The 57,671-nt window shown below is 34.2% G+C and carries 42 protein-coding genes (2 of these 42 cut by a window edge); 26 read left to right on the top strand and 16 right to left on the bottom strand.

Features of this window, described 5'->3' with window-relative positions; all coding sequences use genetic code 11:
- The 11 genes from ACFSR1_RS23685 to ACFSR1_RS23635 all read right to left on the bottom strand — a co-directional run.
- Positions 1 to 992: the 5' portion of a S41 family peptidase gene (locus ACFSR1_RS23685; RefSeq protein WP_378295515.1), read on the bottom strand. It extends 460 nt beyond the left edge of the window; the window shows 992 of its 1,452 coding nt (coding positions 1–992); its start codon is at positions 990 to 992; the stop codon falls past the left edge of the window.
- Positions 993 to 1,166: 174 nt separating this feature from the next.
- Positions 1,167 to 2,474, bottom strand: a complete 1,308-nt coding sequence (locus ACFSR1_RS23680; RefSeq protein WP_378295514.1) for a carboxypeptidase-like regulatory domain-containing protein — start codon at positions 2,472 to 2,474, stop codon at positions 1,167 to 1,169.
- Positions 2,475 to 2,714: 240 nt separating this feature from the next.
- Complete coding sequence (locus ACFSR1_RS23675) at positions 2,715 to 4,118, bottom strand: ATP-binding protein (protein ID WP_378295513.1); 1,404 nt, start codon at positions 4,116 to 4,118, stop codon at positions 2,715 to 2,717.
- 128 nt (positions 4,119 to 4,246) lie between these two features.
- Positions 4,247 to 5,254 (bottom strand): GTP 3',8-cyclase MoaA, encoded by a 1,008-nt coding sequence (gene moaA, locus ACFSR1_RS23670; protein WP_378295512.1) that lies wholly within the window; start codon positions 5,252 to 5,254, stop codon positions 4,247 to 4,249.
- A gap of 10 nt (positions 5,255 to 5,264) precedes the next feature.
- Positions 5,265 to 6,179 (bottom strand): bifunctional molybdenum cofactor biosynthesis protein MoaC/MoaB, encoded by a 915-nt coding sequence (moaCB, locus tag ACFSR1_RS23665; protein WP_378295511.1) that lies wholly within the window; start codon positions 6,177 to 6,179, stop codon positions 5,265 to 5,267.
- An 81-nt stretch (positions 6,180 to 6,260) separates the two neighbouring features.
- Complete coding sequence (locus ACFSR1_RS23660) at positions 6,261 to 6,701, bottom strand: molybdenum cofactor biosynthesis protein MoaE (protein WP_378295510.1); 441 nt, start codon at positions 6,699 to 6,701, stop codon at positions 6,261 to 6,263.
- 13 nt (positions 6,702 to 6,714) lie between these two features.
- Positions 6,715 to 6,954 carry a MoaD/ThiS family protein gene (locus ACFSR1_RS23655; protein WP_378295509.1) on the bottom strand — a complete coding sequence of 80 codons (240 nt, stop codon included), beginning with the start codon at positions 6,952 to 6,954 and terminating at the stop codon, positions 6,715 to 6,717.
- Entirely contained in the window at positions 6,945 to 7,517 is a 573-nt protein-coding gene (mobA, locus tag ACFSR1_RS23650; protein WP_378295508.1) for a molybdenum cofactor guanylyltransferase, read from the bottom strand. Before mobA ends, ACFSR1_RS23655 begins: the two co-directional genes overlap by 10 nt.
- Positions 7,514 to 7,846, bottom strand: a complete 333-nt coding sequence (locus tag ACFSR1_RS23645; protein ID WP_378295507.1) for a winged helix-turn-helix domain-containing protein — start codon at positions 7,844 to 7,846, stop codon at positions 7,514 to 7,516. Before ACFSR1_RS23645 ends, mobA begins: the two co-directional genes overlap by 4 nt.
- Positions 7,847 to 7,989: 143 nt before the next feature.
- Positions 7,990 to 9,165, bottom strand: a complete 1,176-nt coding sequence (locus ACFSR1_RS23640) for a molybdopterin molybdotransferase MoeA (RefSeq protein WP_378295506.1) — start codon at positions 9,163 to 9,165, stop codon at positions 7,990 to 7,992.
- Positions 9,166 to 9,289: 124 nt separating this feature from the next.
- On the bottom strand, positions 9,290 to 9,823 hold the full coding sequence (locus tag ACFSR1_RS23635) for a hypothetical protein (RefSeq protein ID WP_378295505.1): 534 nt from the start codon (positions 9,821 to 9,823) through the stop codon (positions 9,290 to 9,292).
- Between the two features lie 359 nt (positions 9,824 to 10,182).
- Here ACFSR1_RS23635 and ACFSR1_RS23630 point away from each other — a divergent pair, with 359 nt between their 5' ends.
- From ACFSR1_RS23630 to ACFSR1_RS23615, 4 genes are all read left to right on the top strand, one after another.
- Positions 10,183 to 12,504 carry a hypothetical protein gene (locus ACFSR1_RS23630; RefSeq protein WP_378295504.1) on the top strand — a complete coding sequence of 774 codons (2,322 nt, stop codon included), beginning with the start codon at positions 10,183 to 10,185 and terminating at the stop codon, positions 12,502 to 12,504.
- 55 nt (positions 12,505 to 12,559) lie between these two features.
- Positions 12,560 to 13,012 carry a type II RES/Xre toxin-antitoxin system antitoxin gene (gene parS, locus ACFSR1_RS23625; RefSeq protein ID WP_378295503.1) on the top strand — a complete coding sequence of 151 codons (453 nt, stop codon included), beginning with the start codon at positions 12,560 to 12,562 and terminating at the stop codon, positions 13,010 to 13,012.
- Positions 13,012 to 13,467 (top strand): RES family NAD+ phosphorylase, encoded by a 456-nt coding sequence (locus ACFSR1_RS23620; protein WP_378295502.1) that lies wholly within the window; start codon positions 13,012 to 13,014, stop codon positions 13,465 to 13,467. Before parS ends, ACFSR1_RS23620 begins: the two co-directional genes overlap by 1 nt.
- Positions 13,468 to 13,782: 315 nt before the next feature.
- A complete protein-coding gene (locus ACFSR1_RS23615) occupies positions 13,783 to 15,855 on the top strand; it encodes a M13 family metallopeptidase (protein WP_378295501.1) in 2,073 nt (690 codons plus the stop codon).
- A gap of 45 nt (positions 15,856 to 15,900) precedes the next feature.
- Here the strand turns inward: ACFSR1_RS23615 and ACFSR1_RS23610 are convergent, their stop codons facing one another.
- Complete coding sequence (locus ACFSR1_RS23610; RefSeq protein ID WP_378295500.1) at positions 15,901 to 16,545, bottom strand: hypothetical protein; 645 nt, start codon at positions 16,543 to 16,545, stop codon at positions 15,901 to 15,903.
- A 105-nt stretch (positions 16,546 to 16,650) separates the two neighbouring features.
- On the opposite strand from ACFSR1_RS23610, the gene ACFSR1_RS23605 reads away from it, so the two are divergent.
- The 4 genes from ACFSR1_RS23605 to ACFSR1_RS23590 all read left to right on the top strand — a co-directional run bounded on the left by ACFSR1_RS23605 (position 16,651) and on the right by ACFSR1_RS23590 (position 25,064).
- Entirely contained in the window at positions 16,651 to 17,985 is a 1,335-nt protein-coding gene (locus ACFSR1_RS23605; protein WP_378295499.1) for an aspartate kinase, read from the top strand.
- 614 nt (positions 17,986 to 18,599) lie between these two features.
- Positions 18,600 to 20,138, top strand: a complete 1,539-nt coding sequence (locus ACFSR1_RS23600) for a YifB family Mg chelatase-like AAA ATPase (RefSeq protein WP_378295498.1) — start codon at positions 18,600 to 18,602, stop codon at positions 20,136 to 20,138.
- Positions 20,139 to 20,182: 44 nt separating this feature from the next.
- Positions 20,183 to 20,887 (top strand): hypothetical protein, encoded by a 705-nt coding sequence (locus tag ACFSR1_RS23595; protein WP_378295497.1) that lies wholly within the window; start codon positions 20,183 to 20,185, stop codon positions 20,885 to 20,887.
- A 406-nt stretch (positions 20,888 to 21,293) separates the two neighbouring features.
- Complete coding sequence (locus ACFSR1_RS23590) at positions 21,294 to 25,064, top strand: Ig-like domain-containing protein (RefSeq protein WP_378295496.1); 3,771 nt, start codon at positions 21,294 to 21,296, stop codon at positions 25,062 to 25,064.
- 195 nt (positions 25,065 to 25,259) lie between these two features.
- Here the strand turns inward: ACFSR1_RS23590 and ACFSR1_RS23585 are convergent, their stop codons facing one another.
- Both ACFSR1_RS23585 and ACFSR1_RS23580 read right to left on the bottom strand, forming a co-directional pair.
- Positions 25,260 to 26,465: a succinylglutamate desuccinylase/aspartoacylase domain-containing protein gene (locus tag ACFSR1_RS23585; protein ID WP_378295495.1), complete on the bottom strand. Its 1,206-nt coding sequence runs from the start codon at positions 26,463 to 26,465 to the stop codon at positions 25,260 to 25,262.
- Positions 26,449 to 28,329, bottom strand: a complete 1,881-nt coding sequence (locus ACFSR1_RS23580; protein WP_378295494.1) for a CBS domain-containing protein — start codon at positions 28,327 to 28,329, stop codon at positions 26,449 to 26,451. The genes ACFSR1_RS23585 and ACFSR1_RS23580 overlap by 17 nt, the downstream gene beginning before the upstream one ends.
- Positions 28,330 to 28,605: 276 nt before the next feature.
- On the opposite strand from ACFSR1_RS23580, the gene ACFSR1_RS23575 reads away from it, so the two are divergent.
- Positions 28,606 to 31,479, top strand: a complete 2,874-nt coding sequence (locus ACFSR1_RS23575) for a M16 family metallopeptidase (protein WP_378295493.1) — start codon at positions 28,606 to 28,608, stop codon at positions 31,477 to 31,479.
- Between the two features lie 59 nt (positions 31,480 to 31,538).
- Here the strand turns inward: ACFSR1_RS23575 and ACFSR1_RS23570 are convergent, their stop codons facing one another.
- Entirely contained in the window at positions 31,539 to 31,895 is a 357-nt protein-coding gene (locus ACFSR1_RS23570) for a hypothetical protein (RefSeq protein ID WP_378295492.1), read from the bottom strand.
- Between the two features lie 24 nt (positions 31,896 to 31,919).
- Positions 31,920 to 32,489, bottom strand: coding sequence for a toxin-antitoxin system YwqK family antitoxin (locus ACFSR1_RS23565; RefSeq protein WP_378295491.1), 570 nt, complete (start codon positions 32,487 to 32,489; stop codon positions 31,920 to 31,922).
- 449 nt (positions 32,490 to 32,938) lie between these two features.
- On the opposite strand from ACFSR1_RS23565, the gene ACFSR1_RS23560 reads away from it, so the two are divergent.
- The 17 genes from ACFSR1_RS23560 to ACFSR1_RS23480 form a co-directional block, all read left to right on the top strand.
- Complete coding sequence (locus ACFSR1_RS23560; protein WP_378295490.1) at positions 32,939 to 33,529, top strand: DUF4255 domain-containing protein; 591 nt, start codon at positions 32,939 to 32,941, stop codon at positions 33,527 to 33,529.
- Positions 33,530 to 34,540, top strand: coding sequence for a hypothetical protein (locus ACFSR1_RS23555; RefSeq protein WP_378295489.1), 1,011 nt, complete (start codon positions 33,530 to 33,532; stop codon positions 34,538 to 34,540).
- A gap of 15 nt (positions 34,541 to 34,555) precedes the next feature.
- Complete coding sequence (locus ACFSR1_RS23550) at positions 34,556 to 36,514, top strand: phage tail sheath family protein (protein WP_378295488.1); 1,959 nt, start codon at positions 34,556 to 34,558, stop codon at positions 36,512 to 36,514.
- Positions 36,515 to 36,693: 179 nt separating this feature from the next.
- Positions 36,694 to 37,140 (top strand): phage tail protein, encoded by a 447-nt coding sequence (locus ACFSR1_RS23545; RefSeq protein WP_299260796.1) that lies wholly within the window; start codon positions 36,694 to 36,696, stop codon positions 37,138 to 37,140.
- Positions 37,140 to 37,583, top strand: a complete 444-nt coding sequence (locus tag ACFSR1_RS23540) for a phage tail protein (RefSeq protein ID WP_378295487.1) — start codon at positions 37,140 to 37,142, stop codon at positions 37,581 to 37,583. The genes ACFSR1_RS23545 and ACFSR1_RS23540 overlap by 1 nt, the downstream gene beginning before the upstream one ends.
- Position 37,584: 1 nt before the next feature.
- A complete protein-coding gene (locus tag ACFSR1_RS23535) occupies positions 37,585 to 37,752 on the top strand; it encodes a DUF5908 family protein (RefSeq protein WP_378295486.1) in 168 nt (55 codons plus the stop codon).
- A 2-nt stretch (positions 37,753 to 37,754) separates the two neighbouring features.
- Positions 37,755 to 38,480, top strand: coding sequence for a CIS tube protein (locus tag ACFSR1_RS23530; RefSeq protein WP_378295485.1), 726 nt, complete (start codon positions 37,755 to 37,757; stop codon positions 38,478 to 38,480).
- Positions 38,481 to 38,482: 2 nt separating this feature from the next.
- Positions 38,483 to 40,228, top strand: coding sequence for a type VI secretion system tip protein VgrG (vgrG, locus tag ACFSR1_RS23525; RefSeq protein WP_378295484.1), 1,746 nt, complete (start codon positions 38,483 to 38,485; stop codon positions 40,226 to 40,228).
- 319 nt (positions 40,229 to 40,547) lie between these two features.
- Positions 40,548 to 40,838, top strand: a complete 291-nt coding sequence (locus tag ACFSR1_RS23520) for a PAAR domain-containing protein (RefSeq protein WP_298312687.1) — start codon at positions 40,548 to 40,550, stop codon at positions 40,836 to 40,838.
- Between the two features lie 2 nt (positions 40,839 to 40,840).
- Complete coding sequence (locus ACFSR1_RS23515) at positions 40,841 to 41,260, top strand: GPW/gp25 family protein (protein ID WP_378295483.1); 420 nt, start codon at positions 40,841 to 40,843, stop codon at positions 41,258 to 41,260.
- A gap of 17 nt (positions 41,261 to 41,277) precedes the next feature.
- The gene (locus ACFSR1_RS23510) at positions 41,278 to 44,520 is read left to right on the top strand and encodes a baseplate J/gp47 family protein (protein WP_378295482.1); all 3,243 of its coding nucleotides are present in this window, start codon (positions 41,278 to 41,280) and stop codon (positions 44,518 to 44,520) included.
- A 10-nt stretch (positions 44,521 to 44,530) separates the two neighbouring features.
- Positions 44,531 to 47,344 (top strand): hypothetical protein, encoded by a 2,814-nt coding sequence (locus ACFSR1_RS23505; RefSeq protein ID WP_378295481.1) that lies wholly within the window; start codon positions 44,531 to 44,533, stop codon positions 47,342 to 47,344.
- A gap of 15 nt (positions 47,345 to 47,359) precedes the next feature.
- A complete protein-coding gene (locus ACFSR1_RS23500) occupies positions 47,360 to 51,184 on the top strand; it encodes a PKD domain-containing protein (protein WP_378295480.1) in 3,825 nt (1,274 codons plus the stop codon).
- A gap of 5 nt (positions 51,185 to 51,189) precedes the next feature.
- On the top strand, positions 51,190 to 52,854 hold the full coding sequence (locus ACFSR1_RS23495; protein WP_378295479.1) for a contractile injection system tape measure protein: 1,665 nt from the start codon (positions 51,190 to 51,192) through the stop codon (positions 52,852 to 52,854).
- A gap of 84 nt (positions 52,855 to 52,938) precedes the next feature.
- Positions 52,939 to 53,427: a hypothetical protein gene (locus ACFSR1_RS23490; protein ID WP_378295478.1), complete on the top strand. Its 489-nt coding sequence runs from the start codon at positions 52,939 to 52,941 to the stop codon at positions 53,425 to 53,427.
- Positions 53,424 to 55,337 carry an eCIS core domain-containing protein gene (locus tag ACFSR1_RS23485; protein ID WP_378295477.1) on the top strand — a complete coding sequence of 638 codons (1,914 nt, stop codon included), beginning with the start codon at positions 53,424 to 53,426 and terminating at the stop codon, positions 55,335 to 55,337. Before ACFSR1_RS23490 ends, ACFSR1_RS23485 begins: the two co-directional genes overlap by 4 nt.
- Before the next feature lie 39 nt (positions 55,338 to 55,376).
- Positions 55,377 to 57,671, top strand: partial view of an eCIS core domain-containing protein gene (locus ACFSR1_RS23480; RefSeq protein WP_378295476.1) — the 5' portion only. The gene runs 1,995 nt beyond the window's last position; only the first 2,295 of its 4,290 coding nucleotides appear in the window; its start codon is at positions 55,377 to 55,379; its stop codon lies beyond the right edge, outside the window.

Here is a 57,671-nt window from a genome sequence, read left to right as displayed (position 1 = left end):
GTTACATATTTTTTCTCAGGAATTTCTAAAGACGCTACATAAGCACTGGTTCTTTGTTTGAATAGTTTGTTGGTAACAAAAGAGAAAAGATGAACAGAATTGGGTCTGAAACCACCATCATTATTGCGTATATCAATAATCAGGTGTTTCATTTTCTTTTTATTAATTTCTTTAAAAAGCTTTACCAAACGAGATTTAAAGGCTCTGATATCCATCCCAAAAGAATTAACCACCAATACAGCGGTTTTAAGATCTTTTCGGTAGTATACAAAAGGTTCTTTTGTATTGATATGCTTTGAAAAAAAGGCTACTTTATCCGATGCTCTATGGTAGTTGGAGAAATATGAATTACGGTTGATGTTTCTGTGTTTTACATTAACAAATGACTCTGCTGCAAGTGTTATCGTTTTCTCCTCTCCACCGGGTTCTTTATACACAACAGTATATTCTTTTTGTAAGCCATATTCGTAGATAAAAAAGAGCCCAAACTTCAATTCGATATCTCTATATTTTCTAGTTAGATTATGTCCGTCAGTAGAGGCGTATTTTTTTAAAGCTTCCAGAATATGTGTAGAAGATTTTTCGTTGATACTTAGTATTTTTGAACCTATCGGAATCCCAAAATCATCAGTGTCTATACAGAATTCTGATTTAATGATCTTAAGAATCAGCGGGAAATAATATTGTGTAGTATTGATTGTGTTAGGAGCAAACAATAATAAATGACCATCTCTGATTTGGTCGGAGACTTGTTGCATTTTTTTGAACAATTCGATATCCGTGATTTCTTCTGATAGCGATTCTTTTGTTACACTAAAAACCGAATCAAGATCGGTTTCGCTGATATATTCATAAAGCGCAGGATGTCCTTTTTCTAGTATATTCTGAAAGATATCAAAATCTTTCTGAGCTTCTTCATGCGTTATCTTTTTCTGAGCACAAAGTGTGGCAGATGTAATGACCGAAAATACGATACACAAAATGCGATTCATGTGATACATTTTAATTTACAATCTTTAAAGACTTTTAATAAGAAAAGATGTGACACCCCCTTGTTTTTCTTGGATATAAATGTAATTAATTTGATGCCATCAGCGATAGTTTATAATAAAAAAAACAGGCACTCCAAAAAGCACCTGTTTTCAAAAAATGTATCGTGAATGTTATTAATTTATCTTCCGTAGCTGTTTCTTTATTTTACGAATTGCAGATTCTATGGACTTTTCTGGTTCGATTACATTGTATTCTCCCCAAAATTCTGGATCAGAAAATCCGGACGCCTCGTCACTAATAACCACGGTAGATTTTAAACGGTCTTTGGCTCTTATGTTTTCGTTGTCAGGATTCTTTTTCCAATCGGTGATTGCCATTTCGATATTTAATTTGTAAGTAGAATTAAATAGTTTCTTTTTCCAGTTTACTTTAAAAACCAAATCGATCTTTCCGTATCCATAGTACCATTTTCCATTGGTTTCTCTGTAATCTATATTGTAAGTAGCGACAGTAGGATACACCTTGGCTCGTGCAGGTTTCTTTCTCACAAATAATTTACTGGCCTTATCTCTATCTTCAAGATTCAGACTAAAAACAGCTTTGGTCAATGCCAAAGTTTCTGAATCGATATATAATTTTCCGTAGTAATAAAGATCTTTTATATATGGACGTTGTTTAAAATTAAGTACATAGATATAGCGATCATTAATATTCGTAGATTTATCAAAACTAAATTCATAGATTTTTAGAATATCTTCTGTAAAAAGAAGATCAGGATTTTTCATCACATCGATAAATAATGTGCTTGAGGGTCCTCCTTGTAGTTTTAGTGTCAGGGTATCTAATTTCTTGTAATCAGCACTTTTTCTTGCTTTATAAAGTTTAATGACATCATTTTTACCAGAAACGTATGGCTTTTTATATACATCTACAACCGCTTCAGAAAGTGATACATACGTTCTACGTTTCTTAATAGTTTCTCGATAGAAAGCGGTCATTATCGTATTATCACTTTGATAATTTGCACCACGACGTTCCATTACAGCTTTAATAAGCGCCTCTGGATCTCTAGGATCAATATTTACTGCTGATAGTTCTGTAATCGTGGCAGCCAATTTAATTTTGGTTTTATCGCCTTTTAAAATTGAAAGTGAAACTACTTTATCCTTATATCCCAAAAACGAAACGGTAATATTAGCACCAGCATTGCTTTTTGGAACTTTTAACAAAAATTCACCTTCGCTATTAGTGATTGTCGAGATATTGGTTCCATTTAATGCAATTGTTGCCGAGATTAATGGATCATTAGAATCTTTGTCCACCACAATACCTTTATATTCGTTGTAGCTTGCATCATTCTGGAAATTAGTATCTTGAAAAAAGCTAAATGCCTGCAAATTATTAGAGTATCCAATAATTAGAAATATACAGAGTAAAAAGGAGGATCCATTTTTACGTAAAAAAATACTTTTTTTGTCCATATCATATTCATTCAGTTAATAATTACATTCTTATAGGGTTGAGGTAGAATGTCGAATATACAAGATACTAAAATTACCAATCAGTTTTGGTATACAATAGTTAAAAATGAGCTAATTCTATAGTGTGTTTTAAATAGTTGAGAAATCCGAATAAAAAAGTATTTGATTTTATAAAGTATTAACAAACAGTGTTGTAGATGGGGTGTAGTCTATATGCGCTACGGAAGACTATTTTTTGAATCAATGATATCCACTATGATCCCCGAACCAATTTCTAAGCTTAATATTAAGGACTTCTGTAGTAAAAGGTTTGGTAATATAATCATCCAATCCTTTGGCAATAAATCGTTCTGCATCACCCGGAAGTGCATTAGAGGTAATGGCGATTACCGGAGGTACTTTTTTATATCCTTTTCTGATCAGTTTACAGGTTTCTACACCATCTAACTCAGGTAAATTGATATCCATCAAAATTAGGTCATAGACATCTTCTTCAAACATTTCTATTGCTTTTCTCCCGGTTTTTGCGACATCAGCAGTACATCCCAGATATTTAAGAATTTGTTTGGATACCAAAATATTGGTATCAGAATCCTCAACGAGTAAAACGTGGAGGTCAAATTTTTGATCATTACTTTTATCAAATGTCTTTTCGATAGTAGGAATCTTCTCCTCGTATATTTGAGTTTTAAACGTAAACCAAAAATTACTACCTTTTCCTAATTCACTGGTAACACCCAATTTTCCATCCATTAAATCAACTAACTTCTTACTGATGGTAAGGCCTAAACCGCTTCCTTCTCCCACAAGGATTGCATCGTTATGTACTTGACTAAATCGATTAAAAAGTGATTCCTGATCTGCTTTACTGATACCAATTCCAGAATCAATGACTTCTATTTTGATGTTCAGTTCCTCATTTTTCTTAGAAACTAATGTCGATTTTACTATGATAGTACCTTCGTTTGTGAATTTAATGGCATTTCCAATAAGGTTTGATAATATTTGCATCAACCTGTTATCATCTGCATAAATTTGCTCTGGTAATGTTTCTGCGTATTCAGAAACCAGATTGATTCCTTTGGCTTTGCTATTGGCAACAAATAGATCGACATTTTGATCTATTAGTTTTTTTAAATTGATTCCCTTAGGTGATAAAGTAAATTTACCTGCCTCCATTTTGGATAGATCCAGTACTTGATTCAGAATATCTAGCAGGTTTAATGAAGATTGATGGATAGTGCTAACGTATTCTTTTTGCAAATCATCCAGCTTCGTATTTTTAAAAAGCAAATCAATCATACCAATAACACCAACCATAGGTGTTCTGATTTCATGACTCATATTAGCTAAGAAATCTTGTTTGAATTTTGAAGCTTGTAGAATTTGCTTGTTTTTTTCTTTTAGTTTATCGAGGTTACGTCCGCCAAACATAGCAAAAAGACCAAGAAATAGGGGAGCGGTATCGATGATATAATGAATCGGATATTTTTTCTGAACAAATAGTATAGATTCCCAGGAAAAATCAAGCTTCAATTTGGCAATATCAATACTCGTGGCAAGAATTGGAAACATAAAACCGAATAATACTCCGTACAGTGTGTATTTGGCAGCTTCAGATTTTAACCAAGATTTTCGATTCATAGATGAGTTTTTGGACCAAGAACGCACGTTAGTTAATTATCCGATAAGGATATTTCGGGGCCTTACTGGGATATAAGTCTAAATATAAAGTTTTTTTTGGAAATGTATGTCAAAAGGGGATTTAGAAATTAACCTCCAATGCTGATCATACTTCTGTTTTTAGAATGTAATTCGGGATTTTTTAGTTTATCCGGAGTATCCATGCCTCCTCTGGTAGCAAACTTATGCGCCAGTGCAGATTGTATTGCAGTAGTTATAGGTTCTTGAGCTCTAAGTGGTTTTAATAAAGAGAACTCCTCACCAGAGAATAAACAATTTTTTAATTTACCATCTGCGGTAATACGAATACGGTTACAGGTATCACAAAATGGATTGGTGACAGAACTTATAATTGCAAAACTACCTTTGAACCCTTCGATTTTGTAATTTCTGGAGGTATCGTTTGGTGAATCTGTTAGTCGTTTCAGTTGTAATGGAAATGTATAGTTTACCTTATCCAATATTTCCTGTTGGGTTACTAACTTATTCATCTTCCATTGGTTTCCATCAAAAGGCATAAATTCTATAAAACGCACCACCAGATTTCGATCTTTGGTAAGATTTATAAAATCGATAATTTCGTCTTCATTAAAATTTTTGATCAATACAATATTAAGTTTCACCTTGAAGCCTTCATTCTGGAAAAGTTGTATGGTGTTCCAAACTCTTTCGAATTCATTACGACGCGTGATTTTTTCAAATTTATCTTTATAAAGTGAATCGATACTTATGGTAATAGTTTTAACACCATTTTCTTTTAAAAGCGGCACAAAACGATCTGCTAATACTCCGTTTGTAGTAATTCCAAGCTCAACAGGCAGACTGGCAAGTTTTTCTAATATCAAAGGGAAATCCTTACGCACCATAGGTTCTCCACCAGTCAATCTGATTTTAGTAACACCAAGATTCACAAACTCTTTGGCGATTGTATAAATTTCACCAGCAGTCATTAGATGTTCCTTTGGACTTAAAGGAATACCATTCGCCGGCATACAATACGTACATCTTAGATTGCATCTTTCTGTAAGCGAAATCCTAAGATAGGTATGTTTGCGCCCAAAATTATCGGTTAATATGTGCTGATTTTCTGTTTTCACTTCTTTCTAATTAATTTCCATCATGTTTTGCACCTTTCAGAATTCTGAAAGTATGCAGCACCGCTGGAAAAATTGCTTCCATAGATTCTTTAGCACCATTTGTTGAGCCTGGTAATGACAATACCAAAGATTCTCCAATAACTCCTGCAACGCTTCTGGAAAGCATGGCATATGGCATGCGATCTTGTCCGTAGGTACGAATCGCTTCTTCAACTCCGGGAATACGACGTTCGATTAACGGTAAAATGGCTTCTGGTGTTACATCACGAGGTGATAACCCGGTACCACCGGTAAAAACTATAAGATCATTACCTGCCTCTTTTAATTGTTTTACTTGTTGTTGTATCTGATCAGTCTCATCAGGGATGATGGTATATGCATTAATAGTTACTCCACATTCTTCTAGTTTAGCGATAATGGCTTTTCCGGCTTTATCTTCTTTTTGTCCCGCAGCTATGGAGTCAGAACAAACAATCACTCCCGCAGTAAAAGGTGCTCCACTATCTTTGTAGCTTGATTTGCCTCCTCGTTTACGAAGCAATTTGATATGTTGTATTTCTACATTCTTATCAACCGGTTTTAGCATGTCATACATGGTTAGCGCAACAACGGATGCTCCGTGCATAGCTTCAACTTCTACACCAGTTTTATAGATCGTTTTTACGGTCATTTCAATGGTGATTTCCAGATTATTGATTTTGTAATCTATAGCTGTATATTCAATAGGTAGTGGATGACAATCCGGGATCATATCACTGGTTCTTTTTACCGCAAATAAGCCTGCTGTTTTTGCCATTTCAAAAACATCTCCCTTCGGAATACTCTTAGATACAATCGCTTCTATAGTTTCAGTACTACCCACTTTGACAACCGCTTGTGCTACCGCAGTACGAAGTGTATTATTTTTATGAGTGATGTCTACCATGTTGCTGTTTAACTGTATTTTTTTGTTTAATCGTTTACTGGAACAATCGTTGATATTTTAACAATTCCACTTCTAAACACATTAAACTTTGTTTACTTTCCAAACGTGTGTTTCGTCTTCAAAAACTTCTTTTCCAAATACCGGAACTTCTTTTTTTATTTCTTCTACCAGAAATTCTAATGCTTCAAAAGCAACTTTTCTGTGGGGTGCAGAAACAAACACAAAAAGACAGATTTCTCCGGCTTTTACTGTACCAAGGCTATGATAAATATGCATACAAGTAAGCTGATATTTACTAAAAGTAGCTTCGCGAATTTCGTGGAATTTAGTTTCTGCCATCTCCTCATACGCCGAATAATCAATCGCTTGCACAATTTTGCCTTCAATTTCATCCGCTCGCACCTGACCCAAAAAGATATCGTGGGCACCAATAGAGGTCTTGGTTTGATGTTTTTCAATTGAGTTGGCGATAAAAGCAGGGCTAATCGGCCCTTCTACAAAAACCGTTTTTCTTTTTTTCATGTGTATGTTCTTTTTAACCTCCGGAAAAAGGAGGTAATAATGCTACTTCACTATTTGGATGAAGTACAACGTTATTTGCTATAATTTCTTTGTCAATTGCGATTTTAAATGGTAAACGTTGTAATTTTTTGTATTTGCCTTTTATCAAATTTTCCAATTGATCAACACTACTACCAGATTCCAAGGAAATAATTTCTTCCGCACATTGAGTAGCTTCTGCAATCATTCCAAAATATAAAACCTTTAATTCCATTGTGTTGCTTCTTTATATTGTTGATGCGTATTGATGTTTTTTACAAAAGGAGCTATACTTTTCTCGATCGGGATACTTTTTACTTTTAATGTTGAAAGCGTTTTTCTGAGACTAAGGCGTTTCTTTTCTATGCTTTCAAAAAAGGTACTCATTACCGATTTATTATATAAAGTGATTAGAGGAATGTCTTTGTAAGTGATAACATCATAATCAGATTCGTATTCGGTAATTAGGTTATTAAGTACCATAGCAGTAACAAAAGGAACATCACAGCTAAGGATTAGGTTTTGTGTCGTTTCAGTGTGGTTTAAACCTGTGTAAATTCCGCCAACAGGACCTTGATCTGGAATGATATCCGGAATACAAGGATAACCGAATACCTCATAGTCTGCACTAGCGGTAATGATCATAATTTTATTGGTAACAGCTTCTATTGCTCTTATGATATGCGTTATAAATGGTTTCCCGTTATGAAGTTTTAATCCTTTATCCTGACCCATTCGGCTACTTTTGCCTCCGGCAAGTATAATTCCTGTGATATCCGAACCTTTTCCTGAATTCATAGCTGGAGCTCTTTTAATTGTTGATCCAGAAAATCCCAACAGTTTTTATTAATATTTTCGAAGGCAGTAATCATTTTCACACCGTATTCGGTAATTTCGGTTCCACCGCCACCACTCCCGCCGGTATTGGTAATGATAATCGGAGCAGATGCATTTTTGTTTATAGAATCTACTAAATTCCATGCTTTCTTATAGGACATGCCCAAAGATTTTGCAGCCTTAGAAAGAGAACCTTCAACCATAATAGCTTTAAGGATTTTAATCCTTCCTTCACCAAGAAAAACCCCTTCTTCTCCTTCAATCCAAATTCTACTTTTTATATGATACATAAAAGGCGTTGTTTCCTGCAAGATATAACGAATTAAATAAATAAAAAACTCTTTATTTAATTTTTATGATTTCCACAAAATTCGATGTTGTGAACTGTCTAAAATATAATTGAAGCTATATTCTTTTTTGAAAACAAGAACAATTATTGTGGTAATAAAATAGTTTCTACTTCGCTTCCTTTTTCAGTACTATTTGCATCTTCCGGGAGATAAACTAATGCATTTGCCACTGCATAAGTATATAACATTGCAGAACTTTGACCTTCGAGTATTTCCACTGTTTCTCCAATCACATTTGCCTTAAGAAATTGTGCGCGATCTCCTTTTTTAATAAAGCTGGTGGTCAAGCTTTTTGTAGTTCTACTAAGACCATATTTAGAAGCGCCCATCATTTTTTGGATGATGGGAAGCACATAAACATAAAAACAAGTTAGAGAAGAAGCAGGATTACCTGGCAATGCGAAAATCATAGATTCATTATTAGTTCCAAAAAATAGAGGCTTTCCTGGTTTTTGCTTAATCTTATAAAACAATTCTTTTGTTTCTAATTCTGATAAAGCTTCTTTTACAAAATCATAATCTCCTACAGAAATACCACCACTAATTAAAATCAAATCATTAGCACTTATAGCTTGCCGTATTGTTTCTTTGGTGCTTTCATATTCATCTTGAACAACATATTTATTAATAGTTTTGATATGTAGTTGTTGTAATACAGTTTCTAATTGAATAGAATTACTTTCATAAATCTGTCCTTCTTTTAGTATTTCTCCTGGAGATACCAGTTCATTTCCGGTAGTAATAATCGCAACATTAGGAGGAGCATAAACTTCTACCTTAGTTACTCCTAATCCAGCTAAAAAACCAATACCGGCAGGAGTTAATTTTGTTCCTTTGGGTAATGAGGTGTCTCCTTTTTTTATTTGTTCTCCTACCGCTCTAATATTTTGATTTGGATGTATTTCGCTATCAATGGTTATGATGTTTTCTGATCTAATTACTTTTTCCTGAATTACCACAGTATTTGCATCATCCGGGACTCTGGCCCCGGTAAAAATACGAACACCTTGTCCTGGTTCTAAAGTGTAATTATCTGGATCTCCGGCTTTAACTTCGCCAATAATTTGATAAGAGTTTTTATCGTGAAGCAAGAGTGCATATCCATCCATTGCAGATTGGCGAAAAGGAGGCATGTCTATTGAAGAGATCATATTCTCACCAAGAAATAAACCATTGGCATCTTTTAATGAAACTGTGTTTACTTTTGGAGCATATACTACTTCTGAAACTATGGATAGTGCGGTTGGTACAGAAATCATAAAAAATCATTTTGTACCAAAAATATTGCTTTGTTCGGAAGAAACCTAAATTTAAAATTTTAGTCAAAAAAAAGCACGGCAATTATTGCCGTGCAAACATAAAACCTTACTTTTTATGATTGATTTAATTTTTAAAAACTATTTTCCTTAGTTTGTATCCTTCTACTTTAATAAGATATGTTTTTGGATCCACATAATTATGGATGTATTCGTCAATTATACCACTATCTAACAATCTTCCAGAAAGGGTATAAAGGCTATATTTAGTACCGGTTGGTATTTCTCTTACGTGCTTAAAAATTTTATTTCCAGTATCTTGCTGGCAAGTCGAGTCTGCTAGAAATCTATCAATAAAGGTAACTCTTCCTTTTTTCTCTCCTTCTAAAGTAACGGTTGCCGTTTCATCTACATCAAGAATCCCGTTTCCGGAAATATCTCCTAAAATGATTAAACAAGCATTTCTAATCTTTATACGAACTCCGTTCTCAATATGTAAACTTTCTGTTATAAAAATTACGCCTTCTTCAGTATTTTCATCTAATCCGTTAATTACGGTATTCTCGGTCACAGACATTAATTTATAAGAAATGTCGATTTTTACATTCGCAAATGCAACACTTGCAAAAAGTAATGTTAATAGGGGTAGTAATTTTTTCATAAGGTTCAGCTTTTTGGGTTAAACTGCAATTTAAAATAGTAAGTTTTTTCTTACTTAATTAGTGTTTTTATCGTTGTAAAACACATAATCAACGACAAGATACAACTTTTTATATTAAAACAACATTTTTTTTAATTTAAATATTGATTTTTATGGAGTTCGTTTTCTAAAAATTCTCTTTATACCTGTAAATACTGGTGTTTAGACAAATGTTAAAATTTATAATTTCATTAACATGTTGAATGTGAGTTTGTTGATTTTTTGTTTTCTGGACTGGAAAAAGCAATGATCCATTTTTTTGAGCGTTATTTTACAATTAATCAATAATTTAAGAATATTTAGTTCTAAATTTGATTGAGATGATGATCAAACTATTGTTATTTTTTCAGGGATTTAGTATTTGGTTTAAAAACCTTCTAAGAGAGCTAACGAATAATATTATTAGTCTCTTTTTTATTTTGTTTGTGTATTTGGCTTTATGGTATTTTCCTCAAACTGTCGATTTATTATTAATTCTCAATCAGGCAGATGCTTTTTTATTAGAAGTTCCGTTATATTTTAGTTTGCTTACAGCTTCGGCTTTTTTGATATGGAACATACCCAAATACTTTTATTACCATAATTATAAAGATATTTCTCTTTCTAATCTTATAGGTTTTGTCCCTAATCAGCATTACAAGTTTCAGGATAGAAGTGAATCTGCCAGCTATCCATATATGACCAGAATACATATGCGGAAAACATTGCCAAGAATTTTGGCGATTTTATTATTAGCAATATCAGCACTTAGTATTCTACATGCAATGGAGTCGTTTGGATTAGAAAATACCTATACAAAGTATCTTAATCCGACCAATACACTTATTCTTATCATTTTTATACTATTATTATTGTCCGAGCCAAGATTGTATAAGGTATTAAAGAGATTTCTTAATCGAAGCGCTAAGACTACCTTCATTTTCTTTGGTGTCTCAATAGGTTTAATGATTTTGATCATATCATTAGGTACATTAAATACTCAAGCAGAAAAGGACCTTGGTAATCTATTTCTTTCTAATTGTGCTTTGGCCTTATTGTTTTCTACTTTATCTTTTAATAGTTATAAATTTTTAAAAAGGTTTTCTAAGAAACTATTCTATGGAGCAATTTTAGGTTTTGGATTCATACTCCTGCTTACTTTTTTGGTATTGAATTTTAATCCTGATTTAGCAAATGGAATCAATCCCTTATCTATTTTAATTTTATCTTTATTAAGTCTATTCATGCTCTGTTTTATTCTAATTTTATTAGGTAAAAAGATTAGGTTACCACTTCTTTCTATTGTTAGTGTATTCTGTATTTTCTCGGCAAGATTTTTTTCAGATACTTCAGACCATTATCAACTTAATTTACAGGAGACTTCTTTCAAAAGACCTTCGTTGGATTCTTATATGCATTCTTGGATAAAAAGTAGGGAAGATATTATCAGAAAAAGTAGTGGTACTTTTCCTGTGATTATGGTTTCTGCAGAAGGTGGAGGATCCAGAGCCGGACTTTGGTCATTTCTTGTGCATAGTTATTTGTATGAAAAGTCTAATGGAACTTATTTTGAAGAAAATCTACTTTCTCTAACCGGTGCATCTGGTGGAAGTGTGGGTAATTCTATGTTTTTTGCCGAGGCTCAAAATGCGAATTTAACGAATAGTAAAGCTAAATTTAGTTTTAAGACAGACATTGAACACCCAATCTTGCGATATAAAGCAAGCGCTATATATAAAGAAAACTATTTATCTGCTGCATTACTGTCTTTATTAGGAAGAGATTTGTTTAAGGAAGTTACTAGTTTATTCAATTTTAAAAATAGAGGGCAATTATTAGAGGAACAATGGAATCAGGCTCACAAGAAATATTTCGAAGCCTCAAGAGGTCAAGGAAGTATTGACAGAGAGTTTTTATCTTTTTACGAGAATATTTCTTTAAAAAAAACAACAAATGATGATAAAAAGACCCCTCCTTTATTATTGATTAATACAACACATACACAAACGGGTAATTATAATATTATTAGTCCAGTAAGGTATTCACACTTAAGACCATTAGCCGGGATGAATGATTTTTTAGATAATCTGCAATCCAGTTACCCTAATAATTCTGTTACCCTTTCTACAGCAATGAGAATCAACGCCAGTTTTCCTTTTATTACACCTGTGGGAGAGGTTAGAAGAATGTCGGACCAAAAAGAGTCAGAATCTGATCAATACGCAGATGCAGGATATTATGATAATATCGGCGGGAGAGTTTCTCGAGGTATCGAAGAAGTTTTTAAAAAGGTATTAAATGATTCTTTTCCTGATTTAATGAGTAAAATAAAAATGAAACATTTGATCATTACTAATGAGGAGCAACGTAAGATTGCAAAAACTAGTACACAAATAGCTGCACCCTTGACAACCCTCAGAAATGTGCGATATGGTCATACACAAGAAATTATGAAACGGTTGGGGAATGAATATATAATAAAATTGAAACCTACAGCAATAGTGCCGCAGACAACTAGTGTGTTTTCCGATAATATCAAAAAGGATGAGCTAGCTATAAAACCAGTTTTACCTCTAGGAAGATATCTTTCTACAATAGCTATTCGATCTATGGAAGCTAGATTAGATGATGTTAGTAAAGAATTAGATTTAATTCTAGAATAAGCTAGTCATTTGTCATTTTATTTCGTACTTTTGTCATAATTAATTCCTTGGTATTATGAGCGCAGTGTCACCATTAGATTATGATGAGTTAGAGAGTAAAGGGTTATTGCGATATCTAAATTTGGATATTCCTTTGCATAATGTATATGATTTTATAGAATTATCCCGAAATGGGATAGATAAAAGGGCATTATTACATCTGGCAAAAACAATTGATTTTGATTTAAGTGAACTGGCACACGTATTGCATTTATCAGAGCGTACCATACAGCGTTACGAGTTAAAGAAAAAACTTAGTACAGAAGCAAGTGCTAAAGCACTGCAACTGGCTAAACTTTATGCAAAAGGAGAGAATATTTTTGGGGACTTAGACCGTTTTAAACGATGGATGGAGCACCCCAACATTGCATTAGCAACGAGAAAACCTAAAGAACTCCTTGATACAACATTTGGATTTCAGTTGTTAAATGAAGAATTAGTTCGTATTGAGCACGGAATTTTTGCATAATGCTGGTTTATAGAATAGCAAAACAAAAGTATATAAAGGATTTAACAGGAATTGGTGCTAAAACCGTTGGAGGAAGATGGAATCCTAAAGGTGTGGCAGTTTTATATACTAGTACTACAGTTGCTCTTTCGGTTTTAGAAGTATTAGCTCATTTACCTGCCGCGTATTTTCCGGATGATATGGCAATCGCTACAATAGAACTTCCTGATGAATTAACTACCTCAATAGATATAAAACAACTACCCAAAGATTGGAATAAAATTCCTCCTTCAACCGGAATTCAACATTTTGCAATGAATTGGATATCTGGAAATACGTATTTAGGATTAAAAGTCCCCAGTATTATTGTACCCAGAGAGCAGAACCTTCTCATAAATCCATTACATCCGGATTTTAATTTGGTTAAGTTAATTGAAATCGAACCTTTTAGTTTCGATACACGTCTACTTAAATAGGTTTCTCAAAATTTTGTCAGTTGAAACCTTTGTTTAAGTTATTGATTATCATTTTTTTACGTTCCAAATATCTGTTTTCATAAATATCTTATCTTAATGTTTTGTTAATAATTCAATATATTATACTTGTTAGGCGTTGTTAATCAGTTATTTGGTTGAACTAGTTATTACCTAGTGAGTTAAATTTTTATAAAGGATTTCCTACATTTTTGCAATTTATATAACTTGCATTTCTTGATATTAGTAATAAATCCTCAATTTTTACGTCTTATATCAAAGAACTAAACTTAATATATTAATAGAATGAGCAAAAAAATGAGAAAAGTGTATTTTTTGGCAGCATTGGTCATAGCTTTCGTTAGCTGTAAGAATGAAGTCAAAAAAGATGGGGAGAATGGAACTGAAACGATCGCTAAAGTAGAAAAGATCCCAGGTATTGTTTTGGATAATATGGATCCCAGTGTTAGTCCAAAAGAAGACTTTTACAATTATGTAAATGGTAATTGGATGAAAAACACAGAAATTCCTGACGATAGAACTCGATGGGGAGGTTTTGGTGTTTTAAGAAAAAAGACAGACTATGATGTTCTTGAGATTCTCGAGAAAGCAAAAGCGAGTGGTAAATATGAAAAAGGAACCGATCAGTATAAAGCATTACTGATTTATGAGTCTATCATGGATACCGTGGCAAGAAATAAGGCAGGTGTTACCCCACTAAAACCTACTTTGGATAAAATTGCCGGAATAAAGAACTTAAATGACTTACAAACTGTTTTGGCTTTAGAAACTGCCGCTTCTGCGCCATTTGCCGGATTAGTTTCTTTTCCTAACTTAAGCAATAGTGAGATCAATGCACCTTATATTTCTACAGGAGGATTAGGTTTACCGGATCGTGATTATTATTTGGATCAGGATGAAAAATCTGTTGAGATTAGAAGTCAATATGTAGATCATATTACCAGAATGCTTCAGTATATTGGAGAAACAGAAAAACAAGCTCGCCAAAATGCAGAAACTATATTAGCTATTGAGACTAAATTGGCTGAGCCACGTTTGGATAAAGTTCAAAGTAGAGATACACGAAACTTTAATAACCCTAGATCAATTGAGCAACTTTCAGAAATGACTCCGTCAATTGATTGGAATAAATTGATGAAAGATTTAGGTGTCAAAAAGCAGTTAGATTCTGTAATCGTAATGCAACCTAAATACATGAAGGAGTTACAAAGTGTATTGACTAATACGAGTATAGAAGATCTTAAAACTGTGATGCGTTGGGCTACATTAAATCAAGCTGCTGGATCTCTTTCTACAGAAATAGAAAAGGCAAATTGGGATTTTTATAGTAAGACATTGAATGGTGCAATCAAACAGCGACCTTTAGAAGAACGAGCACTGGCGAGAGTGAATGGTTCTGTTGGTGAGGCAATCGGACAATTATATGTGGATGCTAAGTTTCCACCAGAGGCAAAGGCAAAGGCAGAAAAGATGATCGCTAATGTTATCAAAGCCTACCAAAAAAGAATTGAAGTATTAGATTGGATGAGTGACAGCACTAAGATGAAAGCAATTCAGAAATTAGACAAGTTTACCGTTAAAATCGGATATCCGGATAAATGGGAGGACTATTCCACTTTAGCTGTTAAAGATGGAAATTCATATTTTGAAAATATGATGGCAGTTTCAGAATGGGGATTCAAAAAAAATATAGATGAAATTGGAGAACCTGTGGACAAAACAGAATGGGGAATGTCTCCACAAACAGTAAATGCATATTTTAATCCGTTATTTAACGAGATAGTTTTTCCTGCGGCAATATTACAACCTCCGTTTTATAATTATACTGCGGATGAAGCGGTTAATTATGGCGGAATTGGTGCGGTGATTGGCCACGAGATATCACACGCTTTTGATGATTCTGGTGCTCGTTTTGACGCAGAAGGTAATTTATCCAACTGGTGGACAGATGATGACTTAAAAAAGTTTACCAAAAGAGGAGAAGCATTAGCAGAACAATATAGTGCTATAGAAGTTTTAGATAGTGTTTTTATCAATGGTAAATTCACTCTTGGAGAAAATATTGGAGATCTGGGAGGAGTACTGGGTGCTTATGATGGATTACAAATGCATTTAGCTGAAAATGGAAGACCAGAGGATATCGACGGGTTTACTCCAGAGCAAAGATTCTTTATGTCTTGGGCCACAGTTTGGAGGACTAAAATTAGAGAAGACGCATTAAGAACACAGATAAAAACAGATCCACATTCGCCGGGAACCACGAGAGCTATACAACCTTTATTAAATGTTCAGGCATTTTATGATGCTTTCGACATTAAAGAAGGAGATAAAATGTATCTAGCACCGGAAAAACGAGTTGAAATTTGGTAATAGTTTAGAATCAAAATAATGAAAAGCCCTGGAGACAGGGCTTTTTTAATTCTCTTTAATTTCGTTCATAAGTAAAAAAGCGTCATTTACATATTCTTTTTCCAGAAACAGAGTGAAATAATTAGAAGTAGAAATAATTTCAAAAACCGGAATACCTTCGTAGGCCAAAAGCTTAAAGATGTAAAAGTATAAACCTATCGATTTTGAACTATCATCTGGCAATTCAATAGACATAGAGGATAGATTGTCTGCAACTGAAATACAAGTTTCATCTTTAAAATGATCTTCTACAATTTCTTTGAGCGAAGAAGATACCAGTATATTACTTTCCTGAAAATTGCTTGAGTACGTAAAATAGGTCTTGGTTTTATCTTTCACCGTGTTCAATAAATTCGATTGACTGGTAAGTATGGTATTGGAATTTAAAAAAGTATATTCAGTGATTCCTGATCTTACTACGATGTCTCCTAAACTACCAAGATTTTCTGAGTGTTTGATCCTCTTGGGGTGATACCTGCGTAAGGCCATAACTATCGAGCCAGGTTTTACGGGTTTTCTCATTTCCTTTTCTACTTGTGGTAATAAATCAGTAGCCAAAGAGCTAAAATTTATGATGTCTCTTGATAAAGCATCTTCTAAAAAGGGTTGATGCCTAAGTATATTGTGAACACAATCTGTTATGGTTTTCATTTTGTTAGATATTTAACATATTGTGTAAATATATACTTTTTTTACGAAAATATTTATTCTTTATTCACTATTGTATAATTATGCATTGTAAAAAAGGATAATATAATGAAGGTTTTAAAGTTTGGAGGAACATCTGTTGGATCGGTAGAGAATTTACATAGAGTAAAAGATATTCTAATAAGTGATGGTGAACAAAAGGTGGTAGTGTGTTCTGCGATGTCTGGTGTTACAGATCGATTAGTAAATCTTGTTGAATATATTAAGTTAAAGGATGCAGAAGCCATCACAAGAAATCTACATAAATTAGAAAGTAAACACATAGATGTTATTGATGCATTGATCGACGATAGAGAGTTGAAAAATGATCTTAAAGATCAAGTGTCATCGATGATTACGGAGATGTTAGAATTATCCAATCAGGAATATTCAGAGGTTTTGAATGCTAAAGTGCTAACCTTTGGAGAAACGTTGTTAACCTATATTTTCTCTAATTTTTTAATTTCCAAAGGAGTTGATAATACATTGATTAGTGCAAAGGAATTTATGCTTGTTGATAATGTAGACAATCCAAATATTCTTAAAGTTTCTGAAAAACTGGGAGAAGTTTTAGATACCAATGCATCTAGCAATATTTACATTACGCAAGGGTTTGTTTGTAGAGATCATTTAAACCAAATAAGTACACTGAAGCGTGGAGGAAGTGATTACACGGCTACAATTATAGGAGCAGCTCTAAACGCACGAGAGATTCAGATTTGGACCGATATTGATGGATTACATAACAACGATCCGAGATATGTAGAAGGCACTAATCCAATTGCACATCTTACCTATAATGAAGCTGCAGAGTTGGCCTATTTTGGAGCAAAAATTTTACACCCTCAAACAGTTTCACCTGTTGTTGATAAAGATATTCCGGTATTACTTAAAAATACATTTGATCCAGAAGCTCCCGGGACTATAATCTCTAACAGAACTTATATAAAAGGGTTAAAGGCGATATCTGCAAAAGATGGAATTACAGCGATCAAGATTAAATCAAATAGAATGTTGATGGCACATGGATATCTAAGAAGAATTTTTGAGGTTTTTGATAACTATCATACTTCAATAGATATGATTACTACCTCAGAGATTGCTATTTCTTTGACCATAGATGATACAAGTTACATCGATGAGATTGTGAAAGAGATTGAGGGATATGCAGAAGTAACCGTAGAGCAAGATCATAGTATTGTTTGTGTGGTAGGAGAATCTGTTATTAATGACAAAAATTCTCATAAGCTTTTTGAGATTCTGAATTATATACCAGTAAGAATGATTTCTTATGGAGGAAGTAATAACAATATTTCGATTCTTGTAGAAACCAAAGATAAAATACCAACCCTTAGATTTTTAAATGAGAAGTTGTTTCTGACTCATCAGGAAGCGGTTCTTTAAATTGTTTGTTATGTTATGATGAGAAAAAAGTGAAAGAGTTCGCAGTATTGTAATCAATTTTCAGAACACGGAAATACTCCACACTTTTATTAAATTATTGTTTTTGTTAAAACCCAATATTCTAGTATGTTGGGTTTTTTTAAACTGAAATATAGGGTATAGGCTTCGTTAACTGTTTACTATATGTAATCTATAAATAAACCATTTCATGTTACGGAGAATTGTAGAAAAATATCGTTTGGAAATTGTTTTAGTTGTTTTTTATTCGCTAGTCGCCTATACGTTTTTAAGCATATTTTTGTTTAAATAATTCGTTAAATTCATATAAGTTTGACTTTTGTATTTAAAGGAGTCAATAACTTCACTATTTTCCCTCAACCATTTCTTCTTGATTGTTTATAATTCATATTTATGAAATATAATTGGTTTTGTTATTTCATAGTTTGAATTTTCCATGTAAAGGATAAGTGTCTATCTTCTCCAACTTTCGCTTAATTTCATAAAATCATAAAAAAATAAGAGTATTAGAGGTAACATCTGTTGTTTTAAAAACACATGGTATTAACAATCGTATTAAATGAAATAAAATTAATACTACTCTTATATATAAAAATATGCTAATTAAAGTATTTGGAAGTGCCGTTTTTGGTGTTGAAGCAACAACAATCACCGTAGAAGTTAATATAGATAAAGGAATAGGATATCATTTGGTAGGGTTACCTGATAATGCTATAAAAGAAAGTAGTTTTAGGATTGCTGCGGCGTTACAAAATAATGGATATAAACTACCCGGTAAGAAAATCACCATCAATATGGCTCCTGCAGATCTCAGAAAGGAAGGTTCTGCATATGATTTAACTTTAGCTCTGGGAATTCTTGCGGCTAGTTCACAGATTAAAGGAGAAAATATTTCGGATTACCTGATTATGGGAGAACTTTCTTTGGATGGAGGCTTGCAACCTATAAAAGGCGCATTGCCAATTGCCATAAAGGCAAGAGAAGAAGGGTATAAAGGCTTTATTTTGCCTCAACAAAATGCAAGAGAAGCCGCCATCGTTGATAATTTACAAGTATATGGAATAGAAAACATCAAAGAAGTAATAGATTTTTTCGATGGAAATGGGGAATTAGAACAAACGATTGTCGACACAAGAGAAGAGTTTTATAAGGAATTAGATAATCCCGAGTTTGATTTTGCGGATGTAAAAGGACAGGAAAGTATCAAACGGTGTATGGAAATAGCTGCTGCTGGCGGACACAACATCATTTTGGTAGGACCACCCGGTAGCGGTAAAACAATGCTTAGTAAACGATTGCCAAGTATTTTGCCACCGATGTCATTACAAGAAGCATTAGAAACCACCAAAATTCATAGTGTTGTAGGAAGAATTAAAGATAATGTCGGATTGATGGCGCAGCGACCATTTCGGAGCCCGCATCATACGATATCTAACGTTGCTTTAGTAGGTGGAGGTAGTTATCCTCAACCTGGTGAAATCTCATTGTCTCATAATGGAGTATTATTTCTGGATGAACTACCAGAGTTTAAAAGAGAAGTTTTGGAAGTAATGCGTCAACCATTAGAGGATCGAGAAGTTACAATTTCCAGAGCAAAATTTACAGTAACATATCCGTCAAGTTTTATGTTAGTGGCAAGTATGAATCCAAGTCCAGGAGGCTATTTTAATGATCCGGATGCTCCGGTTACCTCTTCGCCAGCAGAGATGCAACGATATCTTAGTAAAATTTCAGGACCATTATTAGATCGTATCGATATTCATATCGAAGTTACTCCCGTTCCTTTTGATAAATTAAGTGAAGAAAGAAGAGGAGAGAGTAGTGTCGATATTAGAAAACGTGTGATCAAAGCAAGAGATATACAAACAAAACGATTTCAGGATCTAAAAAACATTCATTATAACGCACAGATGGGAGTAAAACAACTACGTGTATATTGTGAATTAGATAACACCTCTAAAGAATTGCTGAAAACGGCGATGGAACGATTGAACCTTTCTGCAAGAGCCTATGACAGAATCCTAAAAGTTTCCAGAACTATTGCAGATCTCGAGGGAGCAGAATTAATTAAAGGGGATCACATTTCTGAAGCCATACAATATCGTAGTCTCGATCGGGATGGTTGGTTAGGATAAGGCCTCATTTTTTTATATTTGCCGTCAATTTTTAATCAATTAAGATGTCTCGTATTTGTATTATACTATTTTTTGTGATTTTCTCAAGTCATAGCAATGCTCAAGATTATTATTATATTAATAACGGAATGGAAAAACTTACAATTCCCGAGAAGTTATTTTCACCAGTAACCGTTTATACGGAAAGTGGTAAAATTTTTGAAGGTTTTGCTACGCTTCCAGGAGCTGAAGGTTTCCCTTTTAGATTCATACATGATAAAAGTGAAAATACTGTATACGAAGGATATGTTTTACAAAATAAATGGGTATATGAATTTGAAGGAGAGACAATATCCAGAATGGTATTTCATATGGATGAAAAAGATTATGAAATTGAAAGAGTATTTTTTCCAGTTATAAAACAATATGAATTTTATTATAAACTTTATGAAAATGAGAACGTTAAACTGTTTACTACTTTTTTAGAGTATTATTACACACCAAATGCTTATTCTCAGGCTAGAAAATTATTGGCTTATAAAAATACCAGTGTTGATTATATCATCCAACTTAACGAGGAAAACCCTAAATACATTCGCTATCGATATAAAAATATAGAAAGTGCTACGATACCTAAAAGCGTAACACGCCGTTTTAAAGAATGTCCATCCTTATATAATAGGCTTAAATCTAACGAATTTAATGCCTCTTATGGGGATTTAATAAAAGTACTGGATATATACAGTGAAATATGTGATAAAAACAAATAAAATAGTCACCTGAAAGAGTTCTTATAATTCTAAAAAAAACCTATTGATTCATGTTATGTTTTAAAACATTTTTATACATTGATAAGATTGATACTATTTTATTCTAAATCTTCACAATGAAAAATTGACTTGTTTTGGGACAATATTAGAGTTTCCAGAACTATATCCGATCTTTAAAGTTTCAACGTCTATAAATGGAGATTACATTTCTATAACCATGCAATACCGTAGTTTGGATCATGATGGTCAGCTGTGATAGAGGATTTATTACCTTGAGAATAAAGAATAATTTTTCAATTATTATTAGGGTAATTTTTATTAAGATTGTTATAATTAAATAAGTATTACATTTATTGCAATAGAATGTAATCGTTATCAAAGTATTTATTAACCTTTTACACACACAATGAAGTATTTTTATCTCTTTTTTGCTTTACTGTTCTTAGGAACAGCAAATGGACAGTATAATCAGGATGCGCCTTGGATGCGAAACCTAAAACAAAGTAAGAACAGCAAAGAATTTAAACCTACCTTTCAAGAAATTCAACAAGCCTTTAATGAATATTGGGAAACTCATGACTCGAATAAAAAGGGTAGTGGATATAAGCCATTTAAAAGATGGGAATATATTTGGGAAGATGTAGTGGACGGTGAGGGGTATTTACCCACATCGAAAGACAAATGGATCGCTTGGGAACATAAAAAAGACATAGAAAGTAAATTAGCATCTACTGATTTAAGTAATTGGCAAGCGATAGGACCTTTTACACATACAAATACCGGCTCTTGGTCTTCTGGGCAAGCAAGAATTAATGCAATTACCTTGGATCCTAACGATAGTAATACATGGTATGTAGGAACTCCAGCCGGAGGGCTATGGAAATCAGTTAATGCGGGAAATTCTTGGATTCCTTTAACGGATGACTTACCGCAGATTGGAGTCTCAGGAATTGCAGTTGATTATGCAAATTCTAATATCATCTATATATCTACAGGAGATGATGATGGAAATGACACACAAAGTGCTGGAGTTTTTAAATCATTAGATGGAGGTTTAACCTGGAATCCAACAGGACTAAATCCAGACAATACTCCATCTTCAATGAATGAAGTCTACATACATCCAACGAATTCTAATATCTTATGGGTTGCTACCAATTTAGGACTATATAAATCGATAGATGCTGGTGCGAATTGGGACGTAACATTACCTGGTAATATTAAAGACATTAAATTAAAACCTGGTAATCCAGATATTATATATGCTGTAACTCCGAATGAATTTTATAAATCAGTAAATGGTGGAGACTCTTTTACTATGATAACTAACGGAGTTCCTACTAATAATGGTAGAATGGTAATCGAAGTAACCCCGGCAAATAGTTCATATGTTTATATATTGAGTGTGAATACGGATGAATCTTTTAAAGGCGTATATCGTTCAGAAAATAGTGGTGATTCGTTTTTAGGAAAAAATACTACAACGGATGTTATCGAAAGTGAGCAAGCTTTTTATGATTTAGCCTTAGGTGTTTCGCAAACAAATGCTGACGAAGTATTTGTTGGTTGTCTTAATGTCTGGAAATCAGATGATGGAGGTACATCATTTACCAAGTTAAATAGTTGGAGTTTTCCTCAAGGAGCTTCTTATACACATGCAGATATACATATGATTAGATCTTTTGGGGGAACAGTTTTTGTATGTTCTGACGGAGGTATTTACTCATCTACTAATGGAGGTTCTAATTTTACAGATCATACAGCCGGTATACAAGCCAGTCAATTTTATAAAGTGGCCGTTTCTCAAAATGATCCAAATAAAATGATCGGTGGATTACAAGATAATGGTGGTCATGCATATAACAATGGTAATGGTAACTGGCTAAATTATTATGGTGCCGATGGTATGGATACAGCAATTGACCCTACAAATGATAATAAGTACTATGGGTTTACCCAAAATGGAGGAGGATTGTATAAATCAACAAATGCTGGTAGTAGTGGCTCAGGAAGTGTAAATCGGCCTGCAGGATCGAATGGAAACTGGGTAACACCGCTAGCGATAAATGCTAGTGGAGAGTTGTTTGCAGGTTATGATAACTTATATCGTTTAAATACGGCAGAGACGGGATGGATACAACTTGCTAATCTTGGAAGTGCTGCTAATCAAATGGAAATCGCACCGTCAGATAATACGGTAATGTATATTTCTGTGGGCGTTGTACTTAAAAAAACGACCGATTCTGGAAATACAGTTGCTGATGTTTATACTTTTGGAAGTACCATACGAGGGATAGCTATTCATAATACAGATACCAATATTATTTGGGTTACTACCGCGACTGGAGTTCACAAATCCATTGACGGAGGGACTACATTTGAGAATATATCTTCAAATTTACCTGTTACTGATAAATATTTCTTTATAAATGATATTGTCCATCATCCGGGACAATCCCAGGATCCAATATACCTTGCTACTAGTATTGGCGTATACAGAAGTGTTACTAATGGATCTTGGACTCCATTTTTAAATAATTTACCTACCACTATTGTGAATGACTTAGAAATCAATGTTTCTGATAATTCTATTACTGCAGCTACTTATGGAAGAGGTATTTGGAGATCTTCACTTCCTAATTGCTTGACCATTACTGCGAAACAAGAACTTTCTGTAGACAATGGAGCAATTGAAGAAGGTTCCTCAACAGGATTATGTACAGGACAATCGGTGAAATTTCAGTTAGATGTAATTACTGGTAATAATCCCACATTCTCTTGGTCTGGGCCTAATGGTTTTAACAGTACAGATCCATCCATCACTATTAATGATTTATCATTGAATCAGGCTGGCGAATATCAGGTTACGATTAATTCAAGTGGTACTTGTGGATCTATTGATTATTCATTTTCTTTAGATCTAGAGGAAGCCTTACAGCCTGCGGCATCTGATATAGAAGTATGTACGAATGATCCGGCAATACTTACTGCTTCAGGAAGTACGGATTATAAATGGTACACCCTTGCCACAGGTGGAGTTGAGGTAGCAACAGGAGAAACATATACAACTCCTGCTATTACAGGAGCTACAACGTATTATGTGTCTGGAGTTTCCTCTGTAATAGTATCTGAACAAACACCTTCTCCTGGTGTAAGCACTGCGACAGATTATAATTTTTCTCAAGGATTAATTTTTAATACCAATGATGATATTGTGATTGAGTCATTTATGATGTCTGCAATGACTGCTGGAGACAGAACGATACAAGTTGCAGATGCTACCGGAAATGTGGTAGCTTCAACAACGGTAAATATTCCTTTAGGAGAATCTCTAGTAACCGTAAACCTTAGCGTTCCCAAAGGAGATAATAATTTAATATCTGTAACTAGTGATCTGGTATCATTAAGAAGAACACCAACAGGTAATGGAGTGAGTTATCCATATACATCACCTTCTAATGTAGTTTCAATTATCGGAAATACAGTAAATGCTTTAGATTTTTATTATTTCTTCTATGATTGGAATTTTACTTCCAAAGGAGGTAGATGCGAAACAGTAAGAACACCTGTTAATGTAAATGTAGCTGCCAATGCTCCGGATTTATCAGATGGAGATACTGAGTATAGTATTGATGGTGCTACAGCTGTATCTTTTAGTGAAGGAGAAGTGGTTGAAGTATTACAGGGTGCAAATATAGAATTAACGGTTCCGGCTGCTTCATTTAATGCTTCTGCTACCTGGACCGCACCAGGAGGCCAGATTTATAATACCGATAGCATTAGTTTTAACAATATAGCACTTGATGGCAATGAGGATGGAAATTGGACAGTAGAAGTCGATTTTGGAGCTAATTGTGGAGTCGCTCAACAGGTTATCAATTTTACATTAGATGTAAAAGAAGCCCTTCTTGGTGTTGACGATTTTGAAGTGGATACGATCAAATTACATCCTAATCCAGCTCAAAACAAATTATACATTGATAATGCAGTGGATTTTGTAGATCCAATTATAACGATTGTCGATATAAGAGGTAGAAAGCTAAATAGTTCTGTTGATATCCAGAATATTACTCCAAAACAAATTGAGTTGAATACATCATTCTTAACATCAGGAGCTTATTTCGTAATCATAGAAAATGATCAGAAAAGACTGGTTAAAAAAATGGTTAAAAACTAAGTAGATAGACTCATTTGATATTATCTGATTAAATTTTAAAAGCCTTCTGTATTTTGTAAAATATAGAAGGCTTTTTCTTTTCTGAAATACACCTAAATATGGATCAAGGATGTTTCTGAAGCTATACAATACGGTCGCTTGGATTAGGATGGATGATTAGAATAGCTTCCACAATACTTAAACAAAGAATAAAATTCATCTTCTATTCCAAACAGCATTTTTATAGTCTTCTTTTCTAGAGGCGGTTTCTCGATTTTTTATGATAAGATGCGTTTTATCTATTTCTTTACTTCGATATCCAAGTAAATGAAAGAATTGTTTTGTAAAGAAACGAGCAACTTTTAAATTGACTAGCAAAGCGTCTTTTTTGTCAGATATCCAACGAATTCCGGGTAATGTCGGTAAGATATGATCAAATCTTATTTTTCGTAAAATCGCAGATAAACGCAAAAAGAAATAAGGTGTTTTTTTTATAATAAAAAAACCATCATCGCCTTTTCCCTGATAAAGAGGCATAAAAATTCTTCCGTTGCTTTCAGCTGCAACATTTTTACCATTACTAATGGCTAAGTTTTGACCTTTATTTATTTTTTGGAAATTGATAAAACCATCCTTCATTCTAAATTCCTCTCCATTTATAATTTTGTGAAGATAGAAGATTTCATAGGTTTTATGGGACTTCTTTAGTTCATCATTTAGCAGTGTATAGTGCTTCTCAAAATTAGCATCACTTTTATGAACACATCCTGAGTATACCATAGTAAGATAAATAAAGGAGATATGATTTTTTATGGATGCAGGATCATCGTGCTGACCAGCTTCAAATCCAAAAGAAACATATCCGCGTTCATTGATATAACTTAATAAGGGGCCATCTAAATACTCCTCAATACCTAAAATTATTCGTATGGGATACTGCATTGTGAATTTTCTATTCAACATACTATCATTCACTGTTAAGAATGGTGTTGTCTTACTAGAAGTGGTATGCAGATCAAAGAAATAAAAAGGTCCTTTTTCTTTATGTAGGATTTGTTTAATGGTATTATAAATCTCCAATTGTTGGATGCTATCTTCGTTATCGTGATGAAGTTTGTTAGAGTGTAAGTCTTTAACAGTATCATTAGTCCACAATCGATTTAGGTCCTCCTCATGGTATCGCACCCCATTTTCTAATGCCCATAAATTTCCGCTGATACCATACATAGTTCCTGACATCGGTGTTTTAAGATTCTCTAATTCTTCGAAAACTCTTTTTAAAGCAAATACTCCCGCCGGTTCATTTCCGTGAATACCTCCAAAAAAAATAAGCGTCGGACCAGGTTGACCACCTTTGTAATATCCAATAAGGCGTTCTACATCTATAGATTGATCTAATGCCTTACTATATACTTTGACCATTATCAAATTCGATTACATCCTTAATTGTTATGATACCTACCAAGTCTGTATCCTGAACCACAGGAAGACATCCTATTTCATTCATTTTCATAATCCTGATGGCTTCTTGGATTTCAGTTTTTGGAGAGGTAGTAATGACTTTTTCTGTCATAATATCTGCTACAATTTGTTCTTGATTATTTTGTGTTGATTTTTGGTAGTTTTGGACATGTGTCCAAGTAAGAATTCCACATAGTTTTCCAGCGTTGTTTTCTACCGGTACGTGATGAATATCTTTCCATTTCATGATACTGGTTGCCAAACTAGCAATGTCATTTTTGTTTACCGTAAATAAACGTGTAGACATAATATGGCCTACTAAGCTTGCAGACGTACTACATATATCAGATGTGTTTTTTATTTCTTGCCATTGGTGGACAGGTGTGCCGTGTTGTTGATTCCCGTGCATTACTTTGGTTAGTACCCTCAACGCATCGTCTTGTTTAAGGTCTTTACGAAGTTTGCGGTAATTCTTAATCTGCCATTCTGATCCTGTAATTCCTTTAGTTCGGTTTTCTATAATGCCTAGTAATTCTTCTATATCTCTTTTGTCGACCTTCATTTTTTCTAAACCTTCGTATGCAATAGGTAATAGCTCCTTAATGACTAAGTCTTGTGCGGAGATTTGTTTCCCCATCCAATGCAAAATAGTGTCTTTTCCCATTCTGGCAGCTTTTATAAAATTTGCTTTGGCATCTTTGAATTCCATTTGGTCAGCTATTTCATCAAACTTAGAGGGTCTTCCCGTCATTAAACCGACCCAAAAAGCAAAGTTGGCCATCTCATCTTTAATAGTTGGTCCAGAAGGTATATATCGATTTTCGATCCTTACATGTGCTTTCCCGTTACCAACTCCGTAACAAGGTCGGTTCCATCGGTAAATAGTTCCGTTATGAAGAGAAAGTGCCGGTAACTTTGGTATGTTTCCTTTACGGAGTTCTTCTAAGGAGTTCTTTTCGATGTCTTTTGCTAAGAGTATTTTGTGATTGGCGATATCATTTTTATATACATCAGCAATAGATCCGGAAGCCCAGTTATTCCCAAAAGAGACTCTTGCTGTTTGATCTTTTAAAGCATAGGATGATCCACGAGTATCCAGGCTTTGACGGAAGAGTGCAATACGTGTTTCGCTCCAGAGCTCTCGTCCGAGTAATAAGGGTGAGTTGGTACTAACCGCAAGAATTGGAGCAGAAATAGCTTGTGCCCAATTATAACTGGAGATGAAATCTTTTGGAGGAATCTGAAGATGCAATTGAAAACTGGTATTACACGCTTCAAAAAGCACAGAATCATGATCTGTTGTCAATTCATCAACTCCTCTCAGATGAAGTCTGAAATCTGCCCCTCGCAGTTCTCTTAATTTTCTATTTAACTCCCAGTATCTTGGACTTGGTGTCATATGATCAAAGCTTAGTTGGTTTTTACTAATTGTAGGTAAAATACCGGCTAATAACACTTTGGTATTAAATTCTTGTGCATGTGTAGATGCTTTTTCTAGTAAAGAAAATAATTGATTTTCAACCTTTTTAAAACAATTGCTTTTTAATTCAATAGGGTCGAGGTTTATTTCTAGATTATATTTAGCTAGTTCTGTGGTAAAGTGAGGGTCATTAATTGATTTTAAAATGTCTTCAGCATTGGTTGCTGGACGCCAAGTATCAGTTACTAAACAAAATTCTTGCTCTGATCCTATACGAATAATATCATCTTCAATTAAGTTTTGCTCAAGCATTAATTCTAAAGCTTTGATATCGTCTAGGAGATTTTTTATAAATTCTGCCCTTCTTTCTTTGTGATTGATTGTATCTACAGTATGTTCGCCCATTTTAATATGTTTAGAGACAAGTAATTGAAAAACACTTTTTTTATGCTCTTCGAAGTTGAATAAACTAAAACAGATAAAAAATGATTTATGTCAGTAAACTTTTTGCAATATGTTATAAGAAGATTTGGGATTTTGTGATGAATTCTCAAATTTTAATTGAATTCTCAAACATTAATTAGGACTTACACAGTCTTTTTAACTTTTTTTTAATAATCCAACAAGATGAATACTCGTTTGCTTAAAGTACTTTTAAAAACTTAATCAAAAAATTATATCATGAGAATTCAGGTATCTAGGACGCTTATTATAGTAATGTCCTTTTTATTTTTTGCAGTAGTTTCTTGTAAGAAAGAAACGGATGCACAATCAGAAAACGAAGAAGTAGGTAAATTATCTATTGATTTCGAAAAGTATGAACTAGAAAATGGCCTTCAGGTGGTATTGCACCAGGATAAATCAGATCCTATTGTTTCTGTAGCAATTCAGTATGGCGTAGGATCTAATAGAGAAAAAACCGGAAGAACAGGGTTTGCTCATTTATTTGAACATATGCTTTTTCAGGAATCAGAAAACGTGCCTCAGGATCAATTCTTTAAGAAGATTCAGGATGTTGGAGGAACACTTAATGGTGGTACCTGGCAGGATGGAACTATATATTATGAAGTAGTTCCTAAAAATGCAATGGAGACTGTAATGTGGTTGGAATCTGATAGAATGGGATTCTTAATAAATACAGTTACAGAAAGTGCTTTTAACAATCAGCAGGAAGTAGTACAAAATGAAAAGAGACAACGTGTAGATAATAATCCTTACGGGCATACTAGCTGGGTTATTGATAAAAATATTTTCCCCGAAGGACATCCTTATAACTGGCAAGTAATTGGAGAATTAGTTGACCTGCAAAATGCTACTGTAGAAGACGTAAAGGAATTTTATGATAAATATTATGGTCCAAACAATGCAACTTTAGTACTTGCAGGAGATTTTGAAACTGCTGACGCTAAAGCAATGATCGAAAAGTATTTTGGTGAAATCAAAAAAAGACAACCGGTAGAAAAGCTTAAAGTTCAGAATGTAACCTTATCAGAAACTAAAAGGTTTATGCATGAGGATAATTTTGCTACTACTGCACAACTTAATATGGTTTGGCCTACAGTAGAGCAATATACTAAAGACGCTTATGCATTAGACTTTTTAGGAGAGTTGTTAGCAGAAGGAAAAAAAGCTCCTTTATACAAAGTATTGGTAAAAGAAAAAGAACTTACTTCTGATACAAATGCGTGGAACCGTTCTATGGAGATTGCAGGAAAGTTTAGAATTAATGTAACAGCTAATGAAGGAAAAAGTCTTGCAGATATTGAAGCTGGAGTTTTTGAAGCTTTTAAAAAGTTTGAAACAGAAGGAATTACCGATACAGATATCGAACGTATCAAAGCAGGTCTAGAAACAGATTTCTACAATGGAATCAGTAGTGTTTTAGGAAAATCCTTTCGACTTGCACAATACAATGTATTTGCAGGCGATCCCGGATTCATTACTCAGGATATAGAAAACATCAAAGCAGTTACTAAGGAAGATGTAATTAGAGTGTATAATACATACATCAAGGATAAGCCTTATGTAATTACCAGTTTTGTACCTAAAGGAAAAACAGATTTAGCGGCAAAAGATTCTGAAATAGCTAATGTAGTAGAGGAAGAAATTAAGGAGAATGTAGAAACTGCTGTGGCAGATACAAAAGAAGAAATAGAGAAAACTCCATCGGCTTTTGATAGATCTGTAGCTCCTAAAGAAGGAGAATCACCTAAATTGAATGTGCCTTCTTCTTGGAATACTACACTATCTAATGGCATGAAAGTATTCGGAATTGAGCAAAATGAGTTGCCATTAGCGAATTTTAGTTTGGTAATTTCGGGTGGACATTTATTAGACTCTTTTGATAAAGTCGGAGTAGCTAACCTGATGACGGATATCATGATGGAAGGTACAGCGACTAAAACTCCGGAACAATTAGAAGAAGAGATTGAACTATTAGGAGCCTCTATCAATATGTATACTACAAGAGAGTCTATTGTAATTAGTGGAAACACATTAGTTAGAAATCTGGACAAAACGATGGATCTTGTAGAAGAAATTCTTTTAGAACCTAGATGGGATGAAGAAGAGTTTGCGAGGATTAAAACCAAAACAATCAATGATATCAAAAGATCTGCGGCAAATCCTAATGTGGTTGCCAGAAACGTATACAACAAAGTACTGTATGGAGATAAGCATATATTTGCATATCCTACCATAGGAACAGTCGAGTCTGTAGAATCTATAACCATGGATGATTTGAAACAGTTTTATGCTAATAATTTCTCACCTTCGGTAAGTAGATTTCAAATTGTTGGAGATATAAATAAGGATAAGGCACTTGCAGCTCTTACCAATTTAGAAAGTAAATGGGCAAGTAAGGAAGTAACGATTCCGGAGTATGAAATCGTAAACAACAGAGATAAATCTTCTTTATACTTTGTAGATATACCAAATGCAAAACAATCGGTTATCAATATTGGATATCTTTCTATGGCTCGTACAAATGAAGATTATTTTCCGGCTACTGTTATGAATTATAAATTAGGAGGATCTTTCTCCGGAAATGTAAACCTGATTCTTAGGGAAGAAAAAGGATATACCTATGGGGCTAGAACGGGATTTAGTGGTACCAAGATTCCGGGCTCATTTACAGCTTCTTCTAGTGTACGTACCAATACTACTTTTGAGTCCGTAAAAATCTTTAAGGACGAAATCGAAAAGTATAAAAACGGTATTTCTCAGGAAGACCTTGAATTTACTAAAAACGCCTTGATCAAATCAAACGCACGTAGATTCGAAACTCAAGGAGCCTTGTTAAGAATGCTACAAGATATTGGTAATTATGATCTGGCTCCGGATTATATTGCCAAAGAAGAAGCTGTTATCGAAGGGATGACCCTGGAGCAGCACAAAGCGTTGGCGAACAAGTATCTTGATGAGTCTAAAATGGCTTATTTGGTTATTGGTGATGCTGCTACTCAGTTTGAGCAATTTAAAAATGCAGGCTTTGATGAAGTATTAATGTTAGATAAAGATGCTAAAGAAGTAAAATTGTCTGATGTAAAAATGTAATTCTTACATCATTCTAATAGTTCAAAAAGAAGGAAGAAAACTTAATTTTCTTCCTTCTTTTAGTTTAGGTTACTGTTATGCTTTATTTTTATTTTTTGAACCAGCTTACAAACGTATTTTTTAAACTCCATATTTCGTATCCCGTAACCATCCAAACCAATTAATTCTACGTTCTTTGAATCTATAGATATTAATTGAATATAGAATAAAGAATACCCATCTCGTTTAAACCAAATCTGGTTTTCTTTCTGTAAAATTTCATAGATGCTGCATTCTTCAGAATAAGGAGATTCTTTGATTAATGAATAGTTTTCATAATTAATACATTCATAATGTTGTTCAATCTTTGCCCAATAAGATTGATAGTATATCACTACAATTGTGATTAGTATAATCAATAAAATAATTGCTATCATGATTTTGTGAAGTTTAATGAAACCCTAGTAATTACCTATTGATTGGCTAACCGAAAAGAAGTTTAAGTCTGCTGGTTTATGATTCAGAATTAATTCACTTTTTTCTATATCATCTTCGAAAGTGACAATTTTTTCTATACCTCCCGATTGATTATATACTTTCCAGGTACCTTGACGCTTACCTTGTACAAAAGTTCCTTCAATTTTTATTTTTCCATCAGGATCAAAGGCTTTCCAAATACCTTGTTCAATTCCATTTTTATAATTTTCAACAAAAACTAACGTTCCATTCTTGTTATAAACTCTCCAAATCCCTTCAGCTTTATTGTTTTTAAAAGTTCCTTCTTTTTTTAGTTGGCCATTTGAGTGAAAGTATTTCCAAGAACCTTCTAGTTTGTTATTCACAGTTTCCCTGATCTCTTTAATGGTTCCATCACTGTAGTAAAATGTATTTTGATTAGTATTATCTATTTTTTTAACTACCGGAGTACTATCCTTAGTTTTGTTTGTAAGTAATGCTAATTCTTGAGAACTACCTATAGAAAAGAAAATGAGGCTTACCAATGACAAAGGTTTGAAGAGTATATTTTTCATAATAAAAGTGCTTTTAGTTTTAACCCTTACAAAGATTTAGAATAAAACTGATCTTCTTTACACCTGTTATAGTGAAAAGACGTTCACGGTTTTCAGGGAAACAGACGGTTTCACTTCAATTTTAGGCTGTTGGATTCTCATTATTATATCCATATTACAATAAAACAGTAATTTTTTAGGGACATTTAACCCTTTCTAATGAAGCTATTTTCCTTTGGAGAATTGGTGTTTTAGCTATGTTAATTTATGTGCCTAAAGCATAATTTTATAACATTCTAATCAAGTACCTATTTCCCTCTTTTTTTTCGATTAGGATAATTACCCCATATAATATTAGAATGCCCTATTTCTTTGATTTTTATAATGAACATCATCTTTTATACTCAAATTTTGATTTATAAGGGATGATTCATAAGGATGGTTAACTCCAATTTTTTAATTAAAAGAACATGATATTCGAAGTATTACAGATTATTACCGAAGAAGTCAACAATTTCTTCAATATAGAGATTGAAGAAAAACCTGTCTCATTAGATAATATAGCTTTTATAGAGTCAGAAACCAACGATAATACCAATACAAATAATAATGTAATTCTTTCATTATTACATACGGAAGAAGAAGCTACACTTAAGAATATTCTGAATCATCAAATAGAAGGGACCAAAGTCGTCTATAAAAACAATAAAGTACATCTAAATCTTTATACCATGTTCTCTGCTAATAGAAGCGACTATACTGAATCCTTAAAGAGTTTATCAAAGATTATCGAATTCTTCCAGTCTAAAAGAATTTTCACTCAAAGTAATACCAGTTTTGATAGAGAATTGGATGGAATGGATAAGATCAAAGATTTCAGATTTACTGTAGAACTCTTCAGTCCATCTTTTGAAGAAATGAATTTTATCTGGGGAACATTGGGAGGTAAACAATATCCTTCTGTGATATATAAAGTAAGTGTTCTCGAAATTGAAAGAGATGTTACACAATCAGAAGGAAACTTAATTACAGAAATAAATGGAAGTTTAAATCACAAATAAATGGCATTTAGAACATTATATAAAACACTTTTTACGGTAGATATACTCCATTCTTATTTTCTGGATGACGGATTATCATCCTACCTAGCAATGAATGATGATGAGAAGAAAGTACAACTTAAAAAATATAACTTTTTGGACTACATCAACGTAATTCCTTCATACGCTACACAGGCAGCCTTAAGAAACCACAAGTTAGTTTTAAGAAAGGGGCAGGATAGTTTCAGGATATTGGGTAGTGTGATTGAGGAAAATAACAAATTTAAATTGAATAGGTTTCTAGAAAATGATCTAAAACTTACCTTTTTAGTATATATAAAAGATTACTTGTTTGATAACTATACTGAACTAACAAAAACGGATAATAAACTTTATTATTTCTCTAATATCAAACCAGCCACAGAGGCCGATCCTTACTCATATATTCCTTTAAGTTCATTAAATGACCTTATTACAGATGATTTTTTGTTGACAGAAGAAAGTACAAGACAGTTATGGTTCGATATGGAACAAGATAATATAAGAGCAGAAATAACAAAACGATTGGATCTCGTTGCAGAGCTAGATAGTGATGACCTTGTTACAGACGAAGGAAAACAGATTTTAGACCAATCCATACAAAAAGAACAAGGAAGAGGCCTGCTTGGTATTATTGAACTACAAATGATCGGTGACAATACTATGGATGTCATAGAGATTGATAGTACTGATCCCGATGATATCAAAAGTTTTTTATTAGAACCTATTCCCGAATACAAACTTCATTTCGAAAACAGAAAGACTATTTGGAAATACATTAAGAAATCTGATGCGAACGAGTTAGAGACTTCTTCAGTAAAACCTTTAACAAGAAATGGTTTTATAGAAATAGATCCGGATACAGATTTCTCGGGACCATTACCTACAGATATAGATAAATACATTTTTCCGAACCCTACGGCAAATATTATAAAACAAGTTACTGACGAAAACACAAATATAACAACAACATATTCTGAAATTTTTATTTAAAAAACAATTAAAATTATGGCAACTACGTACAAAACACCAGGGGTCTATATCGAGGAGATTGTAAAATTTCCTCCTTCGGTAGCCCAAGTAGAAACAGCGATTCCAGCATTTATTGGATATACTGAGAAAGCAAGGGAAAAAGAAGAAGATCTTACTGAAACACTCAATATGGATCCAAAAAGGATTACATCCATGCTAGAATACGAAGTGCATTTCGGATTTCCGCAAAAAGAGACTGCCTTGGGTATAACCATTACAGAAGTCGATGGTGAAAAATCTATAAAAGTTGCGGAGCCGGCAGATGATGCAAAATCACCATTCTTGATGTATTATTCCATGCAAATGTATTTTGCTAATGGAGGAGGACCTTGTTATGTGGTTTCTGTAAACACTTATGCCGATGCAATCGCGAATAATTCTGCAACTCCTGTCCAATTTAATGACCTAACGGATGGTTTAGCAACTTTGGAAAAAGAAGATGAACCAACATTGTTATTATTTCCGGACGCCACCTCATTAGCAAATGAAGTAGATTTTTATAATCTGTATAATAATGCGTTAGCACAATGTAAAAAAATGCAGGACAGATTTACCATTATAGATACCTATACCGATGATGAGGATGTGGAGATGAATGATCCAGAAGGCGTTAGAAATATAATTACTACGGATATTGATGAGAAAAAATATGGAGCTGTGTATTTTCCATATCTGAAAACTATTTTAGATTATCATTATGATGAAGATGTTTTACAAATTGTTCATAATACAGATCAACCTCAGCTTTTATCGGATACCAATGATTTACTAGGAAACGTAGCGGATGCTCAGGCAGGAATGGCAGCTTTAGTCACTACACTTACAACAGAGGATACTGCTATACAGGCAATGACTGCCGGTGAAGCATTAACAAATTCAGCAACAATCACCAATGCGTTACAACCTATCATAGATTCATTATCAGCAATAGTGAGTGATACCAATACTATTGTAGGCCATGCGAACACAGCTGCAGCAAATTCAAATGAAGATGCAGTAGTATCTGCCGCAGCAACCGCTGCCGCAGCTGCTTTAGAAGCTATTGTTGCAGATGGATCAACCATTGCATCACTTATTGATACCTTAAGTGGGCATGTAACTGCAATTGAGGGTGCTGGAAACGGAACAACAGTTAAAACAGAATCCGCAAATTCAGTATTAGCATTAGCAACTGTTGATGCAACGATACAGGCAGTAGAAGATCTAATTACTCCGCCAGTAGTAACTGCAATTACAAATGCTCAAGGAGTAGATCCGGACAGCGGTAGCTTAGATGGTTTTGTATTAAGTGCTATTAAGGATAAAGATAGTGCAACGTATAACAACATTAAAACGGCTATCAACAACCTTCCTTTACAATTACCACCATCATCGGCAATGGCCGGAGTATATGCCAGAGTAGATAGTGATCGTGGAGTATGGAAAGCACCGGCAAATGTTTCAGTTAAATATACTGTCAAACCAAGTCAGAAAATTACCAATGATATCCAGGATCGCCTTAACGTTGATACGGTAGCAGGTAAATCCATTAATGCTATCAGAACCTTTACAGGAAAAGGGACATTAGTTTGGGGAGCAAGAACCCTGGCAGGAAACGATAAAGAATGGAGATATGTTCCGGTAAGAAGATTCTTTAATATGGCAGAAGAATCTATCAAAAAAGCCACAGAACAGTTTGTTTTTGAACCAAATGATATGAATACCTGGGTTCGAGTAAAAGCTATGATTAATAATTTCTTGACACTGCAATGGAGAGCTGGAGCATTAGCTGGGCCTACACCTGATAAAGCATTTTATGTAAATGTTGGTTTAGGAGAGACGATGACAGCTAATGATATTCTGGATGGTAATATGATCATCGAAATTGGGATGGCAGTAGTGCGTCCGGCAGAATTTATCATTCTTAGATTCTCTCATAAAATGCAGGAAGCTTAGAATAGGTTTTTAGTAGCTAGAGATTAGTAGTTAGTAAATAAAATAACCATAAAGTAAATCATTAAAATCATTAATAATAACATCTCTCTTTTGCCAAACAAATAACTATAACAAAAATGCTTCTCCCTTTTTTAGGGGAGATGCCTGAAAGGCAGAGGGGTCTAAAAATAATAGAAATCATGGCAGAATATCCATTACCAAAGTTCCATTTTAAAGTTACAATTGGAGGTGACACCGAATTAAATTGTACCGAAGTATCAGGTTTAGATTTTGAAACCGAAGTGATAGAATACAGAGGCGGAGCGGACAATGATTATTTTAAGAAAAAGCAACCCGGAATGACCAAGTTTGCTAATATTTCAATCAAGAGAGGAACATTTGCTTCAACAAAAGGTCAGTTCTACGATATGTGGAAGAAGAATGTGTTTTTTCAGGAAGGTGAAGAACAATACAGAAGTGATCTTACGATCAGTTTACTGGATGAGAAACACGAACCTATCGTTACCTGGGAAGCTGCAGATGCATGGTTATTAAAAATCCAATCAACCGACCTGAAGGCTGATGGAAACGAGATCGCAATAGAATCTGCAGAATTTGTAATTAACAGTCTTAAACTTGCTTCATAATGGCTACCTATTATCCACCAGTTGGATTTCACTTTAGTGTAGAATTTACCGGTTTATCTACTGGTGATAAAGATCATCAGTTTCAATCCGTCTCTGGACTAACTGTTGACATCGAAACTGAAGAAATAACAGAAGGTGGAGAAAATAGATTCAAGCATAAAATTCCAGTAAGGACGAAGTATCCTAATCTTGTTTTAAAGAGGGGTTTACTAGTCGATTCAGAAGTAGTGGATTGGTGTAAAAGAGCAGTAGAGAATTTTGATTTTGAACCAATAGATCTCATTGTCAAACTCCTTAACGAAAAACACGAACCACTGTTGTCTTGGAACATTGTGCATGCATATCCTATAAAATGGTCAATAGCAGATTTTAACGCAGAAGAAAGCAAAGTAGTTATAGAAACGATTGAGCTAGTGTACAACTATTATAATACCATAACATAACATGGGGGCAATAGAGATCAAAGAGCTTCATATCAAAATTAATGTTGATAATGAAAAAAGCAAATCTGGTGGTAATGATTCCAAAAAGCCTGAAGGTAATAAAGATATGATTATTGCCGAGTGTGTCGAACAAGTCATGGAGATCATTGCTAAACAAACGGAACGATAGTTATGAGCACAGGAGAATTAACAAAACTAAAGATTAAAGCCTATAGTGATCCTCAGTTTAATAATGAGGTGGCCGATGGAGAATTTACCAGTTTGGTAAATCCCGAGAAGTATACCTTTAATTATAAGATCGAACAAAATGAAGATCAAGCATCAGGTACCAGTGATTTATCTCCTAGATTCAATAAAAAACTTCCGGAAGACCTGGAGCTTGAATTTCTTTTTGATAGAACCGGTGTGATTATTCATTACGGCAGTAATCCGGATGAAAGTTCTGATGATACAGTTTTTAAAGATAAAGGCGAAGGCGTTATCGAAGATATCGAAAAGTTTAAAAAAGTAATTCTTGACTATAATGGGGATGAGCATAAACCCAATTATGTAATGATTTATTGGGGAACCCTTTTATTTAAAGGAAGTCTCACCGAAATGAGTGTTGAGTTTAAACTTTTTAAATCAGACGGTACTCCAATACGAGCAGTTGCAAAGGCAAAGTTTCAGGGATTTGTAGAAGATGATTTGCGGGTAGCGAAAGAGAATAATCAATCTCCAGATTTAACGCACATTCGTCTGGTAAAAGAAGGAGATACATTACCGCTGATGTCGCATCGTATTTATGGAGATTCGAAATACTATTTGGAAGTAGCCAAAGTAAATGAACTTTCATCTTTTAGAAAACTCGAAGTAGGAAAACAAATCTTTTTTCCACCTATAGAAAAAATATCATAATTATGGCAGAAGGTAGCGTTATACAAACCTCGAAAAATGCAGATCTGGTTACTCATAAACTTCTTGTGGGTGGACAGGAACTGTCAAAAAAATATCAGGTTAAGACGATTTCTATAGAAAAAGAAGTGAATAGAATCCCTACCGCCAAGATTATTTTGATAGATGGAGAACCGGCAAAGCAGGATTTTGAATTAAGTAATGAGGAATTGTTAATTCCAGGTACTGAAATCGAAATCACAGCTGGATATCATTCTGATGAGGAAACAGTTTTTAAGGGTATTGTAATCAAACACAATATAAAGATAAGAACGAATGGCTCCTACTTAATTATCGAATGCAAAGATGAATCGGTTAAACTAACTATCGGTAGAAAAAGTAAGTATTTCTACGAAAATAAGGATAGCGGAATTATTGAAGAGATTATTGATACCTACGGAATTGATAAAGATGTAGAAGCTACCAATTATGAGCATAAAGAACTGGTGCAGTATAATATTTCTGATTGGGATTTCATAGTGAGTAGAGCACAGGCAAATGGGAAACTTTGTTTCGTCGATGACGGGAAACTAAGTATCAAAAAACCTGATTTTGGTGCTACTGAAATAGAAACAGTCACTTTTGGTGCTACCATGTTGGATTTAGATGCAGAAATAGACGCAAGACATCAGATTGATAAAGTAACATCGTATAGTTGGAATTATGCCGATCAGGAGCTTGTAGAGATTGAAGCGGCTGATCCTGCTGTATCCTTAAACGGAAATTTAGAACCTTCCGATCTATCGTCAGTGATTGCATTAGAGAACTTAGAATTAAGACACGGTGGTGCACTTTCTACCACAGAAATGCAGGATTGGAGCGATGCTAAATGGATGTTCCAGCAGCTTTCTAAAATTAGAGGTAGAGTTAAATTCCAAGGGATTCCAGCGGTAAAGCCAGGAACGATTCTAAAACTTCAGGGCGTGGGAGATCGCTTTAACGGAAAGGTATATGTTACTGGAGTAAGTCATCATATTTCTGAAGGAAATTGGACGGTAGATGCACAGTTTGGAATTAACCCTAAGTGGTTTTCAGAAACCTATGATATGAATCCGATGCCTGCATCGGGTCTATTGTCAGGGGTATGTGGATTACAGATTGGTGTTGTGAGTCAGTTAGAAGAAGATCCGGATGGAGAGAATCGAATATTGGTGCAATTACCAATAGTAAATAGCGAGGAGCAAGGTATTTGGTGCCGTGTAGCTTCTTTAGACGCCGGAGAAAACAGAGGCGCTTTTTTTCTACCTGAAATATCTGATGAGGTGATTGTAGGTTTTATTAATGATGATCCCAATGATGGGGTAGTCCTTGGTATGCTAAACAGCAGTGCTAAACCCGCTCCACTTACAGCAAGTGATGATAATCACGAAAAAGGGTTTGTTACCAGAAGTGAGATGAAAGTACTGTTTGATGATGATAAAAAATCAATAAGTATAGAAACACCTGCAGGAAAGAAGATAGTACTGGATGAAGATGCAGGATCCATAGTAGTAGAAGATGATAATTCTAATGTAATTACCATAGATGATTCGGGAATAGCAATAGAAAGTGCTAGTGACATTAACCTAACAGCATCTGGAGATGTCAATATCGAAGGAACCAACGTGAATATTACTGCCAATGCACAGTTTAAAGCAGAAGGATCTGCAGGAGTCGAAATGTCATCAAGCGCTACAGCAACCTTAAAAGGTTCTTTGGTACAGATAAATTAGAAGTAAGTATTCAGTATGGAGTACAAATATGAATTAAAAACGAATTCCAGCTTCTCTCCCTCTGGGAGAGATGTCCGCCCAAGGCGGAAAGAGAGGGAAGTAAAGTTATAAAGATTAATTAAAAAATAATAAAAGAAGAATGAATTCCCTTCTTGAGGAGGGCTAGGGAGGTGTTCTTTTTGTAGTAAAGAAATTAGGATAAGGGTACATAAAGAACGAATTCCAGCTTCTCTCTCTTTGGGAGATATTTTCGCCTAAGACGGACAGAGAGGAAAGCGTAATAATAAGGATTATTTAAAACAACTATAAACAAAACAATATGCCACCAGCAGCAAGAATAACAGATATGCATGTATGTCCTATGGTAACAGGTGTAGTGCCTCACGTCGGGGGCCCAATACTTCCTGCAGGAGAACCTACGGTACTTATTGGAGGATTACCAGCGGCAAGAGTTGGTGATATGGCAACCTGTGTAGGACCACCGGATACTATTATAGTAGGTTCTGGAACTGTTATGATTGGTGGAATGCCGGCAGCAAGAATGGGAGATAGTACCGCACACGGAGGAACCATTGTTTTAGGACTACCAACAGTAATAATAGGAGGTTAATTATGGATATAAGTACATCATTTTTAGGAACAGGTTGGGGATTTCCACCTGAGTTTAATAAAGAAGGGAGCGGATCCGGAAAAGTAGCAATGTTATCCGATGAAGCGGATATAAAAAGTAGTTTGGAGATTTTACTTTCTACCCGACTTGGTGAACGTGTAATGGTGCCAAATTATGGGTGTAATCTGGATGAACTATTATTCAAACCCTTAAACCTAACGCTGAAAACCTTTGTGAAGGAACTGATCAAAAATGCAATCCTGTATTACGAACCTAGAATTGATGCAGAGAAAATACAGATTGATCAAACCAACGAATTAGATGGAGAATTATTGATTCTCATTGAGTATAGAATCAGAGCAACCAATGCTAGAAATAATTTGGTTTTCCCATTCTACAAAGAAGAAGGAACTAACATATAATAGAAAAACAAAATACGATGAGTAACAGTTGCGAACATAACGATCTATTGTTGATGCGGAATGGAACATCCCAAAATCAACGTTGTATTGATGCACTGGACCCGAAAAATATTCAATTGCACGATCTAACAACAGAAGATTGGATGCGATTTGCTCTTAAGTTTTCTGAAAACGTACATTATTTTAAAACGGAAACAAATAGTATTTCAGGCGATTGGAGCAATTTCTTTGTAAAAGAAGATGAAATTTTAGCTTTTGTAGAAAAACTAAAAAAATTAGAAGAACCTTCCGAAGAGAGCATAGTAGAAAAAAATGTAGAACCACATCTTACGCTGTTTGCAGCCTTTTTAAAATTGACTTCATTTTCGCAAGAGCGATTAAACAGTTTGTCCAAAAAGCATCTGGATTTTTACTATAAAGAAGTTTTGAAATTAGATAACAAAGCTCCTGTTGAAGATAAGGTACATATACTATTTGAATTAGCTAAAAATGCAACTGAGGTTAAAATCGAAGAAAAAACTTCACTTGATGGTGGGAAAGATGATAATGGATTAAAACGTATATATAAAACTCAGGAAGAAATTATAGTGAATAAAGCTTCAGTAGCTTCATTGCGAAATGTTTTTCATGAAGATGGAGTGGGGATAAAGAATGCCTTTGTAGCGAATTCTTATGATGGAATCGGTGAAGGTTTTCCTGAAGATGAAATTAGATGGTGGCCATTTGGATATCCAACTGATACTCCTGGAGCTACCCAGGATTCCGGATCTTATCCTGACCTTCCTTTTGCAAAAACAGGATTTGGATTATCTTCTCCGGTATTGTTACTAAAAGAAGGAAAAAGGACCGTTACATTCACTTTTGACCTTAGTCCCTTTAATGCGTCTCAATTAAACACTTCTGATCTAACAGATGCCGTAGCGATTTTTTTTAGTGGAGAAAAAGAATGGATTGAAGGCGAAATTATAACGAGTGAATCTTCCATCGTATCCGGAGAATTAAAAATAGTAGTAGAACTTAACGAAGGTTTAGACCCTATAATTAATTATGACAAAGAAGTATTACTTGAACCTTATAATACGACGGATCCAGTTGTTAGGTTTGTGATTAGAAATAGTACTACAAATGATAAAGGCTATAAGTTTCAACAATTATTCTCTTCTACGGTAATAAATAGTGCAACGATAGACGTATCAATTGATGCTATACAAGATATTACAGTTGAGAATGATTTAGGAGTTTTGGATGCTTCTAAACCATTCTACCCTTTTGGTCCGCAGCCTAAAAAAGGATCTAATTTTTTTATAGGATTACCGGAAGCATTAAATAAAAACTGGACTAAAATAAATATAGATTTTGATTGGAAGGATAAACTAAACCTGGTAGATAATTATATTGCTTATAGGACAGAATTTATTGATAAAATTAGTAAAGATAGATATACATTAACCCTGGATTCAAATGGGGTTGTTGGCAATCCTAATTCCCTTGATGCAATAGTAGATAGTGAAGATTACTTTACAGCAAAAGTACAGGTTCTGGATAATGGAGTTTGGGATACTAAAGACTTAAACCATTTTTTGTTTAGTACTGCTGATCGTACTAAGAGCAGTATAGAAATTACAAAAACTGCTGATGTAGGTGCTGATAAAGAAGATTTCTTTGGTTTCTTCTTTCAACCTGTGAAAAAATTTCAAAAGGGAAGTGCTACATTTCAAACCAAACAACCACCAAAAGAAAAATTTACAGCCGCGGTAAAAAAAGGTTTTGTAAAACTTATTTTGAATGAATCATTTTTGCATGATTTGTTTCCTAGAATTTTTTCGGTTGCGCTGTCCAAAGAAAATGTATCTAATACACTTATTCCTAATCCACCATATACACCACAAATAGAAACAATTAAAGTTGGGTACGATGCGCAAGCTAGTACAACGGATAATGATGTGAAATTATTTCACGAACATCCTTTTGGAGTTTCCGAAGAAAATGAAGAACTAAAAAATAACTCCGTTTTAAAAACAGCGGATAGAGTTATTAAACTATTACCTGCATATCAAAATGGATCTTTATTTATTGCATTAGAAAATGCAGAGAATCTTCAAAGCGTATCGCTACTTGTTCAAACACTAGAAGGAAGTGAAAACCCAGAAACGACCAATGATTTTGCCGAAGGAGAAAAACTAGAATGGTCCATATTATGTAATAATGAATGGTTATCCCTAAATGCAGATTTTATCATTACTAATAATACAGATAATTTTTTAAAATCAGGAATAGTAAAGCTTTCAATTCCTAAGCAAGCTACTAAGGAAAATACAAAATTACCAACTGGGTATTTTTGGCTTAAAGTTGATAATCCAAGAGATTTTGATACTGTGAGTCAGTTGATTGATATCAAATCCCAAGCAGTATTGGCTCAATTTGAAAATAACAATAATAACCTAAATCATCTACAGTATGGGATTCCCGCCGGCACGATTTCGAAGCTGGTGGAGCGTTTAGCAAATGTAAAAGGAGCTCTTCAGGAGTATGGATCGTTTGATGGGAAACGAGAGGAAACTGACAAAGAATTTTACAGAAGAATAAGTGAACGATTACGGCATAAACAGCGGGCAATTACCATCTGGGATTATGAGCATTTGGTTTTGCAAGAGTTTCCTGATATCTATAAGATAAACTGTTTGAATCATACATCACTAACCTCTTTTTTGTCTCCCGGAGATGTGACCTTGGTGATTATCCCTAATATCATAAATCAAAATGTGTATGACCCGTATAAGCCTAGAATTAGTAAAGCGAAGAGAAATGAAATTCAAAACTTTATCAATCAGTTAAATACACTTCATGTAACAGCACAGGTAATAAATCCTATTTACGAAGAAGTAAAGGTGATCCTGAAAGCAAAGTTTTATGAAGGAAAAGATGAGAATTTCTACTCAACGCAATTGCAAAAAGATATAGCAAAATTGCTGGCTCCTTGGGCTTTTGAAGAAACTTCGATTGTTGATTTTGGAATTACTCTTCATGAAAGCGTGGTCATTAATTATATAGAAAAGCTGGAATACGTAGACTATATAACTGATTTTCAGTTACAAAAAGAAACAGGTATAACCAATTTGGGAGTAAAAATATTCTCATCAGTAAAGAAAGTGGAACCAAGCAGTGCAAAAGTAATTCTCACTTCAGTGAAATTCACGAGCCACGAAATAGGAGTTGTAACTCCAGAAGAAGGATGTACAGTATTAACACCAGGACAGTAAAGAGAAACTCATGAAAGAAACGATTTCCATACCAAAGAATGTAAATACAGGAGATGATCTGGATTATGATTACCTAAGAGGTGTAGGTGTTGATTATATCGAAAAGATCGGAAGCAAATTATGGACAGATTATAATGTTCACGATCCTGGAGTGACTATGCTGGAAATGTTGTCATACGCGATTACTGATCTTTCTCAACGAATTGAGATGCCGATTCAGAATTTATTAGCCTCAAAAGAGAATAATAAAAGTAAGATGCACGAGCAGTTTTTGTCGGCAATAAATATTCTTCCTACAAAACCTGTCACAGCATTGGATTATCGAAACTTGTTTGTTCACGTACAGGGAGTGAAAAATGCTTGGATCAAATCTCATGATCAGTATATCCATATTAATTGCAAAACGCATCCCGCAGAACTGTCATATAATGTGATTGATGAAAATCAGGTGTTACCGGCTCCATTTAAATTAAAAGGACTTAATGATATTATTCTGGATCTGGAAGAAGAAGTTGTAGATACAGATAGCATTATCAGCGTAGTGAAGGAAGTATATCACCAAAATAGGAATTTGTGTGAAGACATAGTAGATGTTACGATTGTAAAGGAAGATCCGATAGCTATTTGTGCTTATATAGATTTAGAACCTGGAGCTGATGAAGAGTATATTCTAGCATTGATTTACCAAGCAATAGATCATTATTTTTCTCCATCGGTAAACTTCTATTCTTTACAGCAGATGTTTGATAAAGGGTATACTACGGATCAAATTTTTGAAGGGCCTATTCCTTTTTCCCAAGCTTGTGTTGATTTCGAAAATATCAAAGGAGGATTTATAGATAAGGAAGAATTGATAAATGCTGACCTTAGAAAAGAAGTTCGGCTCTCAGATATCATCCAATTAATCATGAAAATTGAAGGTGTTAATGTCATTAAAGATATTTCTATTGGTAATTGTGATGGGACTTTAGGATTAGAAGGATCTTGGAATATCTGTATTAAAGACTGGCATAAACCAGTTCGTTGTGATAAGAGTACTTTCAATTTTACAAAAGGATTATTGCCTATCGGAATTAATGAATCCAGAGTTGCTGCGAATATTGCAAAACTTAAAGCAGAAGAAAAAGCAAAACAACAAAGTGTTAGTATAGAGGATGTAGAAATTCCTCTGGGGAGTTACCAAACACCAGAAAGTTACACTACAATTCAGAATGATTTTCCGGATACGTATGGAATTTCTTCATTTGGGCTTCCTGGAAATGCAAAAAAACAACGAAGAGCAAAGGCAAAACAATTAAAAGCATACTTATTGTTTTTTGACCAGATATTGGCCAATTACTTTAAACATTTATCGAAGGTCAAAGATTTATTATCTGTAGATGAAAATCTTAAAAAATTATATATAGATGATGTAGTATTAACAGAATTTGAAGAGTTAAAAGCTAAACAAACATATTATACTCAGCAGGTTGAGGATATTGCCGATATAGAAACTATAATTTCTGATCACTCTAATTATGAGCAGGATCTTATAGAGATTATGAGTGAGGTAAAAGGAGATGAAACCAGTAGTGAGGTTTTTTATAAAAGACGTAACGAGCTTCTGGACCATTTGATAAGTCGATTTGCTGAGCGATTTGGGGATTATGTATTCGTAATGAAGTTGTTATACGGAGACAACGAAAGTGCTAATGACGAAATCTTAAGAGCAAAACTTAGTTTTTTGCAAGGCTATAAAGAAATTAGTTGTGCAAGGGGAGTAGGATTCAATTATTGTAATCCCAAAACAACAGCAGATGATAACGGTATTTGGGATACTAAAAATGTTTCGGGAGTACAGAAAAGAATATCAAAACTTTTAGGAGTACTTGATTATACAAGAAGAGATCTGGCATCGGAGTTTTTAGAAGTTTACGAAGAACTGGATGAGGATGAAATTATCGAGTATAGATGGAGGATTAAAAATGAAAGCCAGGTACTATTATCTTCCAGCAAACACTATCATAATCTGGCTGATGCTTTTGAAGAACTTTTTCGTGCATATCATTTGGCAAAAAATGCGGATAATTATGACTTTAGATTGACTGAAGATGGTACACAAACCTATTTTAATTTAATCGATCCTGATATCACAGATCCCGAAAATGAAGATTGGATTATTGCAAGAAGGATTGCTTTTACGGATACAGAAGAAGAAGCAATAGATGCAAGAGACACTTTAATAGCACTTATTAAGGGGATTAGCGCAGATGAAGGGATGTATATCATAGAACATATTTTGTTACGTCCCGATACTAATAATCTGAATCAGTTCGATGCTGAAAATCCAGATGAGTTATTACCAGATGCCAGTCCACAAGATTTTATGCCTACGTGTTTGGATTCTGAGTGCAAATCCTGTAGCCCTGTAGATCCTTACTCTTTTAGAGTTTCTATTATACTACCTGGTTGGACAGAAAGATTTGGTAATAAAGATTTCAGAAGATTTGCAGAACAATTAATCAGAGAAGAATTACCGGCTCATGTGTTAGCAAGAATCTGTTGGGTTGGATATCCAATAGGTTTAGTGCCTGATGAGGAGAATGATATGTTCAACCTGCAGGAAAAGTACAAAAGCTTTTTAGAACAACTGCATTGCGATACGATCATTGATAGTAAGTCGGCCATAGAAAATTATAGAACTACAGTGAATGAATTGGTAAAATGTATGAATGATGCACATACAATTTATCATACCGGACGATTACATGATTGTGATAATGATGATACCGAGGAAACAGGAAATAAAATAATATTAGGAAGAACAAATATTGGCAACCTTTAAAAAAGAAGAAAAGTCATGGCAACAATAAGATTAGAAGAAATTACAACGCAATATCGATCCTTTGTCGATGATCAGGTATTGACGGCAGAGCAGCTTAATACAATAATAGAATATTTTGAAGATCAGCATAGACTAACCCGTGTTTGCTTAAGTGGAGTAGGTATTGTGTGTGGTCTTGATGTGACCTTTATAGAAAATACTTCTATTACTGTATCGGATGGATGTGCAGTAACCACAGATGGGGATTTGATAAAGTATTTAGCTAAAACGTATACTCACGCTAAGCTATTTGAAGACAAAGATGCTAACTACAGTAAATTTATCAGTATCTCGGGTATTCATGAATTACTAACTACAGAAGAGTCTCAATCGACAGAGGCTTCAGAATTAAATACGCTGGATGATATTGCAGATAAAGTAGTTGTGCTATATCTTGAAAATTTCGCAAAAGAAGAAACGCCATGTACTTCTACCGATTGCGATACTCAAGGTGAGGAACAAGTTGCCAATATAAGAATGTTACTACTGTCCAAAAATGATGTAAAGACAATCAGTAATAAAACTAATGACCCAATATTTGACAAACATAACAACATCAAAAAATTCATTAATCTTCCTGAGATTTTCGTTAAACGAGTTATTCTCAAAAATGAGTATGTACTTGGTAAGCTGAGAAATACGATTATTTCACAAAATTCTAATACGGCTGATTACTTCAAATTAAAGAAAAGCTATCACGATGTTATAAAAAACACCTCTGTTATTACAGATCTAAAAGTAGGAATCACCAGATTGTTTACAGATTTCAAGACCTTACTCGATACAGATTCGTTGGCTGTAAAAACATCAACCGCTATTAATAATAGAATTGATGCAATATTCAATTTTAAGATAACCAATATTCCTCTGGATATTCAATATCGTTATGATGTGTTAAAGGATGTGGTAAGTACTTATAATGAAATCAAATGCCTTTTGTTTGATTTAAGAGTCATCTGCTGTCCGGATAAAAATTCATTTCCTAAGCATCTACTATTAGGCGAATTAACTCCTGCTTCAACATATCTGGAATGTAGACACAGTTTCTATCCTTCGCCTATATTACCTAATGGTAAAGAAAAATGGGAAGAGATTAGAAATCTGATATTGAAGATATATTATATGTTACAGGAATATAACATAACACAATCCGCTTTTACAGATATCAAAGTTACTCCATCATTGAATTATGATACTTCCCTTAGCAAGCGCTCTATTCCATATTATTACAGTACCTCAAAAAATCTTATTGAAAATTGGAACTACATAAAAACTAAGAAGTTCGAAGAAGATCAAAATTTAGGATACAGAAGTACAAATCTTTCTGGTATTGATCCAATTCAGAATCCTTTAGATTATAATATCGATGGAAATGATTTTTATAGAATCGAAGGACACTTGGGCAAAGATTATCGTACAGCAATAAAAGATCTCGATACGATCAAAAATGAAAAAGGATTAGCTTTTGATATCAAAGTATTAAGTATTGATGAGACTTTAGAAAGTCTTGATCTTTCTGATTATAAATGCCAGTTTGAGGATCTGAATGCAGTTTTAAAAGCTTGGCGAGCAGAGCAGAATTGCTTAAATGCCAATGTGGCAAAGTTTTTCTCAGGATTTAGTACAAAGGATAAGGGAAGACACAAATATTATAAAGTAGATAGTTTTGAAACTGCAGCAAGTTCAGGTGTGGTCTCCGAAGTACCGATTGTTTCAGAAAGAGCATTACTGTCACCGATAACCTCAATAACGAGCAGAACCGCCTCTATAGATACTGTAGCATTAGACGCTTCTTTTAGCGAAATAGGTGGATTTCAAACCGTATATGATGTAGATACTGTAGTGATTGACAATATTATCAAAGAAGAAGATGTCCTGGGAAAAGTTATAGATAAAGCTTTTAAAGAAAAACCAGAAGGTTCTGCAGAGGATATTATTGCAGTGATCAAAAAAGATATAGATGAAGATCCAGTAATTTCTACCTGGGAAGCTGAAGTGAAAGATGTTGCGATTAATCAACCGGCAGAGATTCTGGCACATACCAAAGTGGCAACACGATACATTCCCAATAGTGTGGAGGAAATGGACGTTAAAAGAATCAATGATTACAAGATTACGATAGCGAGTTTATGCGAAAAAGTAGAGGCTTATAAAAAAAAGACAACAGGTTTATTGTATGCGGAATCTACAAATTATAGAAGAGCAGGTTTTGAACAACAATATGCGTTATTGTTAAATCAATTATCTATCAATTGCTGCGCTGCCGAAAAAATCGAAATACTATTAGAGGAAATTCAAAAGCGTAAGGAAGAAGTATTGGCACAAAAGCTTTTATCTAAGTTCGTTGAAAAGCATAGTGGATTAGAACATAAAGCAGGGGTACAACCAGGTGGTACATTTGTGATGGTGTATAAAGGAAAAAGTAAGTCAACTGGTAGAACACCTTCTTTAGTAAGTAATGTGATTAGTGCAACTAACTTGCCTTCGATTAATCTATTAGGAGTTAACAACCCAACGATTAGTAGGGCAGAAATTAATCCAACATTAGCCACAAATCCCAATGTTTTTGCAGTTAATCCAGCATTGACAGAATTAAGTGTCGCAGATTTTTCGAGATTTGGAGATTTATTAGTGCCACCAATCGCCAATGTGACAGAGAATACCGTTGTGGCTGATTTTGCATTACCATATCTATGTTGTTCGGATTGTGCTCCAACAGCATTTATTATTCCTAAACAACCAGTTTCTCTTCGTTTACCAGTGGATTTTGTTTGTCTGCATGATGGTACAACACCAATAGCATTTGAGGTGATTCCGGCAGATGGAATTGTTACTGCTGATGTTGAAGATGGTACTGGCGGAGTTATACAGATTGATGGTAAGTACTTCTTTGACGCAACACAAATTAGTGATTCGTTGTTAGGTAAAGAGATTGAATTCAGGGTAAATGAACAAATTACAGAAGCCAAAATTATAGTGTTTAGAAAACCTGATTTTGATTTTACTAATACGGAGCCAAAATATTCTAATGACAATACAGTAGCATCCGTAAACTTTACGGTTCAAGGAGTTGATTTACCAGCAGGTGTTACCTATTTCTGGGATTTTGGAGATAATACATTACCTGATAACAGAACAGATGAGAATCCTAGACATGAATATAAATTACCTGTAAATAACACCAATTTAGTTACAGTAACATTAACAATAACCAATGGTAAATGTAGCCATTCAGTTTCTCACGATATTCAATTCGAGGTTGAGGTGGTGGATACAGAGTGTATCGAAAACGCGAAAATTACTATTGAAAAAGGCTTAGAAGAACTACCGCAGTTTAGCGATATCTCAGAGAATATCAGACAAGAAGTCTTTGATCCTACGATGACTCAATATAAAGAAGTATTGGAACAGTTTGAAGCATTTATTAATGGAGATCTTGATGAGGAATTAAATGAAAGGTTTGTAGGCTTAATACGAACTACGGCAAAAACTATTCTGACACTAGATAATCAGGATACTTTCGAGTTTTTCGCTGTTACAAATATATTTAGACTGCAAGTTCAATTGGTGTATAGCATCCTATGCTGTCAATCCAATGAATTATTGCAAAAGTTTGAAACAATAATTGAGGAAGTACTGGTAGAAATTAATCAGTCTCTCGAGCAATTCAGAGAGAATCAGATAGAAGTAGACAAAGAAGGAAGACTTAAAGAGTTCCTAAATACTACTCTGGAGAAAGTGGAAGAAAAAGAACTTTTACTAAGAAATATTAAAATACAATTAGAAATTCTCAATTCCTAAAAAGTATGATTCAGCAAAAACATATCATAAACAAGGTGTTCTTTGAGGTCAATACGTCAGATACTAAAACGGCATATGATCTTAAAGACAACCTTGATATGTTTTTAAAACAGAATTTGCTACCAACAATTCAAGCATATTTTGATAGTTTAACTTCGGTAAAAGATCAAATATTCCGATTTGATAAACTAGAATTAAGTATTGATAGTACAGATGTAAAAGATCAAGTACAGTTACAATTAGATATCATCAAATCACTTCAAAAACAGGTAAGCCTGAAAAAAGAACCAAAAACTTTTGAAGAAAAAGATGCGACATTTTTGATTACTGATAAAGAAAAAAGTGATGTCGAGACGTTTCTATATTTTTTGAAGTCAGGTCAAAATCCTTGGTGGGATTCAACAAAGGATATAGAGGATACCAAGTTTTTAGAAACAGTTATTTCTAATAAAAATTTTAGGGTAAAGTTAGAAGAATCTTTACACAGAACTGAAGTGCGCAAAAGATTGATATACCAATTTTCTGATGAAATATTGATAAAAATTTTTACTAAAGATCAACCTGTTCTACGGTTTCCAAAAATCCTTAAAAGAAAAGCGGTTAGAGAAAACTATTGGGAAATACTTCTGAAATATATAACAGATAGAAATAATAAGTCTTTGCAAGAAGGCTTGGTATTAGTATTTACAAAGCTGAAAAAAAATCTTTTAGTTGAAAAAATTGTCGATGAAGTAGTATCAGAAAAAGAAACACGGATAGCTGAATTGCAAAAGATAAACAGACTGCAGAAAACTGCTAAGCAACAGGAATTATTACAGCTGAAGGATTCTTTAATAAAAAGTTTGATGAAATTGGTTTCCAAACAACTTAAATTAACTCAAAAAATAACCATCTCTGAGCAGATCGTTTATAATGATTTAACGAAAGAATTAAAGACGCAATTTGATCCTGAGATTTTAGAAGAGCTTATAAAAGTAAGTGTTGATAGATTTTATAAGATACTTCAGAAAGAGTTTCATAAGTTTCAGGAAAAGGTGCTTCCTTTTGCTTCTGAATTGATATCAGAAAAACTGGATCACTTTCGATATAATGATATAGAAATTTCGGATAGATTAATAGAAAAATTTAAATATCATAAGCTTAAAGAAGATCAAAAACTAGAAACAGAATTTCATATATATATTCAAAATTCAGGGTTATTATTATTACATCCATATTTAGGGAGGTTATTTTCTGAACTAAAACTACTTAATGACCAAGGCAAGATTAAACCCGAAAAAGTAGAGTTGGCTATCCATTTATTGCATTTTCTAGCTACTAAAAGAGAAAAAGAATCTGAAAGTAACTTGGTTTTTGAAAAATTCTTGTGTGGTCATCCACTAGATAAACCGATTCGCAAAAATGTAAGACTACCACAAAAGTATAAGGAAGAAGCAGAGAGTTTGCTTCTGGCGGTATTGAAAAATTGGGAAGCTCTAAAAAATACTTCACCAGACGGATTAAGGGAGAATTTTATAAAAAGAGCCGGTAAATTGATGTTTGATGATCCATCCAAATATCGGGTCATAGTCGAACGCAAAACGCAAGATATCTTATTAGAGAAATTACCGTGGAATCTAACAATAATAAAGCTACCGTGGATTGATAGGCTTCTATTTGTAGAATGGTAAAACAGAATACCAGCAAGAATAGTAAGTAGCTAATCCTGTAACCTACTTTACAAGCGATAGCTAAAAAATATAAAAAAGCATCAGATGAAAATAACATTGTACATTCTGGCACTGTGTATTATTACGATCACGCTATTGTATCAGTTTGATATAACAATTTTGGAGCTGAAACCATTAAAGGATATTGACCTAAGTACATTATTGATTTCATTTCCAATCCTATTGGCATTGGTCGAGCGATTTAATGAACTTTTTGTGGTCCAAAAAATTAATCAGGTTCGAGAAGTTGAGGATACAGGAAAAGAAAACCCGAAGAAAAATTTCAGACATACAACCTTAACATCGTTCACCATAGGATTACTAATTGCCATAGTTGGGTTCAGGATTTTAGAAACATTTATGAACCCACCTACAGAAACTCTAGTATTCCAGAATGTGGCGTTCAGAAGCCTGGATTGTATACTAACAGCCTCAATAATTGCAGGTGGTACAGATGGTTGGCATCAACTGGTAAGTCTTATCAGTGATATAACGAAAGCAAAACGAAAAAAAATTAAGGAGGATACGGCATGAGATTACAAAGAAAGAAAAAACCGAGAACTCAGACTCAGGGAGAAAAGTCTTTTATCCAACCTAAATTAAAAGTTGGACAACCTGGGGATAAATATGAGGTAGAAGCGGATACGATGGCGGATAAAGTAGTGAATAAAACTTCATCTAATTCAGAAGGAGCTATTCATAAAAAAGGAGTTTCAGAAGAAGAAGTACAACAGAAACCCTTGGCATCATCTATCAGTCCTTTAGTACAAACAAGTATGTTTAAAGATAGGAAAGAAGGAGCCGTCCAGAAGATGGAAGAGGAAGAGGCTGTTCAAGCAATGGAAGAAGAAGAACCAGTGCAAAAACAAGAAGAGGAAGAGGCTGTTCAAGCAATGGAAGAGGAAGAACCAGTGCAAAAACAAGAGGAAGAAGAGGCTGTTCAGACAATGGAAGAGGAAGAGCCAGTCCAAAAACAAGAGGAAGAAGAAGCTGTTCAAGCAATGGATGAAGAGGAGTCAGTTCAAAAACAGGAAGAAGAGGAAGAACCGGTACAAGCCAAATGCGATGATTGTGAAAATGAAGAATCCGTTCAAAAAATGGGAGAAGAAGAGGAGGTACAAACCAAATCTAACTCAAATACAAACACTTCTAACAAAGGCCATAAGTCATCCGATTCATCTATAGAATCCAAGCTAAAAAATAGTAAAGGAAAAGGAAAACCGATTTCTGCTGACACAAAAAATGAAATGGAATCTGGTTTTGGAGCAGATTTTAGTAATGTAAATATTCATACAGATAGCAATGCAGTTCAGATGAGTCAGGAATTAGGAGCTCAGGCTTTTACACACGGTAATGATGTGTATTTCAATAAGGGGAAATATAATCCGAATTCTAAATCTGGGAAGCATTTATTAGCGCACGAACTTACGCATACCGTACAACAAAGCGGAATGGTAAATAAAAAGATTCAGAGGAAGCACAAACTAGAAAATGATCCTAAAGATGCACCATCAGGTATGAAATGTAACATAGCCGATAGCAGTGCATCCGGGATTCATATGAGTATTAATCATGGTGTAGGAAGTAGTAATTTATCTGCATCAGACAAAAGTATGTTGTCCAACCTGGCAATGAATTGGCATGCTTCTGGAGGTAATGATGTTATTAGGATTGATGGTTTTGCCAGTATCGATGGAAAACCAGGACTTAATTGGGGATTATCATGCGATCGAGCAGAAAAAGTTGCGCAAGAACTAATGAGCCCTTCAGATGGATCAAAAGGAATACCACTTACTAACATCAAAACGTTTGCAAATGGAGAAACCAATCAATTTTCTAAATCTTTAGCACCGAATAGAAAAGCTATGGTAACTATTCCGAAATCTGTTCCACCACCCACTCCTAAAAAGAAGAAACCTAAAGAAAAAACGATAACGCTAAACGTTGTTCACGTCAAAGGGAGCAGTGGTAATATATCAAGCGCAATAAATTATGCAAATAATGATGTATATCATCAAGCAAATATTAAAGTAGTTAAAGGAAAAGAGATCACATTATCTCGATTCATTTCTATAGCCTTAATAGGAAGTGATCTTGTGCTAGAAGAGTTTAGTAGTGCTACCAGCCCAACAACAGAAGAAAGAGCATTATTGCCGCTGAATCAGAAGAAGAATCAAATAACCCTTTTTTATGTCAAAAAGTTAAGTAAAGGAAGTCTCGGTGAAAACTTTAGACCCGGTCATGGAACGGGACTTTTAGGAACTGTAGTAAGTAATTCTGGGACAGATAACACGGTCTCTCATGAAATGGGGCATATGTTGTTGGATAGAGGGACTCATAATGTTCCAGATGATACGTATTTGATGCATGCAACAGCATCAAACCCTAAAAAACTTACACCAGAAGAAATCAAAACCATCAGATCCAGCCCTTTTGTGAAATAAGAATTGATAATCTATAAGATACCAGATGAATAGAGAGTAATGTTTAGAACCGCAACAGCAAATACAACCAATACCAGATCTAATAACTCATTACTTTTTCAAAATGGTAAGGGAGAAGATTCCTTTATTCAACCTAAATTAAATATTGGAAAACCAGGCGATAAGTATGAAGTAGAGGCAGATCATGTTGCAGATACTATCGTGAGTAAAAGAAAGGAGCAAACTAGCCCTTTTTTTGATACTTCTTCTACTGTCCAAAAACAGAAAGAAGAAGTTCAGAAATCTGAGGACTTAGAAAATCAAATTCAAGAAAAACCACTTGTAGAAAATATTACTCCATTAATACAGAAACAGACAGAGGAAGAACCTATACAGGAGAAAGAAGAACAGGAAGAAATACAAAAACAACCGGAAGAAGAAATACAACAGCAGGAAAAAGCAGAGGAAAATCAAATTCAGGAAAAACCAGTAGAAGAGACTAATACAGCATTAGTTCAGCCGCAAGTCGAAGAAGAACCTGTACAAGAAAAGGAAGAGCAAGAGGAAATTCAACAAAAGCCTGAAGAAGAAGTACAACAAAAAGTAGAGGAAGAAGTCCAGCAACAGGAAATAATACCCGAACCTTCGGCTCCGGAAGCTATTGAAACTAATACTACAGCACCGGATATTCAAAATGTAGAAGAAGAAATTCAAGAAAAAGAAGAAGAAGAGGAAGAAGAGCAGATTCAGGAAAAAAGATTTGTACAAAAAGCAGAAGACCCAGATGGTAATTCAGGGTCTGGAACTTCCTCTATAGAATCACGACTGAATAGTACGAGTGGAGGATCATCATTGCCAAAGGATACTCAATCTCAGATGGAATCCGGTTTTGGAACTGATTTTAGTAATGTTAGAGTCCATACGGATTCTAGTGCAGTACAAATGAATAAAGATTTGGGAGCACAGGCTTTTACCCATGGTAATGATATCTATTTTAATGAAGGAAAATATAATACGGCTTCCACTTCAGGACAACACTTGCTAGCTCATGAGTTAACACATACGGTACAACAAGGTGCTTCTGTACAGCGCAAAATGATACAAAAATCAACGGCACCAGCCTTACCTTCTTCACCGGGGACACTTAAATCTGGTCTTGTTTCAAATTCTAATGAAACCATTACCTATCATTCACTTCCAGTTACGGCTTTTAAAATCACCGGAGGTAGAAATCATTTATATACACAGCATAGCCTTAAGAGGAATAAAAAATATACCGGAAGTAGAGTAGGTGTCAATCAAAGAGCAATATGGAAAAAAGAGGTAGATGCTAAAAATATTGAAAAAATTCTTTTAGAAAAGCATAAGAAAGCGAATGGAGTGGATACCTCTGCATCAGGTAGTCATACAGTATATGCATTTAGAGTTAAAAAATCAAAAACATGCTATCTAACAGGAACTATCAATAATATTGTTAAGGAAGCCGTAACCCCAAAATGGGATAATAGAGGTAGATGTCCTAAGTATTTCCAGGTAGATCACATTGTTGAAATGCAAATATCTGGTTTTCCCGATGATACCTCAGTAAATGCTATTGATAATCTAGAGCTATTAGAAAGAGGTGCTAATGTGAATTCCGGTAAAGTAATAAAAGCAGCGGTAGAAAGAAAAGTACGTCGAACTCTTAAAGATAAAGATGCTAATGCAGCATTAGAGCAAAAGATACCTGGTTTAGCCAAAACAACTAATGTTCAGGAAAAAATTAAGCAGGTAAAAAACAAGTACCATCTAATATTTAATGGTTTTACTAGAGGTGCAGGTCCACGAAGAGTGGGTACAGATAAATATTGGATTCGTTCACAAATTGAAGCAGGCGATCATTTAAAACATATCATTCCTGTAAATATGAGTGAACTGGGATCAGCTGACAGTCTGCTAATTTTTCCAAGAAGATATCATCCGGTTGGCATGCAATTTAAATGGGATGGATCTAATCAAACACCTACAAGCAGAGAGAAAAACTGGTTTGCACCTTGGGTAATTACAAGTAAAACATTTACCAATAATCCTAATAGCGATGTTTTAGGGCAATTTGTTCTTGATTTTCCAAGTAATGATCCTTTAATAAGAGCAACAGGAGGTACTGTCGAAATTAAGAAAATACCAGGAGCACAGTTTGCGGGATATGTAGATAATGTGGTGGATGGAGGTTCGGGAGGAAGAAAATCAATCATTAATGCAGGTAATATTGTGGCTAAACAATTTAGTCCTGTCCGTTTGGATGAAGTTACATTTCAGGATGATAGCGTATTAGTAAAAGGAAAAGTTTTACCAACATTAGGTTTCATTAAAAAA

This window comes from Aquimarina rubra (genome assembly GCF_042684305.1).
Taxonomy (GTDB): domain Bacteria; phylum Bacteroidota; class Bacteroidia; order Flavobacteriales; family Flavobacteriaceae; genus Aquimarina; species Aquimarina rubra.
This window is presented reverse-complemented; position numbering and strand designations above follow the sequence as displayed.

What these genes read in the sequence shown, in the direction of transcription:
- ACFSR1_RS23590 (WP_378295496.1), top strand. Translation starts at nt 21,294, where the DNA reads ATGAAGTATTTTTATCTCTTTTTTGCTTTACTGTTCTTAGGAACAGCA.
- ACFSR1_RS23630 (WP_378295504.1), top strand. Translation starts at nt 10,183, where the DNA reads ATGATGATCAAACTATTGTTATTTTTTCAGGGATTTAGTATTTGGTTT.
- ACFSR1_RS23660 (WP_378295510.1), bottom strand. Translation starts at nt 6,701, where the DNA reads ATGAAAAAAAGAAAAACGGTTTTTGTAGAAGGGCCGATTAGCCCTGCT.
- ACFSR1_RS23680 (WP_378295514.1), bottom strand. Translation starts at nt 2,474, where the DNA reads ATGGACAAAAAAAGTATTTTTTTACGTAAAAATGGATCCTCCTTTTTA.
- ACFSR1_RS23600 (WP_378295498.1), top strand. Translation starts at nt 18,600, where the DNA reads ATGCTAATTAAAGTATTTGGAAGTGCCGTTTTTGGTGTTGAAGCAACA.
- ACFSR1_RS23515 (WP_378295483.1), top strand. Translation starts at nt 40,841, where the DNA reads ATGGATATAAGTACATCATTTTTAGGAACAGGTTGGGGATTTCCACCT.
- ACFSR1_RS23505 (WP_378295481.1), top strand. Translation starts at nt 44,531, where the DNA reads ATGAAAGAAACGATTTCCATACCAAAGAATGTAAATACAGGAGATGAT.
- ACFSR1_RS23580 (WP_378295494.1), bottom strand. Translation starts at nt 28,329, where the DNA reads ATGGGCGAACATACTGTAGATACAATCAATCACAAAGAAAGAAGGGCA.
- ACFSR1_RS23550 (WP_378295488.1), top strand. Translation starts at nt 34,556, where the DNA reads ATGGCAACTACGTACAAAACACCAGGGGTCTATATCGAGGAGATTGTA.
- ACFSR1_RS23560 (WP_378295490.1), top strand. Translation starts at nt 32,939, where the DNA reads ATGATATTCGAAGTATTACAGATTATTACCGAAGAAGTCAACAATTTC.
- ACFSR1_RS23615 (WP_378295501.1), top strand. Translation starts at nt 13,783, where the DNA reads ATGAGAAAAGTGTATTTTTTGGCAGCATTGGTCATAGCTTTCGTTAGC.
- ACFSR1_RS23575 (WP_378295493.1), top strand. Translation starts at nt 28,606, where the DNA reads ATGAGAATTCAGGTATCTAGGACGCTTATTATAGTAATGTCCTTTTTA.
- ACFSR1_RS23565 (WP_378295491.1), bottom strand. Translation starts at nt 32,489, where the DNA reads ATGAAAAATATACTCTTCAAACCTTTGTCATTGGTAAGCCTCATTTTC.
- ACFSR1_RS23570 (WP_378295492.1), bottom strand. Translation starts at nt 31,895, where the DNA reads ATGATAGCAATTATTTTATTGATTATACTAATCACAATTGTAGTGATA.
- ACFSR1_RS23645 (WP_378295507.1), bottom strand. Translation starts at nt 7,846, where the DNA reads ATGTATCATATAAAAAGTAGAATTTGGATTGAAGGAGAAGAAGGGGTT.
- ACFSR1_RS23555 (WP_378295489.1), top strand. Translation starts at nt 33,530, where the DNA reads ATGGCATTTAGAACATTATATAAAACACTTTTTACGGTAGATATACTC.
- ACFSR1_RS23585 (WP_378295495.1), bottom strand. Translation starts at nt 26,465, where the DNA reads ATGGTCAAAGTATATAGTAAGGCATTAGATCAATCTATAGATGTAGAA.
- ACFSR1_RS23495 (WP_378295479.1), top strand. Translation starts at nt 51,190, where the DNA reads ATGATTCAGCAAAAACATATCATAAACAAGGTGTTCTTTGAGGTCAAT.
- ACFSR1_RS23545 (WP_299260796.1), top strand. Translation starts at nt 36,694, where the DNA reads ATGGCAGAATATCCATTACCAAAGTTCCATTTTAAAGTTACAATTGGA.
- ACFSR1_RS23485 (WP_378295477.1), top strand. Translation starts at nt 53,424, where the DNA reads ATGAGATTACAAAGAAAGAAAAAACCGAGAACTCAGACTCAGGGAGAA.
- vgrG (WP_378295484.1), top strand. Translation starts at nt 38,483, where the DNA reads ATGGCAGAAGGTAGCGTTATACAAACCTCGAAAAATGCAGATCTGGTT.
- moaCB (WP_378295511.1), bottom strand. Translation starts at nt 6,179, where the DNA reads ATGGTAGACATCACTCATAAAAATAATACACTTCGTACTGCGGTAGCA.
- ACFSR1_RS23635 (WP_378295505.1), bottom strand. Translation starts at nt 9,823, where the DNA reads ATGAAAAAATTACTACCCCTATTAACATTACTTTTTGCAAGTGTTGCA.
- ACFSR1_RS23540 (WP_378295487.1), top strand. Translation starts at nt 37,140, where the DNA reads ATGGCTACCTATTATCCACCAGTTGGATTTCACTTTAGTGTAGAATTT.
- ACFSR1_RS23595 (WP_378295497.1), top strand. Translation starts at nt 20,183, where the DNA reads ATGTCTCGTATTTGTATTATACTATTTTTTGTGATTTTCTCAAGTCAT.
- ACFSR1_RS23605 (WP_378295499.1), top strand. Translation starts at nt 16,651, where the DNA reads ATGAAGGTTTTAAAGTTTGGAGGAACATCTGTTGGATCGGTAGAGAAT.
- ACFSR1_RS23640 (WP_378295506.1), bottom strand. Translation starts at nt 9,165, where the DNA reads ATGATTTCTGTACCAACCGCACTATCCATAGTTTCAGAAGTAGTATAT.
- mobA (WP_378295508.1), bottom strand. Translation starts at nt 7,517, where the DNA reads ATGAATTCAGGAAAAGGTTCGGATATCACAGGAATTATACTTGCCGGA.
- ACFSR1_RS23510 (WP_378295482.1), top strand. Translation starts at nt 41,278, where the DNA reads ATGAGTAACAGTTGCGAACATAACGATCTATTGTTGATGCGGAATGGA.
- ACFSR1_RS23610 (WP_378295500.1), bottom strand. Translation starts at nt 16,545, where the DNA reads ATGAAAACCATAACAGATTGTGTTCACAATATACTTAGGCATCAACCC.
- ACFSR1_RS23535 (WP_378295486.1), top strand. Translation starts at nt 37,585, where the DNA reads ATGGGGGCAATAGAGATCAAAGAGCTTCATATCAAAATTAATGTTGAT.
- parS (WP_378295503.1), top strand. Translation starts at nt 12,560, where the DNA reads ATGAGCGCAGTGTCACCATTAGATTATGATGAGTTAGAGAGTAAAGGG.
- ACFSR1_RS23655 (WP_378295509.1), bottom strand. Translation starts at nt 6,954, where the DNA reads ATGGAATTAAAGGTTTTATATTTTGGAATGATTGCAGAAGCTACTCAA.
- ACFSR1_RS23500 (WP_378295480.1), top strand. Translation starts at nt 47,360, where the DNA reads ATGGCAACAATAAGATTAGAAGAAATTACAACGCAATATCGATCCTTT.
- ACFSR1_RS23490 (WP_378295478.1), top strand. Translation starts at nt 52,939, where the DNA reads ATGAAAATAACATTGTACATTCTGGCACTGTGTATTATTACGATCACG.
- ACFSR1_RS23530 (WP_378295485.1), top strand. Translation starts at nt 37,755, where the DNA reads ATGAGCACAGGAGAATTAACAAAACTAAAGATTAAAGCCTATAGTGAT.
- ACFSR1_RS23620 (WP_378295502.1), top strand. Translation starts at nt 13,012, where the DNA reads ATGCTGGTTTATAGAATAGCAAAACAAAAGTATATAAAGGATTTAACA.
- ACFSR1_RS23675 (WP_378295513.1), bottom strand. Translation starts at nt 4,118, where the DNA reads ATGAATCGAAAATCTTGGTTAAAATCTGAAGCTGCCAAATACACACTG.
- ACFSR1_RS23520 (WP_298312687.1), top strand. Translation starts at nt 40,548, where the DNA reads ATGCCACCAGCAGCAAGAATAACAGATATGCATGTATGTCCTATGGTA.